The sequence below is a fragment of the Bordetella ansorpii genome (assembly GCF_900078315.1).
Classification (GTDB): Bacteria; Pseudomonadota; Gammaproteobacteria; order Burkholderiales; family Burkholderiaceae_B; genus Bordetella; species Bordetella ansorpii.
In genome coordinates this window covers 156,802-214,472 of record NZ_FKBS01000012.1, presented here as the reverse complement: position 1 = coordinate 214,472, position 57,671 = coordinate 156,802, and the positions used below count along the sequence as shown (strand labels likewise).

48 protein-coding genes and 1 pseudogene (2 of these 49 only partly in view) are annotated in these 57,671 nt (G+C 68.3%); 33 read left to right on the top strand and 16 right to left on the bottom strand.

What is annotated here, in order from left to right:
- From A7W11_RS05975 to A7W11_RS05965, 3 genes are all read left to right on the top strand, one after another.
- Positions 1-245 carry the 3' portion of a type VI secretion system amidase effector protein Tae4 gene (locus A7W11_RS05975; protein ID WP_235816810.1) on the top strand. The gene continues 196 nt to the left of window position 1, outside the view, so only the last 245 of its 441 coding nucleotides appear in the window; its start codon lies off the left edge, out of view; the stop codon is at positions 243-245.
- Positions 242-664 carry a T6SS amidase immunity protein Tai4 family protein gene (locus A7W11_RS05970; RefSeq protein WP_218188574.1) on the top strand — a complete coding sequence of 141 codons (423 nt, stop codon included), beginning with the start codon at positions 242-244 and terminating at the stop codon, positions 662-664. The genes A7W11_RS05975 and A7W11_RS05970 overlap by 4 nt, the downstream gene beginning before the upstream one ends.
- A 698-nt stretch (positions 665-1,362) precedes the next feature.
- Positions 1,363-2,262, top strand: coding sequence for a DUF72 domain-containing protein (locus A7W11_RS05965; protein ID WP_066410010.1), 900 nt, complete (start codon positions 1,363-1,365; stop codon positions 2,260-2,262).
- Here the strand turns inward: A7W11_RS05965 and A7W11_RS05960 are convergent.
- The 3 genes from A7W11_RS05960 to A7W11_RS05950 all read right to left on the bottom strand — a co-directional run bounded on the left by A7W11_RS05960 (position 2,189) and on the right by A7W11_RS05950 (position 7,595).
- On the bottom strand, positions 2,189-3,397 hold the full coding sequence (locus A7W11_RS05960) for a hybrid sensor histidine kinase/response regulator (protein ID WP_066410008.1): 1,209 nt from the start codon (positions 3,395-3,397) through the stop codon (positions 2,189-2,191). The two genes, A7W11_RS05965 and A7W11_RS05960, sit on opposite strands and share 74 nt — an antisense overlap.
- 177 nt (positions 3,398-3,574) lie before the next feature.
- Positions 3,575-4,381 carry a CheR family methyltransferase gene (locus A7W11_RS05955; RefSeq protein WP_066410006.1) on the bottom strand — a complete coding sequence of 269 codons (807 nt, stop codon included), beginning with the start codon at positions 4,379-4,381 and terminating at the stop codon, positions 3,575-3,577.
- A 43-nt stretch (positions 4,382-4,424) separates the two neighbouring features.
- Positions 4,425-7,595, bottom strand: a complete 3,171-nt coding sequence (locus tag A7W11_RS05950; RefSeq protein WP_235816809.1) for a hybrid sensor histidine kinase/response regulator — start codon at positions 7,593-7,595, stop codon at positions 4,425-4,427.
- A gap of 234 nt (positions 7,596-7,829) precedes the next feature.
- On the opposite strand from A7W11_RS05950, the gene A7W11_RS05945 reads away from it, so the two are divergent.
- The 9 genes from A7W11_RS05945 to A7W11_RS05905 all read left to right on the top strand — a co-directional run bounded on the left by A7W11_RS05945 (position 7,830) and on the right by A7W11_RS05905 (position 15,957).
- A complete protein-coding gene (locus tag A7W11_RS05945) occupies positions 7,830-9,437 on the top strand; it encodes an MDR family MFS transporter (protein WP_066410001.1) in 1,608 nt (535 codons plus the stop codon).
- 3 nt (positions 9,438-9,440) lie between these two features.
- A complete protein-coding gene (locus A7W11_RS05940) occupies positions 9,441-9,890 on the top strand; it encodes a MarR family winged helix-turn-helix transcriptional regulator (RefSeq protein ID WP_082887116.1) in 450 nt (149 codons plus the stop codon).
- Positions 9,891-10,112: 222 nt separating this feature from the next.
- Positions 10,113-10,889, top strand: coding sequence for an endonuclease/exonuclease/phosphatase family protein (locus tag A7W11_RS05935; protein ID WP_066410000.1), 777 nt, complete (start codon positions 10,113-10,115; stop codon positions 10,887-10,889).
- Entirely contained in the window at positions 10,886-12,103 is a 1,218-nt protein-coding gene (clsB, locus tag A7W11_RS05930) for a cardiolipin synthase ClsB (protein WP_066409998.1), read from the top strand. Before A7W11_RS05935 ends, clsB begins: the two co-directional genes overlap by 4 nt.
- An 18-nt stretch (positions 12,104-12,121) precedes the next feature.
- Positions 12,122-13,180 carry a lysylphosphatidylglycerol synthase domain-containing protein gene (locus A7W11_RS05925; protein ID WP_156523000.1) on the top strand — a complete coding sequence of 353 codons (1,059 nt, stop codon included), beginning with the start codon at positions 12,122-12,124 and terminating at the stop codon, positions 13,178-13,180.
- On the top strand, positions 13,177-14,313 hold the full coding sequence (locus A7W11_RS05920; RefSeq protein ID WP_066409997.1) for a DUF3182 family protein: 1,137 nt from the start codon (positions 13,177-13,179) through the stop codon (positions 14,311-14,313). Before A7W11_RS05925 ends, A7W11_RS05920 begins: the two co-directional genes overlap by 4 nt.
- Complete coding sequence (locus A7W11_RS05915; protein WP_066409992.1) at positions 14,297-15,052, top strand: alpha/beta hydrolase family protein; 756 nt, start codon at positions 14,297-14,299, stop codon at positions 15,050-15,052. Before A7W11_RS05920 ends, A7W11_RS05915 begins: the two co-directional genes overlap by 17 nt.
- A gap of 82 nt (positions 15,053-15,134) precedes the next feature.
- Positions 15,135-15,410, top strand: coding sequence for a hypothetical protein (locus A7W11_RS05910; RefSeq protein WP_235816808.1), 276 nt, complete (start codon positions 15,135-15,137; stop codon positions 15,408-15,410).
- A 49-nt stretch (positions 15,411-15,459) separates the two neighbouring features.
- Positions 15,460-15,957 (top strand): DUF421 domain-containing protein, encoded by a 498-nt coding sequence (locus A7W11_RS05905; RefSeq protein ID WP_066409990.1) that lies wholly within the window; start codon positions 15,460-15,462, stop codon positions 15,955-15,957.
- 23 nt (positions 15,958-15,980) lie between these two features.
- Here the strand turns inward: A7W11_RS05905 and A7W11_RS05900 are convergent, their stop codons facing one another.
- A complete protein-coding gene (locus A7W11_RS05900) occupies positions 15,981-16,529 on the bottom strand; it encodes a hypothetical protein (protein WP_235816807.1) in 549 nt (182 codons plus the stop codon).
- Positions 16,530-17,104: 575 nt separating this feature from the next.
- Here A7W11_RS05900 and glgA point away from each other — a divergent pair.
- From glgA to treY, 8 genes are all read left to right on the top strand, one after another.
- Complete coding sequence (glgA, locus tag A7W11_RS05895) at positions 17,105-18,664, top strand: glycogen synthase GlgA (protein WP_066409988.1); 1,560 nt, start codon at positions 17,105-17,107, stop codon at positions 18,662-18,664.
- A 12-nt stretch (positions 18,665-18,676) separates the two neighbouring features.
- Positions 18,677-21,955, top strand: a complete 3,279-nt coding sequence (locus tag A7W11_RS05890; RefSeq protein ID WP_066409980.1) for an alpha-1,4-glucan--maltose-1-phosphate maltosyltransferase — start codon at positions 18,677-18,679, stop codon at positions 21,953-21,955.
- 19 nt (positions 21,956-21,974) lie between these two features.
- Positions 21,975-25,328, top strand: coding sequence for a maltose alpha-D-glucosyltransferase (gene treS / locus A7W11_RS05885; RefSeq protein ID WP_066409977.1), 3,354 nt, complete (start codon positions 21,975-21,977; stop codon positions 25,326-25,328).
- A 67-nt stretch (positions 25,329-25,395) separates the two neighbouring features.
- The gene (gene glgB, locus A7W11_RS05880) at positions 25,396-27,645 is read left to right on the top strand and encodes a 1,4-alpha-glucan branching protein GlgB (protein WP_082887115.1); all 2,250 of its coding nucleotides are present in this window, start codon (positions 25,396-25,398) and stop codon (positions 27,643-27,645) included.
- A 6-nt stretch (positions 27,646-27,651) separates the two neighbouring features.
- Positions 27,652-29,757 carry a glycogen debranching protein GlgX gene (gene glgX / locus A7W11_RS05875; protein ID WP_066409975.1) on the top strand — a complete coding sequence of 702 codons (2,106 nt, stop codon included), beginning with the start codon at positions 27,652-27,654 and terminating at the stop codon, positions 29,755-29,757.
- A gap of 38 nt (positions 29,758-29,795) precedes the next feature.
- Entirely contained in the window at positions 29,796-31,613 is a 1,818-nt protein-coding gene (treZ, locus tag A7W11_RS05870; protein ID WP_066409973.1) for a malto-oligosyltrehalose trehalohydrolase, read from the top strand.
- Positions 31,606-33,744, top strand: a complete 2,139-nt coding sequence (gene malQ, locus A7W11_RS05865) for a 4-alpha-glucanotransferase (RefSeq protein WP_066409971.1) — start codon at positions 31,606-31,608, stop codon at positions 33,742-33,744. The genes treZ and malQ overlap by 8 nt, the downstream gene beginning before the upstream one ends.
- A gap of 37 nt (positions 33,745-33,781) precedes the next feature.
- Positions 33,782-36,493 (top strand): malto-oligosyltrehalose synthase, encoded by a 2,712-nt coding sequence (gene treY, locus A7W11_RS05860; protein ID WP_066409968.1) that lies wholly within the window; start codon positions 33,782-33,784, stop codon positions 36,491-36,493.
- Between the two features lie 110 nt (positions 36,494-36,603).
- Here treY and A7W11_RS05855 read toward each other — a convergent pair whose 3' ends face one another.
- Positions 36,604-36,849: a hypothetical protein gene (locus A7W11_RS05855; RefSeq protein ID WP_066409965.1), complete on the bottom strand. Its 246-nt coding sequence runs from the start codon at positions 36,847-36,849 to the stop codon at positions 36,604-36,606.
- Positions 36,850-37,047: 198 nt separating this feature from the next.
- Between A7W11_RS05855 and A7W11_RS05850 the strand changes: the two genes are divergently transcribed.
- Positions 37,048-37,227 (top strand): hypothetical protein, encoded by a 180-nt coding sequence (locus A7W11_RS05850; protein WP_066409963.1) that lies wholly within the window; start codon positions 37,048-37,050, stop codon positions 37,225-37,227.
- Between the two features lie 52 nt (positions 37,228-37,279).
- Here A7W11_RS05850 and A7W11_RS05845 read toward each other — a convergent pair whose 3' ends face one another.
- Positions 37,280-37,552, bottom strand: a complete 273-nt coding sequence (locus A7W11_RS05845; protein WP_066409962.1) for a hypothetical protein — start codon at positions 37,550-37,552, stop codon at positions 37,280-37,282.
- Positions 37,553-37,778: 226 nt separating this feature from the next.
- Between A7W11_RS05845 and A7W11_RS05840 the strand changes: the two genes are divergently transcribed.
- Both A7W11_RS05840 and A7W11_RS05835 read left to right on the top strand, forming a co-directional pair.
- Positions 37,779-38,108, top strand: a complete 330-nt coding sequence (locus tag A7W11_RS05840; protein ID WP_066409960.1) for a glycine zipper domain-containing protein — start codon at positions 37,779-37,781, stop codon at positions 38,106-38,108.
- A 133-nt stretch (positions 38,109-38,241) separates the two neighbouring features.
- The gene (locus tag A7W11_RS05835; protein WP_066409959.1) at positions 38,242-39,222 is read left to right on the top strand and encodes an SDR family oxidoreductase; all 981 of its coding nucleotides are present in this window, start codon (positions 38,242-38,244) and stop codon (positions 39,220-39,222) included.
- Between the two features lie 76 nt (positions 39,223-39,298).
- Here A7W11_RS05835 and A7W11_RS05830 read toward each other — a convergent pair whose 3' ends face one another.
- From A7W11_RS05830 to A7W11_RS05820, 3 genes are all read right to left on the bottom strand, one after another.
- Positions 39,299-39,610, bottom strand: coding sequence for a hypothetical protein (locus A7W11_RS05830; protein ID WP_175582038.1), 312 nt, complete (start codon positions 39,608-39,610; stop codon positions 39,299-39,301).
- A 128-nt stretch (positions 39,611-39,738) separates the two neighbouring features.
- Entirely contained in the window at positions 39,739-40,083 is a 345-nt protein-coding gene (locus A7W11_RS05825; protein ID WP_066410149.1) for an ElaB/YgaM/YqjD family protein, read from the bottom strand.
- Positions 40,084-40,191: 108 nt separating this feature from the next.
- On the bottom strand, positions 40,192-41,958 hold the full coding sequence (locus A7W11_RS05820) for a thiamine pyrophosphate-requiring protein (protein WP_066409958.1): 1,767 nt from the start codon (positions 41,956-41,958) through the stop codon (positions 40,192-40,194).
- Between the two features lie 297 nt (positions 41,959-42,255).
- Here A7W11_RS05820 and A7W11_RS05815 point away from each other — a divergent pair, with 297 nt between their 5' ends.
- Positions 42,256-42,633, top strand: coding sequence for a T6SS amidase immunity protein Tai4 family protein (locus A7W11_RS05815; RefSeq protein WP_066409953.1), 378 nt, complete (start codon positions 42,256-42,258; stop codon positions 42,631-42,633).
- Between the two features lie 61 nt (positions 42,634-42,694).
- On the opposite strand, the gene A7W11_RS05810 is transcribed toward A7W11_RS05815, so the two are convergent.
- Positions 42,695-44,086 carry a sigma-54-dependent transcriptional regulator gene (locus tag A7W11_RS05810; RefSeq protein ID WP_066409950.1) on the bottom strand — a complete coding sequence of 464 codons (1,392 nt, stop codon included), beginning with the start codon at positions 44,084-44,086 and terminating at the stop codon, positions 42,695-42,697.
- 291 nt (positions 44,087-44,377) lie between these two features.
- On the opposite strand from A7W11_RS05810, the gene A7W11_RS05805 reads away from it, so the two are divergent.
- Together A7W11_RS05805 and A7W11_RS05800 are read left to right on the top strand one after the other, a co-directional pair.
- The gene (locus A7W11_RS05805; RefSeq protein ID WP_082887114.1) at positions 44,378-45,361 is read left to right on the top strand and encodes a sigma-54 interaction domain-containing protein; all 984 of its coding nucleotides are present in this window, start codon (positions 44,378-44,380) and stop codon (positions 45,359-45,361) included.
- Between the two features lie 45 nt (positions 45,362-45,406).
- A complete protein-coding gene (locus A7W11_RS05800; protein WP_066409948.1) occupies positions 45,407-46,879 on the top strand; it encodes an RNA polymerase factor sigma-54 in 1,473 nt (490 codons plus the stop codon).
- Between the two features lie 84 nt (positions 46,880-46,963).
- On the opposite strand, the gene A7W11_RS05795 is transcribed toward A7W11_RS05800, so the two are convergent.
- From A7W11_RS05795 to A7W11_RS05785, 3 genes are all read right to left on the bottom strand, one after another.
- Entirely contained in the window at positions 46,964-47,386 is a 423-nt protein-coding gene (locus tag A7W11_RS05795) for a hypothetical protein (protein WP_066409946.1), read from the bottom strand.
- Positions 47,387-47,676: 290 nt separating this feature from the next.
- A complete protein-coding gene (locus tag A7W11_RS05790) occupies positions 47,677-48,393 on the bottom strand; it encodes a TerC family protein (protein WP_066409940.1) in 717 nt (238 codons plus the stop codon).
- A 117-nt stretch (positions 48,394-48,510) separates the two neighbouring features.
- On the bottom strand, positions 48,511-49,146 hold the full coding sequence (locus tag A7W11_RS05785; RefSeq protein ID WP_066409939.1) for a DUF2076 family protein: 636 nt from the start codon (positions 49,144-49,146) through the stop codon (positions 48,511-48,513).
- A 251-nt stretch (positions 49,147-49,397) separates the two neighbouring features.
- Between A7W11_RS05785 and A7W11_RS05780 the strand changes: the two are divergent.
- Positions 49,398-49,853 (top strand): annotated as a pseudogene (locus tag A7W11_RS05780) (hypothetical protein); the annotation flags it as partial.
- A 274-nt stretch (positions 49,854-50,127) separates the two neighbouring features.
- Positions 50,128-50,997 carry an archaetidylserine decarboxylase gene (asd, locus tag A7W11_RS05775; RefSeq protein WP_066409934.1) on the top strand — a complete coding sequence of 290 codons (870 nt, stop codon included), beginning with the start codon at positions 50,128-50,130 and terminating at the stop codon, positions 50,995-50,997.
- A gap of 114 nt (positions 50,998-51,111) precedes the next feature.
- Here the strand turns inward: asd and A7W11_RS05770 are convergent, their stop codons facing one another.
- A complete protein-coding gene (locus A7W11_RS05770) occupies positions 51,112-51,945 on the bottom strand; it encodes a MetQ/NlpA family ABC transporter substrate-binding protein (protein ID WP_066409933.1) in 834 nt (277 codons plus the stop codon).
- 84 nt (positions 51,946-52,029) lie between these two features.
- Between A7W11_RS05770 and A7W11_RS05765 the strand changes: the two genes are divergently transcribed.
- From A7W11_RS05765 to A7W11_RS05755, 3 genes are all read left to right on the top strand, one after another.
- Positions 52,030-52,407: a DUF423 domain-containing protein gene (locus tag A7W11_RS05765; protein ID WP_066409931.1), complete on the top strand. Its 378-nt coding sequence runs from the start codon at positions 52,030-52,032 to the stop codon at positions 52,405-52,407.
- Positions 52,408-52,441: 34 nt separating this feature from the next.
- On the top strand, positions 52,442-53,338 hold the full coding sequence (locus tag A7W11_RS05760) for a DMT family transporter (RefSeq protein WP_066409927.1): 897 nt from the start codon (positions 52,442-52,444) through the stop codon (positions 53,336-53,338).
- A 104-nt stretch (positions 53,339-53,442) separates the two neighbouring features.
- Positions 53,443-54,054, top strand: coding sequence for a glutathione S-transferase family protein (locus A7W11_RS05755; RefSeq protein WP_066409923.1), 612 nt, complete (start codon positions 53,443-53,445; stop codon positions 54,052-54,054).
- Between the two features lie 176 nt (positions 54,055-54,230).
- On the opposite strand, the gene A7W11_RS05750 is transcribed toward A7W11_RS05755, so the two are convergent.
- Together A7W11_RS05750 and A7W11_RS05745 are read right to left on the bottom strand one after the other, a co-directional pair.
- Positions 54,231-55,181 (bottom strand): N-carbamoyl-D-amino-acid hydrolase, encoded by a 951-nt coding sequence (locus A7W11_RS05750; protein WP_082887112.1) that lies wholly within the window; start codon positions 55,179-55,181, stop codon positions 54,231-54,233.
- Between the two features lie 271 nt (positions 55,182-55,452).
- Entirely contained in the window at positions 55,453-56,385 is a 933-nt protein-coding gene (locus tag A7W11_RS05745) for a LysR family transcriptional regulator (RefSeq protein WP_066409916.1), read from the bottom strand.
- 130 nt (positions 56,386-56,515) lie between these two features.
- On the opposite strand from A7W11_RS05745, the gene A7W11_RS05740 reads away from it, so the two are divergent.
- Positions 56,516-57,502 (top strand): Bug family tripartite tricarboxylate transporter substrate binding protein, encoded by a 987-nt coding sequence (locus tag A7W11_RS05740; protein WP_173678809.1) that lies wholly within the window; start codon positions 56,516-56,518, stop codon positions 57,500-57,502.
- A 16-nt stretch (positions 57,503-57,518) separates the two neighbouring features.
- Positions 57,519-57,671, top strand: the beginning of a protein-coding gene (locus A7W11_RS05735) for an N-acyl-D-amino-acid deacylase family protein (RefSeq protein ID WP_066409913.1). Its footprint extends 1,296 nt past the window's final position; only the first 153 of its 1,449 coding nucleotides appear in the window; the start codon lies at positions 57,519-57,521; its stop codon lies off the right edge, out of view.

Sequence of the window (57,671 nt, the reverse complement as noted above, 5' to 3'; positions counted from 1 at the left end):
ACGACATGATGTCGTACCTGGAACGCACGTTCGGCAAGCCCGACCTGACCGTCAAGTCGCCCCGCCCGTCGGATTTCTCGGGCATGAAGGGCATTGTCGTGGTGCGCGGGCACGGCTGGAACAACGCGCGCGGCCACGTCACGCTGTGGAACGGCACCTCGTGCTCGGACACCTGCCATTTCCTGTACGACCCGGAAAACGGCACGTTCACGCCCGACACCGCCGCCATCTGGAAATTGCAATGAAGACCTTTCTTCCGGGCAGGACCGCCCTGCTGAAGGCCGCGCTGTCGGTGGCCGGCGCAGGCGCGATGCTGGCGATGGTGCCCGTCCACGCAGCGGATACGCCGAAGGCCGACCAACCGCTGATCGACACGTACTCGCAGAAGACGCTGCTGAAGAATTGGGCGCTGAGCGTGTGCCTGGCCACGGTGGCCAAGCATCCCGAGGAGCGCGACGACGCGAACAAGACCGCCAGCGCCTACCTGGAATTCGGCCATCAGACGGTCGAGGACTACGACAAGTTGCGGACCCTGGCCCAGTCGTTTGCCGGACGCAAGTACGGTGGGTCGGTGGACAGCGAGTTCAACACGATGAAGTGCATCGACCTGTTCCACAGCAAGGAACTGGACAGATTGGCGGGGTCGTTGGCCAAGCGGAAATAAGCGCTTGGTGGGACGGTTGTTGGTTCTTAAGACGCCCTCTGTGAGGGTTGGGGCCCGCGCCGGCCAAGTCGTTCGGCTCGGGCGCGCCATCAGGCGCCCTCGGCCCCGCTACGCGGGGCTTCCCTCTCTCCAATTGGCCGTCACGGGCCCCAACCCTCACAGAGGACTCGCACCCGTGATCCACGTCGGTCGTCAACCCACACGCTGATGGGTAAGAACCGTTTGCAGGACCGGATGGCGACACCGCATCGTTCCCGTCGGCATGCGCCGCATATTGCACTGACATCTCGGCCCCGCGCAGGACGATGACATTGAACTGGCTTGCCATCCCCCGACCCCCTCACATCAGGCAAGCATGGGTGATGGGTTTAATGTCGGAATGACTCTGATGTAGCCGGAGCGGGTCAGCCAGGGGCGTGCCGGCCAATTGGAGTGAGGGCAGCCCCGCGCAGCGGGGCCGAGGGCGCCTCGTGGCGCGCCCGAGCCGAGCGACTTGGCCGGCACGCCCCTGGCTGACCCGCTCCGGCGGCCGCAAGAACACCCCCCCTCAAACGAAGCACACACGCTCGCCGCCACGCGACCCCGGCACGATGATTGCTGGCATGCCGACTACGTCACACCGGCCTTCCCGGCCAAAACGTCTGGAGGCGTCCCCCCATGCAGCCCACCCGCCCTATTCCCCATTGCGCCCACACGCCATGACCGCCGCCGCCATCCGTATCGGCATTTCCGGCTGGCGTTACCCGCCATGGCGGGGCGTGTTCTATCCCGATGACCTGCCGCAAGCCGACGAACTGGCCTATGCCTCCCACCAGGTGCCGACCATCGAGATCAATGGCACCTTCTATTCCCTGCAACGGCCCGAGCGCTTCGCGCAATGGCGTGACGCCACGCCGCGCGGCTTCGTGTTCAGCGTGAAAGGCAGCCGGTACATCACGCACGTCAAGCGGCTGCGCGACCCCGAGGAAGCCTTGGCGCGCTTCTTCGCCAGCGGCGTGTTCGAGCTGGGCGACAAGCTGGGGCCGTTCCTGTGGCAACTGCCGCCGTCGCTGCGATTCGATGCGGGCATCACCGAGGCCTTCCTGAAGGCGCTGCCGCGCGATACCGCGGCCGCCGAGCGCCTGGCGCATCGTTTCGACGCGCGCGTGGCCGGACGTCCCATGCCGCCGCCAGGCAAGCGCCGCAGGTTGCGACATGCCATGGAGGTGCGGCACGACAGCTTCGCCTGTCAGGCGTTCGTGCAGATGCTGCGCCATCACGGCGTGGCGCTGGTGACGGCAGATACGGCGGGCAAATGGCCGCTGATGGAGGACGTGACGGCGGATTTTGCGTATCTGCGCCTGCATGGCGATGAAACGCTGTACGCCAGCGGCTATACGCCGGATGCCCTGGGCGACTGGAAGCGGCGCATCCAGGCCTGGGCGGACGGGCGCGAACCGCGTGGGGCACGCCGGGTCGCGGGGCCCGGCAGAACGAGGACCGGGCCTCGCGACATCTACTGCTATTTCGACAACGACGTGAAGGTCAAGGCGCCGGGCGATGCGCGAGCGTTGGCTCGCCTGCTGCGGCTGCCCCTTGCGCCGGATCCGCCGGCTTGAGCCCCAGCGGGTCGAGCGCACGCGTGCCACCGGGCGGCACACGGCGTGGAATGGTGAAATAGAACTCGGTGCCCTGCGGCGCGGCGGAGTGCGCGCCCACCTGACCGCCGTGGGCCTCGACAAAACTCTTGACGATATACAGCCCCAGGCCCAAGCCCGGGCCACGCTCGGGACTGCGGTGTTCCATCACGCCTGAACGGAACGGCTCGAACACGCCATGCAACTGGTGCGGCGGAATCACGCCGCGGTTGCTGACGCGCACCGTGATGCGTTCGGCATGGTTGCCATCGACTTCGAGCCAGATGGGCGAATCGGCTTCGCCGTGCTGCACGGCGTTACCCAGCAGGTTGGACACCACCTGAGCCAGGCGGTCGCCGTCGGCGTCGCCATGCACGTTGCCGCGCACCTCGAACTTCACGCGTTGCGGCGCGGCAGCCGCCAGTTCGTCGACGATGTGGCCGCAGAGTTCGGCATAGTCGGTGGATGCGATCTGCAGCACCAGGCCGTTGGAGCGGATGCGCGCCACGTCCAGCAGCTGGTCGACCATCTTGGACATGCGCGAGGTGCTTTGCTGGATGCGCTGCGCCGCCGACAGCGCCATCGGATTCTCGGAGATCTTGACCAGGATCGCCGCCGCCGTCGTGACCGCCGACAAGGGATTGCGCAGGTCATGGCCCAGTACGGCGGTAAACAGTTCGTTCAGGTGCAGCGCACGGCGCAGCGCCTGCAATTGGCTGTCCAGCGTGACGCGCTGGGTGTAGAGCTCGACGAAGACGTTGACCTTGCTGCACAGTACGCGCGGATCGATCGGCTTGTACAGGAAGTCGACCGCGCCGGCTTCGTAGCCGCGAAAATAGTGATCGCGTTCCAGCGCGGCCGCGGTCAGGAAAATCAGCGGAATATGACGGGTGCGCTCGCTGCCGCGGATCAGCTCGGCCAGCTCGAAGCCGTCCATCTGCGGCATCTGCACGTCGACCAGCGCCAGCGCGACCTCTTCGGCCAGCAGGATTTCCAGTGCCTCCACGCCTGACGAGGCCTTGCGAACGACGAGACCCGGGCGGGCAAGCACCGCCTCGATCGCAATCAGGTTCTGTTCCACGTCGTCGACGACAAGGATTTTGATGTCGGAGGACACTCCGCTGGCTCCCGTTATTTATGAGGTGAAATAAGGAAACATCCGGACGATACAGATATTGTCGCGATTGCGCCAATCGACCCTTTGCAGGGATCGGGGGCTCGACGCGCCACGCGCCGCCGGTTGTTTTTCCTTCTGCTCGGGCGGGGGGGCATGGTCCCGCCCGGGGGTACGCCCTCAGATACGTTGATACACCTTCTCGTCGGCATGGAATTCGACGAAACGGTCGGCATGCGCGGTGAAGCGTATGGTCTCCTTGCTGCCCAACCCGAGGAACCCACGATGCACCAGGGCCTCGACGAACAACCCGATGGCGCGGTCCTGCAGCTCGCGATTGAAATAGATCAGCACGTTGCGGCAGGACACCAGATGGACCTCCGAGAAGACGCTGTCGGTGGCCAGGCTGTGATCGGCGAACACGATCTGCTTGCGCAGCGCCGGGTCGAAACGCACGTAGTGCTCGTCGGAGGTGTAGTAGTCGGACAGGTCGTGGCAGCCGCCGGCCAGCACGTAGTTGCGGTTGAACAGCCGGGCCCGGTCGACCGGATAGATGCCCGCCTGCGCGGCCTTCAGGGCGTCGGTGTTGATGTCGGTGGCGTAGATCAGGCTGCGTTCCAGCATGCCCTCTTCGTGCAGCAGAATCGCCAGCGACCAGACTTCTTCGCCGCTGCTGCAGCCCGCCACCCAGATCTTGATGGACGGATAGGTGCGCAGCACCGGCAGCACCTGCGTGCGCAGCACCAGGAAATAGGCCGGGTCGCGGAACATCTCGCTGACCTGCACCGTGAGGTACTGCAGCGACTGCGCGAACACGGCGGGCTCGTGCAGGATGCGGTCCTGCAGCTGCGAGACCGTGGCGCAGCCGAAGTGCTCCATGGCGCTCTGCACACGGCGCAGCATCGATCCCAGCGAATAATCGCGGAAATCATGCTGATAACGCTGGTAGATACCCTCCAGCAGCAGTTTCAGCTCGATCTCGGGCAGCGGTTGCGGCTGGCGCGCCTCCTGCGCCGCCTCGTTCGGGGGGTTACTTCGGCATCCATACGCGGCACAGCGATACCAGTTTCTCGACGTCGATGGGTTTGGCGATGTAGTCGTCGGCCCCCGCCTCCAGGCAACTGCGGCGGTCGTCGGCCATGGCCTTGGCCGTCAGCGCGATGATGGGCAGGCGCGCGTACGCGGGCTGTCGGCGGATCTCGCGCATGGCGGTCAGGCCGTCCATCTCGGGCATCATCAGGTCCATCAGGACCAGATCGATGTCCTCGTGCGTGGCCAGGCGTTCCAGCGCCTGGCGGCCGTCCCGCGCCACGATCAGCTTGGCGCCCAACGGCTCGAAGATGCTGGACAGCGCATAGACGTTGCGCACGTCGTCTTCGGCCAGCAGGATGCGGCGGCCCTCGAACACGGCATCGCGCTGGCGCGCCTGGGCCAGCAGGCGCTGCTGATCCTGCGGCAGCGCAGCCTCGATGCGGTGCAGGAACAGCGACACCTCGTCCAGCAGGCGTTCGGGCGATTTGGCGCCCTTGATGATGATCGAGCGCGAGTAACGGCGCAGGCGCTGCTCTTCGTCGCGGGTCAGCGCGCGGCCGGTGTAGACGATGACGGGCGGGAAGGCGTATTTCTCGCCGCTGGCCATCTGTTCGAGCAGGTCGTAGCCCGACGCGTCGGGCAGCATCAGATCCATGACCATGCAGTCGTAGTGGCCGGCTGCCAGATACTCCAGGGCCTGGGCCACCGTGCCCGTGGTGGTGATTTCCACGTCGCCGGCCTTCAGCATCAGGCCGATGCTTTCGCGCAATACGGCATCGTCTTCCACCACCAGCACGCGTCGCACCTGCTGCTGCAGGCGCGCCTCGACCTTCTGGAAGGCCTCCAGCACCGACTCGCGCGCCACCGGTTTCAATGCATAGCCGACCGCGCCCAGTTCCAGCGCGGTCTGCAGGTGATCGTGCACCGACAGCATGTGCACCGGGATGTGGCGGGTGACGGGATCACGCTTCAGGCGCTCCAGCACACTCAAGCCAGACTGGTCGGGCAGGTTCACGTCCAGCAGGATGCCGCTGGGCTGCTGGCTGCGCGCCAGGGCCAGGGCTTCCTCGCCGGTGACCGCATGGATGCAGTCGAAATCCAGTTCATGGGCGACTTCGTACAGTACCGCGGCAAAGCGCTCGTCGTCCTCGATGACCAGCACCAGGCGCGAGCGCTGGCGGCGCTCGCGGTCATCGTCCAGGTGCCGCGGCAACGGCGCGCCCGGCATGGGCTTGGGCGCGCCAGCGGGCGCATAGGCGGTGACCGCGGGCTTGCGGGCCGCGGTGCTGGCGGCGGCGATGGCCGCCATCTCGGCTTCGGCCGCGGCCTTGGCGGCCGGCGTGATGGCCGGCGTCTCGTCATCCGTCACGCCGTCGCGCGCGTAGGTGCCGGCCTCCAGTTCCGTGGCCACTTCCAGCGTGAAGGTGCTGCCACGGCCCGGCTCGCTGGCCACGCGGATCTCGCCGCCCAGCAGGCGCGCCAGCTCGCGCGAGATCGACAGGCCCAGGCCGGTGCCGCCGTACTTGCGGCTGGTGGTGCCGTCGGCCTGGCGGAAGGCCTCGAAGATGATGTCCTGCTGCTCGGGCGCGATGCCGATGCCGGTATCGCGCACTTCGAAGGCCACGCGGTCAGCGCCAGCCGTGCACACGCGCAGCGTGACGCTGCCCTTCTCGGTGAACTTGAAGGCGTTCGACAGCAGGTTCTTCAGCACCTGCTGCAGGCGGTTCGAATCGGTGGTGAAGGTGGCCGGCGTATCCGCGTCGATCTCGATGTGCATCGCCACCCCGCGATCGCGCGAGATCGGTTCGAAGACGGACTGCAGCGGACGCAGCACGCCCGCCACCGACACCGGTTCCGCCACGATGTCGACGTGGCCTGCCTCGATCTTGGACAGGTCCAGGATGTCGTTGATCAGCGTCAGCAGGTCCTGGTTGGAGGCATGGATGGTCTGGGCGTAGCGGCGCACCTCGTCGCTGCTGAGCGTGGCCGAATCGTGCCCGGACAGGATCTGCGCCAGGATGAGCGAGCTGTTCAACGGCGTACGCAACTCGTGCGACATGTTCGCCAGGAACTCGGACTTGTAGCGGTTGGCGCGCGTCAGCTCGTCGGCGTTGGCCTCCAGCGTGCGCTGGGCGCGCAGCAGGTCCTGCTTCTGGCGTTCCAGGCGGTTGGCCTGTTCTTCCAGCCGGACGTTGGTCTGTTCCAGCTCGCTCTGCTGGTCCTCGAGGCGGCTTTGCGAATCGCGCAGCGCGCGGCTCTGCTCTTCCAGTTCCTCATTGGTGGCACGCAGCTCTTCCTGTTGGGTCTGCAGGATCTCGCGCTGGCGCTCGGTCTCTTCCAGCGCGTCCTTCAGGCGCTGGCGGTACATGGCGGCGCTCAGCGCCTGCCCCATGTCCTCGGCCAGGATGCGCATCAGCTCGATGATGCGGTCCATATCCATGCTGGTGCTGACGAAGCCCAGCTCGACCACGCCCACGATGCGGCCCTCGGCCGTGACCGGCGCGATCAGCAGGCGGCGCGGCGCGGCGCCGCCGGTGCCGCTGCTGATGCGCACGTGATCCGACGGCACGTCGTCGACAATCAGGGGCTTGCCGTCGCGCGCCACCTCGCGGGCCAGGCCCAGGGTATCGGCATCGCCATCCGGGGCATCGAAGGCATAGCCGGTCACGAAGCCCAGGCGGCCCTGTTCGTGGGTGTACAGCGCGGCGACCTGGGCGTTGACGTAGCGCGACAACACTTGCAGCATGCCGCGCCCCACCGACGACAACTCCAGTTCGCCCAGCATGCCGGCGGCCATGTCCGACTGCCCGCGCTGCAGCCACAAGAGGCGATCGGTGCGCTCGCGCGCGCCGATCACGGCGTAGGCCAGGTAGGCCACGCTGAACACGGACAGGATGTTGATGATGCGGTTGGCCACCCGCAATTCGACCTGGGTCGTGGCCAGCGGGAACAAGCCCACGATGAGCAGCACGGCCTGCGCCGCGGCCAGCATCAATGGCAGGTTGCGGTTGCGCTGCTTGACGGACAACAGTTGCGGGATCACATAAAAGACCCAGACCGTCAGGCCGGTGACCGCCACCATGTCCAGGGCGAAGATGACGGCGGTCAGGCCCCAGACCGTGGCCACGATCATCAGGTCTTCTTGCTTCTGCTGTTGGGAATACGGCATGTCGGTATTTTTTGCGGGAAACGGACGCGTGAGCGCGCCTGGGCGCCTGCCCGGGTGATGGACGATAGTAGCCGAAGCCAGTCACCGCCGGCGGACGCCTTGGGCCGGCGTGCGGATCTCGCGGAGTATCCCGCAGGGCCGTTGCGCGAAACGGACGGCGCCCCACGAATGGGTAATAACCATATTCGGGAAAACGCTATAATTCTTGATCGATCAATTATTGATTTGTCACAAATGCCACCCACCGTCACCCTCGATGCCCCGCATTCGGCGGGCCAGCTGCTGCCGTTCCGCCAGTCGCTGATGGCCATGCTGGGCATGTGTTTCGTGATCATGCTGGTGGCGGTGGACCAGACGGTGGTGGGCACCGCGCTGCCCACCATCGTGTCGGAACTGCACGGCTTCAACCTGTACGCCTGGGTGGCCACGTCCTACCTGCTGACCTCGGTGATCACCGTGCCGATCTTCGGCCGACTGGGCGACTACTACGGCCGCAAACCCTTCGTGGTGGCGGCCATCATCGTGTTCACCGTGGCCTCCGTACTATGCGGCGCGGCCCAGAGCATGCCGCAACTGGTCGCGGCCCGGGCGCTGCAGGGCGTGGGTGGCGGCATGCTGGTGGGCACGGCGTTCGCCTGTATCCCGGATCTCTTTCCCGACACCCGGGTGCGGCTGCGCTGGCAGGTGATGGTGGCTTCGGCCTTCGGCATCGCCAATGCCGTGGGCCCGTCGCTGGGCGGCATCCTGACCGAGCATTACGGCTGGCGTTCGGTGTTCTACGTCAATCTGCCCATCGGTCTGTTGGGCGCGTGGTTCGTGTTGCGCCACATGCCGCACCTGCGCCAGCATGCCGGGGGCAGGATCCGGCTCGACTGGCCCGGCGCCCTGCTGATCACGGTGGCCCTGGGGTCGCTGCAACTGCTGGTGGAACTGCTGCCGCAGGATGACGCGGGCGGCGCCGTCACCCTGCTGGCGGTGGGCAGCGCAGCGGCATTCTTCGCACTGTACGCCTGGGAGAAGCGTTGCGATCACCCGATCGTTCCCGTCGACATGTTGCGCGACCGCAACCTGGCCATGCTGTTCATGATGGCGCTGCTGGTGGGCACCACCATGTTCACCCTGTTGTTCTACGCGCCGCTGCTGATGCAGGGAGGCTTCGGGCTGTCGCCGCAGCAGGCGGGCCTGCTGGTGACGCCGCTGGCGGCCTTCATCACGGTGGGCAGCATCGCCGGCGGCCGCGTGATCCCCCGCCTGGCCAATCCCAATCACATCCTGTATGCGGGTTTCACGCTGCTGGCGGCGTCGTGCATGGGCGTGCTGGCCAGCGACCGCGGCACGGCCCACTGGCTGCTGGCCGTCTACATGATGCTGGGCGGACTGGGCATGGGATTCGTGATGCCGACCCTGACCATTTTCACTCAGCACGCGGCGGGCCGGGCCCACCTGGGCATCGCGACCGCGCTGCTGCAATCGCTGCGCATGATCGGCGGCATGGTCGGCACGGCGGTGGTCGGCACGGTGGTCAGCCATATGTATGCCAGCCGCACCGCCGCCACGCTGGGCGGCAAGGTGGACGCCGCCAGCCTGGAACAGTTGTCCGATCCGCGCGTGCTGGTCGACGCCGAAACGCAGGGCCGCTTGCTGACGCAATGGGCCGGCCAGGGCGTGGACGGCACGGCCATGCTGGACACCGCCCGCCAGGCGCTGGTGACGGCGATTCACGGGGGCCAGGTGATCGCCCTGGTCGTGGCGCTGGCGGCCCTGTGGTGCGTGTATCGTGCGCCCAGGGTACATTTGGCGCTTCCGGGCCATTCCCAGAGCCCGAAAAGCGCCGGAGAATAAGCATTGCCGACACCACACCAGGGTCTGCTGGTGGTCCAGCACGTGGGCCAGACCTACCGCGTCATGCAGAGCGCGTTCAGCAGCCGGGTCGGGCACCCGTTGCCACGCTGGCGCATCCTGTATAGCCTGTACGAGCTGGGCAGCAGCTCGCAGAAAGTGCTGGCCGAGCGTTGCAGGCTCGATCCCGCGTCGCTGACGCGGCAGTTGCAGGCCATGCAGAAGCTCGGGTGGATCGAGCGCGCGGTGGACGCCGGCGACAACCGCCTGACCAATGCCTCGCTGACCCGGACGGGACGCGAGGTGGTCGAGGAAGCCCTGCCGCGGCGAGCGGCGTTCTTCCGCGAGATGCTCGAGGGGCTGTCCGAGCAACAGGTGGGGTTGCTGAACGACGCGCTGAGTACCCTGGAGAGCAATGCCGAGGCCGCCTCGGGCCGGGGCCAGCCGGTGGAATGACGCCAGGCGCCCACTTGATGGCGCAGCCGGTAATAAATTCGTCTTGTTTGCCTGTGGGCCGCGCCGAAAGGTGGCGGCCCGCTTTGCGCCGGGCCCGGCGCCACCGGCCATGCGCTTGCGCAGCGCAGCAATTTCAAGCACTTACGCCCTGCCCCCGCCCCGGTGCGGCGCCGTGGGCACGCGGCTTGCTGAACCCTCCGCCAGTCAGGTCGCGGAGCGCGCATGCCAGAACAACATACCCCGCAGAAACCCCACGCCGGTCCCTCGCAGCAACTGCGGGTGCTTACCGTCAACATCCACAAGGGTTTCACCTTCTTCAACCGACGTTTCATGCTGCCGGAGCTGCGCGATGCCATCCGGCGGGTCGGCGCCGACATCGTGTTCCTGCAGGAGGTCACGGGCGAGCATCAGCAGCACGCGTTGCGGCACGCCGCCTGGCCGAAAACCTCGCATTACGAGTTCCTGGCAGACACGATCTGGACGGCGCACGCCTATGGCCGCAATGCGGTCTATCCGGACGGCCATCACGGCAATGCGGTGCTGTCCAAGTTTCCCATCGTCTCGTTCGATAACCACGACATCAGCGTCGGCAAGCACGAGGCACGCGGCCTGCTGCACTGCGTGATCCGGCCGCAGGACACGGACGTGCACCTGCTGTGCGTGCACCTGGGGTTGCTGGAGACGCATCGCCAGGAGCAATTGCGCCGGCTGCGCGATTTCGTCGCCACCCTGCCCGCCAGCGAGCCGGTGGTGATCGCTGGCGATTTCAATGACTGGCGCCTGCGCGCCGACCGCGTGCTGCATGGCTGCGGCATGCGCGAGATCCACCATGGCGTGCGCCCGCGTCCGGCGCGCACCTTCCCTGCCCGCTGGCCGGTGCTGCGGCTGGACCGCATCTACGTGAAGAACGTGAGGCACTGCAAGCCGGTGCCGTTGGCAGGCCAGCCCTGGTCGAAGCTGTCGGATCACGTACCCATTGCCGCGGAGGTGTCGGCATGAATCCCCAATGGCGCAATGACACGAAGTTCGAACTGCTGGAGAACGGCGAGGAATACTTCCCGCGCGTGCTGGAAGAGATCGGCCGCGCGCGCAAGGAAGTGCTGGTCGAGACCTTCATCCTGTTCGACGACGAGGTGGGCCGCGCGCTGCGCGAGGCCCTGATCGCCGCGGCCGAGCGCGGCGTGTCCGTGGACGTGACCGTGGACGGCTACGGCAGCGAGGCCCTGACGGCGGACTTCCTGGAAGGCCTGGTCGAGGCCGGCGTGCGGTTCCATTTCTTCGATCCGCAGCCGCGCCGCCTGGGTATCCGCACCAACTTGTTCCGGCGCATGCACCGCAAGATCGTCGCCATCGACGCAACGCTGGCATTCGTGGGCGGCATCAATTTCGGGGCTGACCACCTGCTGTCCAGCGGACCCGAAGCCAAGCAGGACTACGCCGTGGCCGTGCGCGGCACGCTGGCCGCCGACATCGCGAAGTACGCGCGCGAGGCCCTGGCCACCGCGGCGCGCCGGGCGCCAGGCCGCCGCCGCGCCGCCCTGGCGCCGCGCGACGGCGGCGACGAGGGCGCCGCCTGCCTGGTGGTGCGGGACAACGACCGCCATCGCGACGATATCGAGCGGCATTACCGAGCGGCGTTCCGGCTGGCCAGGCGTGACATCCTGATCGCCAATGCGTACTTCTTCCCGGGCTACCGGCTGCTGCGTGAACTGGCCAATGCCGCCCGCCGCGGCGTGCGGGTGCGCCTGATCATGCAGGGCGAACCGGACATGCCCGCGGCCAAGATCGCCGCCAGCATGCTGTACGACTACCTGGCTGACGCGGGCGTGGAGATCCACGAATACTGCGCGCGGCCGTTGCACGGCAAGGTGGCCTGTATCGACGATAGCTGGGTCACGGTGGGGTCTAGCAACCTGGATCCCTTCAGCCTGGCGCTGAACCTGGAAGCCAACGTCATCGCCTACGACAAGGGCTTGAATCAGGCCTTGCGGCAACGGTTGGACACCCTGCTGCAGAAGCATTGCCAACTGGCGCCGCGGGCCTCGCGCTCGGCCCGGAACCTGCGGCGGGTCTGGGTAGGCGTGGTGGTGTTCCACTTCCTGCGCCGCTTTCCGGCCTGGGCGGGCGCCCTGCCCGCGCACAAGCCCCGGCTGCAATCGGTGGACGCGGAAGCCCTGGCCTCGCCGCCCCAGGAAAACGGCTCAACGCCCTGAGTGGCGGAGGTCAACAACATGAACACGATGACGTCGGCCAACCCCGCCAATGCCGCCACCAGGATGAGCGCCATGAAGACACCTCGCGACGGCAGCGCCTCCAGCCCATCCGGCCATCCGCGCAAGAAAGGCCGCTGGACCCGCCTGTTCAACATTTTCATCTGGATAGTGGCGGCCTTCGCCCTCGTGGTGATCTTCAATCTGGCGCGCAACGTCGATTGGCGCGCGGTGCTCAAGGCCATCCATTCGATTCCGTCCACCACGCTGCTGCTGGCGGCGGGACTGGTGGTGGTCGGGTATGTGGCCTATGGCAGCTTCGATCTGCTGGCACGCCGCTATGTCGACAAGAAAATGCCGGCTGGCCGCGTGCTGGGCATCGCCGCCATCAGCTATGCACTGAACCTGAACGTGGGCGTGCTGATCGGCGGCCTGGCCGTGCGCCTGCGCCTGTACGCCAGCCTGCTGGGCTTGCGGCGCTCGACCATCCTGCGCATCGCCGGCTTCAGCGTCACGACCAATTGGATCGGCTACGGGTTGATCGCGGGCGCCGTGTTCGCCAGCGGCGTGACGCCGATTCCTTCGTCCTGGAACGTGGGAGGCATGGCATTGCGCGTGGCCGGGGTCGCACTGATGCTGGGTGGCCTCGCCTATATCGTGGCGTGCTGGCGCCTGAAACGGCGATTCTGGACCGTGCGCGGCCACCGCATCGTGATCCCCAGCGGGCGCACGGCGCTTATCCAGTGCAGCCTGGCCATCCTGTCGTGGGCCACCATGGGCGCCATCATGTACACGCTGTTGCAGGCCAAGGTGCCCTATCCCACCGTGCTGGGCGTATTGCTGTGCACCAGCATGGCGGCCGTGATCGTGCGCATTCCGGGCGGGCTGGGCACCACCGAGGCCATCTTCGTGGGCGCCCTGGCCGGGCAACTGCCCGCCTCGCAGGTGCTGGGCGCGGCGCTGGTGTATCGCGCGCTCTATGCCTTGCTGCCGCTGTGCATCGCCGGCGCCTCGTATCTGATCCTTGAGGCGCGGCAAGGCGTGCGCGCGGTGCAGCGCAACCGGGAGCCTTCAACATGAATTCCCGGCCCGATTCGCGCGCAGGCGCCGCCCCGCACCTCGTCGTGGCGCATCCCCGCCGGCCGTCGGCGCCCGAGCACGAGATCGCCAGCCATTGTGTGTTGGCGCAGCGCCTGGCGGGCCTGTTGGGCGCCGGCTATGCCGAGTACGACCCCGCCATGCTGGCGGGAAAGCGCGTGTATTACGTGCCGGCGCACACGCTGGTGGGCCAGGCCCAGGCCGACGCGCTGGGCATCACCGCCGAAGACCATCTGTACGGCGGCGTGGTGCCGCACGCCTACGTGGCCACCAAGGCCGTCTCGCATCCGCTGCACCGCGCGCACGACGCCCAGCCGCCCGGCTGGGCCGCTGGCCTGGGCGCCGAACTGGGCGACGCCGTGCTGCCCGGCTATACGGCCTTCTCGCTGGCGGATGCCTCGGCGGCCGCGCTGGCCCTGCTGCAGGACGGCCCCATCCGGCTGAAACTGCCCGAGGCCAACGCCGGGCGTGGCCAGACCGTGGTGCGCGATGCCGCCCGGTTGCAGGCCGTACTGGCCGGATGCGACCCCGCCGACGTGCGCGCGCACGGCCTGGTGATCGAGATGAACCTGATCGGCGAAGTGCTGACCTTCAGCGTGGGCAGCGTGCGCATTCCCGGCCTGCGGGCCGCCTACGTGGGCACGCAGGAACTGACGCCGGACAACAGCGGCGCCTCGGTATATGGCGGCTCGACGCTGCGCGTGGTGCGCGGCGGCTACGACGAACTGCTGAACAGCGGGCTGTCCGACGACGAGCGGCAGGCAGTGCACCTGGCGCGCCATTACGACGCCTGCGTGCAGCGCCACTATCCCTCGATCCTGGCTTCGCGGCGCAACTACGACGTGGCCCTGGGCGCCGATGCCCAGGGCATGCGGCGCATGGGCGTGCTGGAGCAATCCTGGCGCGCCGGTGGCGCAAGCCTGGCCGAGATCGCCGCGCTGGAGGCCCTCGCGTCAGACCCGGCCCTGCACAGCGTGACGGCGCATACGCGTGAACGCTATGGCGCCGGCCATCCCCGCCCGCCGGAACATGCCCTGGTATTCCACGCGGAAGACAGCACGGTGGGGTTCATTTCCAAATCCGGAGGAATTACGGCGTATGGCGGCGCAAAGTGAAGAAATCCGCATCGCGGTCAATGGACAGGAACTGGCGGCCACTCTGCTGGCGCCCGCGGCCAAGATGCCCGGCATCCTGTTCGTGCACGGCTGGGGCGGCGACCAGCGTTTCGACCTGAAGCGCGCGCGTGGCATCGCGGGGCTGGGTTGCGTCTGCCTGACCTTCGACCTGCGCGGACATGCCGCCACCGAAGCCCAGCAGCAGCAGGTGACCCCCGAGGACAATCTGCGCGACGTACTGGAGGCCTACGACACGCTGGTGTCCCATCCCGAGGTGGATACCTCCGCCATCGCGGTGGTCGGCAGCAGCTACGGGGGTTACCTGGCCGCCATCCTGACCGGGCTGCGGCACGTGCGCTGGCTGGCCCTGCACGTGCCGGCGCTGTACCGCGACGACACCTGGGCGCTGCCCAAGGCCGGCTTCGACCGCGGCGTGCTGCGCACCTACCGGCAAGGTCCGGTGCTGCCGGCGGACAACCGCGCGTTGAGCGCCTGCGAGGCCTTCGGCGGCGACGTGCTGCTGGTGGAGGCCGAGCACGATGATTTCATCCCCCATGCCACCATCATGAGCTACCGCAACGCCTTCATGGCGGCGCATTCGCTGACCCACCGGCGGCTGGACGGCGCCGACCATGCGCTGACCGAGAAGGTGTCGCAGCAGGCCTATACGTCGATCCTCAGCGGCTGGATCACCGAGATGGTGGTCGGCGCCCGCGTGGGCGGACGGGATGCGGCGTGAGGCGCTGCCGCGACGGGCATGCCGCTTGCTGAAGCAGCCACAGGGCCGGCATTGGCCGGCCACCAGCTTAGGAGCGCCGATCATGAATCCTTTCATGGACCTCGACCTGTCCTCGTCGCGTCATGAGGCCGGCCGCCCGAACGTGGGGCCCAGCGACTCGTCAGACTCCGCCAGCGACCTGCCGCCCGGCATGGACAGCGACAGCGACGCCCAGGGCACGGGTGAGCGCGACAGCGTGAACCAGCGCCATTCCGGACGCCCCTCGGACGTGGCCCCCGACGAGATCGTCGACGAAGACCAGGCCGGTGTTTCGCACAGCGTGCCGGACCCCGTACGCAACGGCGGCACCCCAGACTGACCGGCTGCCGCCAAGACCTTCCGCCCTCTTCTTCCGGGAGGCGAACATCATGCAGCTCCAACCGGACTGGGCAGGCATGTTCGCGTTCAGCATACCGCCCCTGGAGATCTTCCTGCGAGGCACCCTCGTGTATTGGTTCATTCTCGTGCTGCTGCGCGCGGCGGGACGCCGCGACGTCGGCAGCCTGGGCGTGGCCGACATGCTGGTGCTGGTGCTGATCGCCGACGCAGCGCAGAACGCGATGGCGGGGGACTACAAGTCGGTGCCCGATGGCATGGTGCTGGTGGCGACCATCGTGGGATGGACCTGGGCGATCGACCGCGCTGGCTACCACTTTCCGCGCTTGGACCGCCTGCTGGCGCCGCCTCGCGTGTGCCTGGTCCGCGACGGCCAGATACAGATGCGCAATCTGCGCCGGGAATACGTCACCCGGGAGGAACTGATGGCCGAACTACGCCTGAAAGGCGTGGACGACCTGTCCTCGGTGCGCCGCGCCTACATGGAATCGAACGGGGAAATCAGCGTGCTCGGCAAGCGCGCCGACTAGGGCCTGTTGACACGAAAAAAGCATCAGCCAGGCGCCGCGACCGGGTCCGCCGCCGCGCGCAGACGATAGTCCTTCAATACCGCCTTGAACGCATGCGCCACGGCGCCGGCGAAAGCCTCGTCATACCAAGGTTGCGCGCCACTGACGCCGACGATGATGCCTTCATGCCATACGCTGCCCCAGAGCGCCGTGTCTTCGGGCCGCAGCAGATGGGCCACCGTCGTGCACACGGCATGGCTGTTCTGGCCAGTCCGCCAGCTCAGCGCCGCCTTGCCGCGCGCATAGGCGGCGTAGTCCGCGTCCCACCGGTCGCGGTCGCCCACGCTCGCCTCGTACAGCACGGCTTCCTCGAATGTCGCGTTACCCGGCGTCTTCAATGGGTGCATCACCACGACGTGCAGGCATTGGCTATCGCCGATGCGGCCGTCGGCAACGGCCGCGCGCAGCATGGGCATGACCAGCTCGACGGCCCGCGCAGCCGCGCCGCGGTGATAAGTGGCGCTCTCGTCGCCCGCGTCGGGGACACGCTCGTCACGGGCCGGACATTGCAGAGGCTCGTTCGGTCGAAACATGCGGGACTCCAGGCGTTCAAGGGCACGAGGCGGGTCGGAAGCGGACTCGTACGCAAGCTGCGTGCCTGGACATCGGATCCCCTCTGGTTTGTCGTGGCAGAAAACGCACCCGGCCCGAGTGTCAAAACTACAAATGCACCACGGCAAGGCATGGGCCTAGCGCGGTTTCGCGCGGGGGAACGATCAGGGGGACTGCTTGACGGCCGCCAGGGACCGCGCGCGAAGAAACCGATCCCAGTCGTAAATGGCGCGATTCCACGGCCATCGGAATTGATGCGCCGCCGCAAAGCGGCGTTCCAGATGCAGGCCTCGGCGCTGGAATGGCCCACTGCATCGGTACTGGACAACTGACCAGCATAAATAAATTTCACCTCTCATTCGATGAGAGGCGAGTCAAACGGATTCCAATTAATGAAAAAACGATTCATTCATATCGTTGATGACGCAAATCCCGCCCCTGATGGCAGTACCACCGTTTTCCGCCCAGGCCCAGGCACGCCGCTTGCGCTGGTGCAGCACCGGCCTATTTCGCCTCGCCCTTTTTCGAGGCATCCCCTCATTCCAAGGAAGACACGATGGTGACGCTCAACACGCTGATGGTGGCCTCGGAAGCCTATCCCCTGGCCAAATCCGGTGGCCTGGGGGATGCGGTGACCGGCATGACCTGCGCCCTGCGCAGCGCAGGCTCGTCAGTGGAACTGCTGCTTCCCGCCTACCGGGGCGTGCTGGAGAATCTGCGCCAGACGCATCCGCCCGAGCGCCTGTCCGGCCTGCCGGGTGGCGAGGCGACCCTGTACCGAGGCTATTGCCGTGACACCGGCATGGCGGTGCACGCTCTGCGCAACGATGCCCTGTACGACCGCGCCGGCCTGTACGTGGACGAGAACGGCGTCGACCATCCCGACAATGCGCTGCGCTATGCGGCCTTGTCGCACGCCGCCGTCCGCCTGTGCCTGGGCCTGCCCGGCCGCCGCCGGCCGGACGTGGTGCATGCCCACGATTGGCATGCCGGCCTGGCGCCGCTGCTGGTGCGCGCCGTGGGGCTGCGCTATGTGAAGACGGTATTCACCATCCACAACCTGGCGTTCCAGGGTCTGTTCGACCTGGGCCAGGCGCACGACCTGGGCGTTCCGGCCGACTATTGCGGTCCGGACGGCGTGGAGTTCTGGGGCAAGATGAGTTTCATGAAGGCCGGTATCCGGTACGCCGACCGCGTCACCACGGTCAGCCACACCTATGCCCGCGAGATCCTGACGCCGGAGTTCGGCTGCGGGCTGGACGACCTGCTGCGCGCGCGCAGTGCCGAATTGCTGCCCGTACCCAACGGCATCGACGACGTGCTGTGGAATCCGGCCGAAGACCCCGCGCTGGGCCGCTGCCGGTACGACCTGGACAATCTGCGCAACAAGCGCCGTTGCAAGGCCGCGCTGCGCCTGGCGTTCGGCCTGGCCGACGAGCATGAGGGTCCGCTGCTGGCCATGGGCAGCCGCTTGACCCATCAGAAAATGGCCGATGTGGTCGTGCAGACCTTGCCGCAGGTGATGAAGGCGCATCCCGATCTGCAGGTGGTGATCCTCGGGCAAGGCGATCCGGCCGTCGAGCGCCAGTTGCTGGACATCGAAGCGCAGTATCCCGGGCGCTGCGCCGTGCGCATCGGCTACGACGAACATACCGCGCACCGCCTGCACGCTGGCGCCGACATTCTGCTGCACGGCAGCCGCTTCGAACCCTTCGGCCTGACGCCGCTGTATGCCATGCGCTACGGCACGATCCCGATCGGATCGCGGGTCGGCGGCATGGCCGACACGATCCAGGATCCCGCAGGCGGCGAGCATCGCGCCAACGGCATCCTGTTCGAGGGCGATACGCCGCAAGCCATGGTTGACGCCATCGGCCGCGCCGTGAAGCTTTACGCCCAGCCCGACCTGTGGCGCGGCATGCAGGCCAATGGCATGACGGCCGACTTCAGTTGGCGCCAACCCGTGCAGCAATATGCCGACCTGTACGCCCGCCTCGCCGCCTGGCCGGCCACCCCACGCGTGCCCGCTGCGCGCCTGCGCCAGGTCGCACCCGGCGTGCCGCTGGTGCAGCCGGCGTCGGATCTCGGCGGTGCGCCGCTGCAAGCCGCGGCGTAAGGAATCGCCCCGATGACTGCTGCGCAGCCCACCCCTGCCGCTCGTCCGCCGTACGCCTCGCCCGGTGCGTGGCGTATCTGTTACGTGCACGCCGCCGATATCGGCGCGCCGTCCGACGACACGGCGTGGAATGCCGTGTGCGAGCGCGCGCGCGCGGGCGGCTTCGACATGCTGATGTGCTCGCCGTTGTGGCGCCTGCCCGAAGGCGCGCGCCTGTTCGCGCCGCTGGATGCCGACCAGTGCGATCCCACCGTGCAGGCCGGCCTTTCGATGGAGGATGCGCTGCGCCGGCTGGTGGACGCCACCGCGCGCCACGGCCTGGACCTGGCGCTGGATTTGCTGGTGGGCCGCGTGGCCGTGGATGCCGTGCCCGGCACGCTGGATCCCGCCTGGTTTCGCACGCAGGCCGATGACAGCGACCGCGATCCGCGCCAGCCGGCAGCCCAATGGGAGGTGCTGCGGCTGCGCGACGGTCCGCCTGCACCCGCGTTCCTGCAACAGTGGCAGGAACGCCTGACCCGCTGGATATGCTGCGGGGTGAAGGGCTTTCGCTGCCTGGAGCCGCATCATCTGGGGGGCGAGGCCTGGCGCGAGATGCTGGCGCCGCTGCGCCAGGCGTTCTCCGACGCCCGCTTCTTCGCCTGGACACCGGGCCTGAATCCCTGGCAGGTCCAGGATCTGCGCCAGGCAGGGTTCGATGCGGTGTACTCGTCGCTGCCCTGGTGGAACCTGCGCGCGCCCTGGCTCGCGCAGGAGGACCTGCGGCTACGCGCGGTGGCGCCCGTCATCGCCATGCCCGAGCCGCCCTTCGAGCAGGCCGATCCGCAGCGCTTCGAACGCGCCATGTGGGCCGCGGCGGTCAGCGGCGACGGCATCATGGCGATGCCGCGCGGCGATACCCAATGGGACATCGCCGGCAAGGCCGTGCGCTGGCGCGCAGAGACGCCGTTGCGCGGCACGCCGCGCCTGGCGGTGGGGGATCGCGGCTACTGCACCGTGCTGCTGCGCGACGGCGTGCGCGATCGCTCGACGACGGACGGCGCGGCCTACGCACTGCTGATCAACCCCGACGACGGCATGCCCGCCCGCGCGGACTGGAGCGGCGCCACAAACCTGTTGCCGTCCTCGCTGCTGCGCGCCACGCACGGCGCCGAATCCGCCCTGCTGCCGCCTGGCGGATTCAAGCTGGAGACCTCCCGCGGGTTGTCGCAACTGTCCGAAGCGCATACGCGTCCGGCCACCGGAAGGCCCGACCCGCGCCAGACCCCACGCATCGCCGTGGAAGCGGTCAGCCCGGTGATCGAGCACGGCACGTTGAGCCCCAAGTGCGTGGTGGGGGAATCCGTGCGCGTGCAGGCCGATATCTTCGTGGATGGCCACGACACCTTGGCCGCCGAAGTGCAATGGCGCGCGACCGACGAGACTGCCTGGCAGATCGCGCCGATGCGCTTCGTCGACAACGACCGCTGGCAAGCCGAGGTGCTGCCCACCCGCAACGGGCCACACGAATTCCGCATCACCGCCTGGATGGACGAGTGGGAGACCTACCGCAACGAACTGCGCAAGAAACATGCGGCCGGCCTGCGGCTGGAGCTGGAACTGCGTGAAGGCGCAATCAAGTTGCGCGAAGCCCTGCTGGCCAGCCGGCAGAATCATGCCGACGCGCGCGCCCGGGTAGACGTCGCGATGGCGGCGCTGGCCGAAGCGGCCCGCGCGGCGAAAGCCGACGAGGCCGCGACCTCCGGCAAGGACGAGCCCATCGAGGCCCTGTCCATCGAAACCCAGGACACCATGGTCGCGATCCTGCTGGATCAAGACCTGGCCCGCGCCATGGAAGCCATCGCGCCCCGCCCCTTCCTGTACGAAAGCCCGGTCCCGTATCCCCTGTGGGTGGACCGCAGGACGGCGGCCTTCTCCAGCTGGTACGAACTCTTTCCGCGTTCGCAATCCGCCACGCCCGGCCGCCACGGCACCTTCGACGACGTGCAGGCGCGCCTGCCCGACGTGCGCGCCATGGGCTTCGACGTCCTGTATTTCCCGCCGATCCACCCCATCGGCCGCGCACACCGCAAGGGCCCCAACAACAGTCTGCAGGCGGGCGAGAACGATCCCGGCAGCCCCTACGCCATCGGCTCGCCCGACGGCGGCCACGAGGCCATCCATCCCGAACTGGGTACGCTGGACGACTTCCTGCGGCTGGTGCAGGCCGCGCGCGAGCACGGCATGGAACTGGCGCTGGACTTCGCCATCCAGTGCTCGCCCGACCACCCCTGGCTGGCCCAGCGTCCCGAGTGGTTCACGCGGCGCGCCGACGGCACCATCCGCTACGCCGAGAATCCGCCGAAGAAGTACGAGGACATCGTCAACGTCAGCTTCTACCGCAACACGGCCAAGCGCGCGCGCCTGCTGCCCCTGTGGCGCGCGCTGCGCGACGTGGTGCTGTTCTGGGTCGAACATGGCGTGCGCATCTTCCGCGTGGACAATCCGCACACCAAGCCGCTGCCCTTCTGGGAATGGATGATCTCGGACATCCACATGCGCCATCCCGACGTGATCTTCCTGTCGGAGGCCTTCACGCGGCCCAAGATGATGTACCGGCTGGCCAAGATCGGCTTCACGCAGTCGTACACGTACTTCACCTGGCGCAACGACAAGCACGAGATCGCCGCCTATCTGGAAGAGCTGGCGGGCGAACCCGTGGCCGATTTCTTCCGCGCCAATTTCTTCGTCAACACGCCCGACATCAACCCCTACTACCTGCAATGCGGCGCGCGCTCGGCTTTCCTGGCGCGCGCGGCGCTGGCGGCGCTGGGCGCCGGGTCGTGGGGCCTGTACAGCGGTTTCGAACTTTGCGAGTGGCAACCCGTGCCGGGCAAAGAGGAATACCTGGACTCCGAGAAGTACGAGCTGCGCCAGCGCGACTGGGACGCGCCGGGCAACATCAAGGCCGAGATCGCGCAGTTGAACGCGATCCGCCAGGCCAATCCGGCGCTGTGGTCGCAGCGTGGCTACCGCACCGTGCCCAACGGCAACCCGCACGTCCTCAGCTTCATGAAGGCCTGCGCGGACGGCGGCAGCACGCTGCTGGCCGCCATCAACCTGGATCCCTACAACGTCCAGCACACGGGCCTGGAAGTGCCGTTCGACGCGCCCGTGCGCAGCGGCCGGACCACCGTGCAGGCCGAAGACCTGCTGGATGGCGGCGCCGCCGTCTGGCACGACGGCCGGGTGGATGTCGCCCTGCATCCCGGCAGGCCTTACCGCGTATGGCGCCTGACCGCGCCCGACTGAACCCAGGGAGACTGCCCGCATGACCCCACGCAAGACCTCCCCCGCCCTGCCCGCGCCGTCCGCCGCCGAGCCCTCCGCCACGCACGCCGCGGACGACCTCTGGTACAAGGACGCCATCATCTACCAGTTGCACGTGAAGTCGTTCTTCGACGCCGACAACAACGGCGTGGGCGACTTCGCGGGCCTGATCGCGAAGCTGGACTACATCGCCGAGCTGGGCGTCACCGCCGTCTGGCTGCTGCCCTTCTACCCGTCGCCGCGCCGCGACGACGGCTACGACATCGCCGAATACCGTGGCGTGCACGAGGACTACGGCTCGATGTCCGACGTGCGCCGCTTCATCCGCGCCGCCCACGCGCGCGGGCTGCGCGTGATCACCGAACTGGTGGTCAACCACACGTCCGACCAGCATCCGTGGTTCCAGCGCGCCCGCGCGGCCAAGCCCGGCTCGGCCGCGCGCAAGTTCTACGTGTGGTCAGACGACGACAAGGCCTATGCCGGCACCCGCATCATCTTCCTGGACACGGAGAAGTCGAACTGGACCTGGGACCCGGTGGCGGGCGCCTATTACTGGCATCGCTTCTACTCGCACCAGCCCGACCTGAACTACGACAATCCGCAGGTGCTCAAGGAAGTGCTGTCGGTGATGCGCTTCTGGCTGGACATGGGCGTGGACGGCCTGCGGCTGGACGCCGTGCCCTATCTGGTGGAACGCGAAGGCACCAACAACGAGAACCTGCCCGAGACGCACTCGGTGCTCAAGCAGATCCGCGCCGTGATCCAGGCCGAGTATCCGGGCCGCATGCTGCTGGCCGAGGCCAACCAGTGGCCGGAGGACGCCAAGGAGTACTTCGGCGACGGCGACGAATGCCACATGTCGTTCCATTTCCCGCTGATGCCGCGCATGTACATGGCCATCGCGCAGGAAGACCGCTTTCCGATCACCGACATCATCCGCCAGACGCCGGACATCCCCAACAACTGCCAGTGGGCGATCTTCCTGCGCAACCACGACGAACTGACGCTGGAGATGGTGACCAGCGAAGAGCGCGACTACCTGTGGAACATCTACGCCGCCGACCGGCGCGCCCGCATCAACCTGGGCATCCGCCGCCGGCTGGCGCCGCTGCTGGAACGCGACCGGCGCCGCGTCGAATTGATGAACAGCCTGTTGCTGTCCATGCCGGGCACCCCGGTGCTGTACTACGGCGACGAGCTGGGCATGGGCGACAACATCCACCTGGGCGACCGCGACGGCGTACGCACGCCGATGCAATGGTCGTCCGACCGCAATGGCGGTTTTTCGCGCGCCGATCCCGAGCGCCTGATCCTGCCGCTGCTCATGGGGCCGCTGTACGGCTATGAATCCGTCAATGTCGAGGCCCAGCAGCGCGATCCGCATTCGCTGCTGAACTGGACGCGCCGCATGCTGGCCACGCGGCGCCAGACGCAGGCCTTCGGGCGCGGCGCGCTGCACTTCATCTATCCCGGCAACCGCAGGGTCCTGGCCTATCTGCGCGCGTGGGAAGACACGTCCATCCTGTGCGTGGCCAATCTGTCGAACACCGCGCAGCCGCTGGAGCTGAAGCTCGACGGCTACGTCGGCTGCACGCCGGTCGAGATGCTGGGCAGCACGCCATTCCCGGAGGTGACCGACCAGCCCTACCGCCTGACGCTGCCGCCCTACGGCTTCTACTGGATGGACCTGCGCCGTGACGTGGCGCCGCCCTCGTGGCAGACGCTGCCGCCCGAGCAGGCCCCCGCCGAATACCCCACGCTGGTGCTGCGCGGCAAGGGCCTGGCCTTCACCGATCCGTCGCGCCGCGTGCTGGAGACCGAGATCCTGCCAGCCTATCTGGCGCGCCAGCGCTGGTCGGGCGTGCAGAAGGCGGACGAGCCGGTGCGGCTCGCCCGCGCCCAGTGGCTGGCGGCCGACACCGACCTGTACCTGGCCGAGATCGAACGCGACAACGGCAAGCGCTATCTGCTGCCGCTGGCCGTGTACTGGACCGCCGACCAGACGCCGCAGCAGGCGCTGGCCAAGGTGCGCCGCGTGGCCCAGGTGGGCACGCTGTGCGACGCCATGTACGAGCCGGCCTTCGTGCGCCGCCTGGTGTCCCTGCTGGCGGCGGGTGAGACCCTGCTGCTGGACGGCGTCGACGGCGCGCTGGAATTCCTGCCCGAACCCGGGTGGCAATTGCCCGACGATGCCGAGCTGCGCTGGGTGACCGCGGAACAATCGAACAGCTCGGTCATCATCGGCGACCAGGCTGTCTTCAAGCTGCTGCGCACCGTCCAGCACGGCGACACGCCCGAGGCCGAGATGACGCGCCACCTGACGCGGGCGGGCTATGCCAACACGCCCGCGCTGCTGGGCGAGATCCGCCGCACGGGCGCGGGCGCCCCGGCGCAGACCGTCGCGCTGATGCACCAGTACATCGTCAACCAGGGCGATGCCTGGGGCTGGAGCCTCGATTTCCTCAGGCGCGCACTGGACAACGCCACGCTGTCCGGCTCGGATGCCGACGAATTCGAACAAAGCCTGAACGGCTACGCGACGATGGCCACGACCATCGGCCGCCGCCTGGGCGAGCTGCACGCCGTGCTGGCGCGCGAGGATGCGCCCGAGGCCTTCCGGCCCGCCAAGGCCAGCGCGGCCCAGGCGCGCCACGCCGGCGACGAGGCCGTGGCAGAACTGGACCGCGCGCTGAAGGCGTTGAAGCAGGCGCGGGACGATCTCGAACCCGCGTCGCACGCCTGCGTGCAGTGGCTGTTCGAGCACCGCGACCGCATCGCCGCCATGCTGCAGCGCCTGGCCGAGGCCGAGACCGGCCTGCCGCGCCTGCGCATCCACGGCGACTTCCACCTGGGCCAGGTACTGATCGCCCAGACCGATGCCTACCTGATCGACTTCGAAGGCGAGCCCGCCGCCACGGCGGACCAGCGGCATGGCCGCGCCAGCCCCTATCGCGACGTGGCCGGCATGCTGCGTTCGTTCGACTACGCGGCGGCCACGCTGTCGCGCGCGGATCCGCTGGGCGGCGCGCCCACCGATTTCGTGGCGGGCGCGGTGGATGCCGACGGCCATGCCACGGCCTCGCACGAGCGCCGCGAGGCCTTGCTGGAACGCTTCCGGCAGAGCGCGGGCCAGGCCTTCCTGTCCGGCTACCGCGAGGCGGCGGTTTCGCTGCAGGCGCCCGAAGGCGCCGAACGCGACCTGCTGCGCCTGGCCCAGATCCAGAAGGCCGCCTACGAAGTCCGCTACGAAGTGCTGCACCGCCCCACCTGGATCTCCATCCCCCTTTGCGCGCTGGGCGAGCTGTGCCGCTCGGCGCTGCTGGACGCCGCCATCGACGAGGAACGTCAACCATGAAAGAGCACGGCCGCCCGAAGTTCGTATTCCCCCTTGGGGGAACGGCGCACCGCGCCAAGGGGGCGGCATGATCCGCCTGTCCGCCCCAGACGCCGACACTGCCGGCGGCGCCGCGCCAGGCGGAACGCCGCCGCATGGGCAAGCGCCCGGGCTGCCGCAGCCCGAGGTGCTAGCCCTGCTGGCAGGCACCCATGACAATCCCTTCGGCGTGCTGGGGCCGCACCAACGGGACGGCCAGGGCGTGCTGCGCGTACTGGCCCCCGGCGCCAGCGCCGTGTGCGCGGTGCTGGCCGATGGCACGTCGATCGGCCTGGCGCAGCAGGCCGATGGCCTGTATGCCGCCCGGATCGATGCGCTGCACCCCGGCGACCCGCGCGCCTATCAGTTGCGGGTCACCCACGACGGCCAGGACCAGCTTCTGCACGACCCGTATGCCTTCGGCCCGTCCATCGCCGACAGCGACCTGCAATTGCTGTCCGGCGGTTCCTGGCTGCATCTTGCCGACGCTCTCGGCGCGCATCCGATGTCCCTTTCCGACGTGGCCGGCGTGCGGTTCTCGGTATGGGCGCCCAACGCGCGCCGCGTGGCCGTGGTCGGCGACTTCAACGGCTGGGACGCGCGCCGCCACGGCATGCGCCGCCGCCATCAGGCCGGCGTCTGGGAAATCTTCATCCCCGGCGTACCGGCCGGCGCGCGCTACAAGTACGCCATCATCGGCGCCAACGGCGCCCAGCACATGAAGGCCGACCCGCTGGCGCGCGCCACGGAAGAAGCGCCCGCCACCGCGTCGGTGGTGCCCGACGCCCGCGCCTTCCACTGGACCGACGAAGACTGGATGCGCGGCCGCGCGGCCCGCCAGGCGCCCGATGCCCCCATGTCGATCTACGAATTGCACGTGGGTTCGTGGGTGGATGAACCGGGTCCGGCCAGCCTGTGGACGCGCCTGGCCGCCAAGCTGCCGGGCTACGCACGCGCCATGGGTTTCACGCACGTGGAACTGCTGCCGGTGGCCGAGCACCCCTTCGGCGGCTCGTGGGGCTACCAGCCGCTGGGCCTGTTCGCCCCGAGCGCCCGGTACGGCACGCCGGCCGAGTTCGCGATGTTCGTCGACCGCTGTCACGAGGCCGGGCTGGGCGTGATCCTGGACTGGGTGCCCGCCCACTTTCCGAACGACGCGCACGGCCTGGTGCAGTTCGACGGCACGGCGCTGTACGAGCACGCCGATCCGCGCGAGGGCTACCACCCCGACTGGCACACCATGGTCTACAACTATGGCCGCAACGAGGTGAAGGCTTTCCTGGTGGCCAGCGCGCTGGAATGGCTGCGCCACTATCACGTCGACGGCCTGCGCGTGGATGCCGTGGCCTCGATGCTGTATCGCGACTACAGCCGCAAGGCGGGTGAATGGGTGCCCAACCAGTACGGCGGCCGCGAGAACCTGGAGGCCGTGGCCTTCCTGCGCGACCTGAACCTGGCCGTGGCGCGCGAATGCCCCGGCGCCATGACCATCGCCGAGGAATCCACCGCCTGGCCCGGCGTGACCGCGCCCGTGGCCGAAGGCGGACTGGGCTTCGACTACAAGTGGAACATGGGCTGGATGCACGACACCCTGCGCTTCATGTCGCACGATCCCATCCACCGCAGCCATCACCACAACGACATGACGTTCGGCCTGATCTACGCCTACTCCGAGCGCTTCATCCTGCCGCTGTCGCACGACGAAGTGGTGCACGGCAAGGGCTCGCTGCTGCGCAAGATGCCCGGCGACGACGCCGCGCGCCTGGCCAACCTGCGCGCCTACTACGGCTTCATGTGGGCGCATCCCGGCAAGAAGCTGCTGTTCATGGGCGGCGAACTGGGCCAGGACACCGAGTGGAACCATGACGGCTTCGTTGCCTGGCACCTGCTGGACCGCCCCGGCCATCGCGGCCTGCAACGCGCCGTGGCCGACCTGAACCTGCTCTACCGCGACCTGCCCGAACTGCACGCGCGCGATGCCGATCCCGGCGGCTTTGCCTGGATGGTCGGCGACGACAACGCCAACAGCGTGCTGGCCTTCGTGCGCACCGACGGACGCCGCCACCTGCTGGCCGTCAGCAACTTCACGCCGGTGGCGCGCCACGGCTACCGCGTGGGCGTGCCGCAGGCGGGCGTCTGGGCCGAGCGCTTCAACAGCGATGCCGAGCCTTACGGCGGCGGCGGCATGGGCAATGGCGGCCGGGTTCGCACCGACGGCGTCCCCGCCCACGGCCAGGCGCAATCGCTGTCCCTGACCCTTCCCCCGATGTCCACGCTGCTGCTGCGCCACGAAGGATAAGAAAAAATGCCCTCCTCCTCACGTTTGACGGCCGGCCGGCCTTATCCCCTGGGCGCCAGCAGCGATGGCCTGGGCGTGAACTTCGCCGTGTTCTCGGCCAACGCCACGCGCCTGCAGCTGTGCATTTTCGACGCCTCGGGCCGCAAGGAACTGCAGCGCCTGGACTTTCCGGAATGCACCGACGAGGTCTGGCACGGCTATCTGCCCGGCGCGCGGCCCGGACTGGTGTATGGCCTGCGCGCCTATGGCCCCTACGAGCCCGACGCGGGCCATCGCTTCAATCCGCACAAGCTGCTGCTGGACCCGTACGCGCGCCAGATGAAGGGCACGCTGCGCTGGAACGATGCCCTGTTCGGCTACCGCATGAATCACCCGCGCGCCGATCTGGCCATGGACCGCCGCGACAGCGCCGCCGCCATGCCCAAGGCCGTGGTGGTGGACGAGGCCTTCAACTGGGGCCGCACGTCGCAGCCGGGCACGCCTTGGGAAAACACCGTCATCTACGAGATGCACGTGCGCGGCACGTCGATGCAGCGCGACGACCTGGAGCAGCCGCTGCGCGGCACCGCCGAGGCGTTGTCCGATCCCTGGTTCATCGAACACCTGCAGCGTATCGGCGTCACGGCCGTCGAACTGATGCCCACACATGCGTTCCTGCAGGACCGCTTCCTGGTCGAACGCAACCTCGGCAACTACTGGGGCTACAGCACGCTGAGCTTCTTCGCGCCCGAACCGCGCTACGCGCCGGGCGGCGGCGACGACCTGCGCCGCGCCGTCCGCCGGCTGCACGCGGCCGGCCTGGAAGTGATCCTGGACGTGGTCTACAACCACACTTGCGAGGGCAACGAGCTGGGCCCGACGCTGTCGTGGCGCGGCCTGGACAACGCCAGCTACTACCGGCTGATTCCCGGCGAGGAACGCTACTTCATCAACGACACCGGCTGCGGCAACACCGTCAACCTGTCGCATCCGCGCGTGCTGCAGATGGTGATGGACTCGCTGCGCTACTGGGCGCAGTCCTTCCAGGTGGACGGCTTCCGCTTCGACCTGGGCACCACGCTGGGCCGTGAAGGCACCGGTTTCGATCCCGGCTCGGGCTTCTTCGACGCCATCCTCCAGGACCCCACGCTGTCGCGCCTGAAGCTGATTTCCGAGCCCTGGGACATCGGTCCCGACGGCTACCAGCTGGGCTGCCATCCGCCCGGCTTCGCGGAATGGAACGACCGCTACCGCGACGGCGTGCGGCGCTTCTGGCGCGGCGACGAAGGCATGCGCGGCGAACTGGCCGGCCGGCTCACCGCCTCCGCCGACCTGTTCGACAAGCGCCACCGCCGTCCCTGGGCCAGCATCAACTTCGTGGCCTCGCACGACGGCTACACGCTGCACGACATCACCGCCTACGAGCAGCGCCACAACGAAGCCAACGGCGAAGACAACCGCGACGGCCACGGCGAGAACTACAGCCGCAACTGGGGGGCGGAAGGCCCGACCGAGGACGGCGCCATCCTGGATCTGCGCGCCCGCGTGCAGCGCTCGATGCTGGCGACACTTTTTTTCTCCAGCGGCACGCCCATGTTGCTGGCGGGCGACGAGTTCGGCAACAGCCAGGGCGGCAACAACAACGCCTACTGCCAGGACAGCCCCATCGGCTGGCTGGACTGGAAGCAGGCGGAATCGCCCGCCGGCCAGGCGCTGACCGGGCTGGTGGCCACTGTTACCCGGCTGCGCCGCGACCATCCCAGCCTGCGCGTGTGCCGCTATGGCGCGGGGCCCGCGGGCGGCCTGGCCACCTGGGCCTGGTTCGATGCCGAGGGCAACGACATGCACAGCGATGCCTGGTCGATGGGGCACGTGCGCACCCTGGCGCTGCGCCGCGCCGCGCCCGCGGAACGCGGCCCGCGCAACGGTGTGGACGTCACCCTGCTGCTGCTGAACGGCGGCGATGACGACGCCGTCTTCACTCTGCCCCAGCCCGCGCTGGGCTGGCGGCTGGAACTGGACACCCGCGGCAGCGCCGAGCCCGCGCGCGACTGGACCGAACCCACCTGCACGCTGGCCGGCCACACCCTGGCCTTGCTGTCGGCCATCACGACAACGGAACACGCATCGTGAGGACAAGCTTGCGCAGCGGCATCCTCGAAGGATCTGCCATGACTGAACCCGCCTCGCTGTTGACCACGCCGGGATGCCTGGGCGCACAGCGCGTGGGCGCCTGGGTGCTGCCGGACGGCCAGACACGCTTTCGCATCTGGGCGCCGTCCGCCCCGCCCGGCTTCGCGCTGGAGATAGAGGGCATGGACCCCGTGCCCATGAAGCCGGCGGCCGACGGCTATGCCTGCGCCACCGTGCGCTGCGCCCCCGGCGCGCGCTACCGCTATCGGCTGGACGACGGCCTGGCCGTGCCCGATCCCGCCTCGCACCTGCAGGCCGACGACGTGCATGGCCACAGCGTGGTGCTGGCGGGCGGCGGCTACCCCTGGCGCCATCCCGACTGGCTGGGACGGCCCTGGGAAGAGTCGGTGATCTACGAGGCGCACGCGGGCCTGTGCGGCGGCTTCCTGGGCCTGGCCGAGCGCTTGCCCGAATTGGCCGAGATGGGCTTCACGACGATGGAACTGATGCCCATCGCCGACTTTCCCGGCGCGCGCAACTGGGGCTACGACGGGGTGCTGCCCTATGCGCCGGACCGTGCCTATGGCTCGCCCGAGGACCTGAAATACCTGGTCGACACGGCCCACGGCCTGCGCATGAGCGTGCTGCTGGACGTGGTCTACAACCACTTCGGCCCGGACGGCAACTACCTGTCGCGCTATGCGCCCGAGTTCTTCCGCGACGACCTGAAGACGCCGTGGGGCGCCGCGATCGATTTTCGCCGCCCCCAGGTGCGCCGCTTCTTCCAGGACAACGCACTGTACTGGCTGACCGAGTTCCGCGTGGACGGCCTGCGGCTGGATGCGGTGCATGCCATCGAGGACGAGGGCTGGCTGCCCGAACTGGCGCGCAACATCCGCCGCGTGGTGCCGCCGCCGCGCCACGTGCACCTGGTTCTGGAGAACGACGACAACTGCGCCGATCTGCTGCGCGCCGGGTACGACGCGCAGTGGAACGACGACGCGCATCATGTGCTGCACCATCTGCTGACGGGCGAACGCCAAGGCTATTACCAGGACTACGCCGACGATCCGGCCGGCAAACTGGCGCGCAGCCTGGGCACGGGTTTCGTCTACCAGGGCGAGACCCCGCCCACGCGCGGGGAGCCGCGCGGCCAGGACAGCAGCGGCCTGCCGCCCACCGCCTTCGTCAACTTCCTGCAGAACCACGACCAGATCGGCAACCGCGGCTGGGGCGAACGCCTGACCGCGCTGGACAGCGTGGACCCGTCCGCCCTTCGCGCCGCCATCGCCGCGCTGCTGCTGGCCCCACAGATTCCGCTGGTGTTCATGGGCGAGGAATGCGGCGCCCGGGCGCCGTTCCTGTATTTCACCAGCCACGGCGATCCCGAGCTGGCGCGCGCCGTACGCGAAGGCCGGCGCGCCGAGTTTCCGGCCTTCGCCGGCAGCGACGGCCATCCCGTGCCCGATCCCAACGAGCCCGGCACCTACGACCGCAGCAATCCGTGGCCGTCGCCGGACGACGAGGATGCCGGCGCCTGGCGCGATTACTACCGCGCGCTTCTGCAGGTCCGCGCGCGGCTGATCGCGCCGCGCTTGATGGGCGCGCGCACCCAGGGCGCGGCGGAACTCGGTCCTCGTGCAGTCCGCGCCGCCTGGCGCATGAACGATTCCGCCATCCTCACGCTCTACCTGAACCTGCACGCCCGCGACGAGCAGGCCCTGCCCGCCGCGCAACGTCCCTCGGCCGGCGCCACCCTGGTGTTCGAAAGCATGGCCGGCGCGGCGCAGGCGCTGATCGACGGCAACCTGCCGGCCGCCACCGCCGTCTGGATGATCGAGGAAAGCGATGACTGACACCGCGCGTGCGACGGGCGCGCTATCCGAGCTGGCGGAACAGGCGGGGATCCAGGAACACTGGACCGACGCTGGCGGCCACCGCCAGCGCGTCGCGCCCGATACCTTGCGGGCCATCCTGCAGGCCTTGGAGTTGCCCGCCGGCAGTCCCGAGCAGGTGCGCGACAGCTCGGAACGGCTGAAGGCGCAGGCCGGCGAGCCCGATTGCAGGCACGGGGCCTGGCTGGACTGCCTGCGCGGCGATGCGCCCGAGGCCCCTCTGCTGGTCTGCGACGCGGCCGCCACGGTCCAGGTGGCCGCGGGCGGTGCGCTTCCCTACCGCATCGATTGCGAGGACGGCGCCGTGCAACAGGGCCGCCTGGAAGGCTCGCCCGGCCAATGGCGATTCACCGCGCCTGCCCGCCCCGGCTATCACCGGCTGCTGGTGGGCGAGCGCTGCACCACGCTGGCCGTGTGCCCCCCGCGCGGTCCACGCATGGACGCGCTGACCCCCGAGCGCGCCCATCGACCCTGGGGCATTGCCGTGCAGATCGGCAGCTTGCGGCAGCGCGACGGCGCCTGCCCGACCCTGGGCCATGGCGACTTCGGCGCGCTGGCCGCCCTGGCCCGCACGGCGGGCAAGCTGGGCGCCGATGCCCTGGCCATGAGCCCCGCGCACGCCATGTTCAGCGCCCTGCCCGAGCGCTACAGCCCCTATTCGCCGTCCAGCCGCCTGTGCCTGAACGTGCTGTATGCGTCGCCCGCCGCCGTGCTGGGCGCGGACGCCGTGCGCCACGCCATGCACGACCTGAGCATGCAGGCGGCACGCCTGGAAGACGCCGAACTGATCGCCTGGCCACAGGCCGCGGCACTGCGCCTGCGCGTGCTGCGGCGCCTGCACGCGCAGTTCGGGCAGATGCCGCGTGCGCTGCAAGCGCGCTACGCCGCGTGGCGGCAGGCGGCCGGCCCGTCGTTGCGGTCGCACGCCGTGTTCGAAGCGATGCAGACCGAGGCGGTCGAGCGCGAGCTGCCGCCGGCTCGATTGCCGGACCATCCCGGCGCGCACGGCATCCAGGCCTACGCCGACACCCACGCGCGCGAGGTCGACTTCCATCTGTTCGCCCAGTGGCTGGCCGACGAAAGCCTGCGCCAGGCCCAGGATGCCGCGCGCCAGAACGGCATGGGCATCGGGCTGATCGCCGACATGGCCGTGGGCTCGGCCACCGACGGCAGCCAGGTATGGGCCGATCCCCGCGCCTATCTGGCGGGCATGACGGTGGGCGCGCCGCCCGACCTGTACAACCCCGCCGGCCAGTCCTGGGGCGTGACCTCGTTCGCGCCCCATAGGCTGCGTCCCACCGGCTACCGCGCCTTCCTGGACACGCTGCGCGCAGGCCTGCGCCACGCGGGCGGCGTGCGCATCGACCACATCCTGGGCCTGTCGCGCCTGTGGACGGTGCCGCCGCAAGCCGGGCCCGCCGACGGCGCCTACCTGCGCTATCCGCTGGACGACCTGCTGCGCCTGGCCGCCCTGGAGGCCCACCGGCACGGCGCGTTGATCGTGGGCGAAAACCTGGGCACCGTCCCGGAAGGCCTGAACGACAAGCTGGAACAGCGCGGGCTGCTGGGCACCGAGGTGCTGTGGTTCCAGCGCGACCATCCGTCGGGACGGCCACGCAAGCCCGCGGTGTTCATGCCGCCGGGCCGCTGGTCGGCGCACGCGCTGGCCATGCCCACGACGCACGACCTGCCCACGCTGCACGGCTGGTGGCATGAGCGCGACATCGACTGGCGCGTGCGCCTGCACGGCGTGCCCGACGCGGAAGCGGCGGCCGCCCGGCAGCAGCGAGCCGAAGACCGCGCCGCGCTGTGGCAGGCGTTGCAGGCTGCCGGCGCGGCCGACCCCGGCGGCCCGCCCGCCCAGGCCCCCGTGGCCGCCATGCTTCGTTTCGTGGCGCAATCGCCCGGCGAACTGATGCTGGCGCCGCTGGAAGACCTGTACGGGCTGGACGAGCAACCCAACATCCCCGGCACCATAGACGAACACCCGAACTGGCGCCGCCGCCTGCCCGAAGAGCCCGCGCGGCTGGCCGAACACGTCGGCGCGATGAAACGCGTCGAAGCCATACGACTGGGAAGAAAACGCGGATGACCGCCTCACGCAATACCTTCAAGACGGAACCCGCCACATGAGCCGCCCCCATCGCGACGGCGCCCCGCGCGCCACCGTGCGGCTGCAACTGCACAAGGACTTCACGCTGGACCACGCCCGCGAACAGGTGGATTACTACGCGGGCCTGGGCATCAGCCACTTCTACCTGTCGCCCGTCACGCGGGCGCGGCCGGGCTCCACGCATGGCTACGACGTCGTCGACCACGGCCAGGTCAATCCCGAACTGGGCGGCGAACCGGCGTTGCGCGCGCTGGCCGACGCCCTGCACGCGCGCGGCATGGGTATCCTGCTGGACATCGTGCCCAACCACATGGCCACCCATTGGGACAACGCCTGGTGGCGCGACGTGCTGACCCACGGCCGCCACAGCGCCTATGCCGACTGGTTCGACATCGACTGGCACGACCCCGATCCGTGGCTGTCCGGCCGCCTGCTGGCCCCGACCCTGGGCCGTCCCTACCTGGCCGCGCTGCAGAACGGCGACATCCACCTGACGTGGGACGAGGCGGACCAGATCTACGTGATCGAGGCCGGCGGCCGCTACCCCGTGGCGCCCGGCACCCTGGCGCGGCAGGCCGCCCCCGAGCAGACGCTGGCCGCCCACGATCCCCAGACCGACGCGGGGCGCGCCGCGCTGCATGCCTTGCTGAACCGCCAGCATTACCGCCTGGCCTGGTGGCCGACCGCCGCCGACCAGATCAACTGGCGCCGTTTCTTCGAGATCAGCGACCTGGCCGGCGTGCGCGTGGACCGTCCCGACGTGCATGCCGCGGTCCACGCCCTGGTTTTGCGCCTGTATGCCGAAGGCGTGATCGACGGCGTGCGCATCGACCACATCGACGGCCTGGCCCAACCCGCCATGTACTGCCGCCGCCTGCGCGCCGACCTGCGCCACGCGGGCCAGCAAGGCGGCCGCGCCCAGCCCGAACCCTACATCGTGGTCGAGAAGATCCTGGCCGAGGACGAGGCCCTGCCCGCCGGCTGGCAGACCGACGGCACCACTGGCTACGACTTCATGGAGGACGTCAACGCGGCGCTGCACGACGCCGCGGGCGTGGCAGTGCTGGAACAGGGCTGGCAGGCCTTCAGCGGCGATGCGCGCTCGCCCGCCGAGCAACTGGAGGCCGCGCGCCGCCTGATGCTGGCGCGCCATTTCTCGGCGGAAAACGCCGCGCTGGTGCGGGTGCTGGGCCGGCTGGCCCGGCTGGATCCCTCCACCTGCGACTGCCCGCCCCAGGCCATCTCGCGTGCGCTGGTGCCGTGGCTGGTGGCCTTTCCCGTGTATCGCACCTATGGTGAAGGCGGCAGCGCCACGCGGGCCGACCTGGCCTATTGCCAGGCCGCGTCCCTGCGCGGCCAGCGCATCATGGAGGACACGCGGCAGGAACCCGACGAAGCCGCCGACCGGATCGCCGACCGGCTGCTGGGCTGGCTGGCCCTGCCCCCCGGCGCCGACGACACCCCCGAATCCGCGCGCCTGCGCCGCCGCGCCCAGAACCGCCTGCGCCACCTGACGCCGCCGCTGGCGGCCAAGGCGCTGGAGGACACCTACTTCTACCGGCGCGGCACGCTGCTGTCGCGCAATGAGGTCGGGGCGTCGCCCTATGTGCACGCCCTGGATCCGCAGCAGTTGCACGAACGCCTGATGCGCCGCGCCCAGGCGCATCCGCAGGCCCTGCTGGCCACCGCCACGCACGACCACAAGCGCGGCGAGGACGTGCGCGCCCGCCTGGCCGTGCTGACCGAGATGCCGCAGCCGTGGCTGGCGTTCGCGGGTTCGTGGGTCGCGCGCGCCGCCTTGCTGGACGCCGATGCCCGCGGCCCCGGCGGCCCCGTGCCGCAGCCCGGCGACCTGTACATGCTGCTGCAGACCCTGGTCGGCGCCTGGCCGCCCGCGCTGTCCCCCACCGATGCGGCAGGCGTGCGCGCCTTCTGCGAGCGCGTCGGCCAATGGCAGACCAAGGCCCTGCGCGAAGCCAAGCTGGGCAGCAACTGGTACGTGCCGGACGAGGCCTACGAGACGGCTTGCGGCGCGGTGCTGCAAGCGCTGTCCCACGCGGCGACGTTGCCCGCCGGCGAGGCGGCATCGCAAGAGCTGCTGCAGGACGTGGCGCAATGGGCCGGACGCCTGATGGGCCCCGGCATGCTGAACAGCCTGGCGCAGGCCACCGTGCGCCTGACGGCCCCCGGCGTGCCGGACCTGTACCAGGGAACCGACCGCTGGGACTTCAGCCTGGTGGACCCGGACAACCGCCGCCCGGTGGACTATGCGGTCCGGCAGGCGGCGCTTCGGGGCAGCGATCCCGGAACGTTGGCGTCGGCCGATGCGGCACCGTGGCACGACGGACAAATCAAGCAGGCGCTGGTGCACCGCCTGCTGCGCTTGCGCGCGGAGAGAAACGAGCTGCGGCGCGGAACGTACCACCCCTTGGCGGTCGAAGGCGCGCGGGCGGCACACGTCGTCGCGTATGCGCGCCGAAGTTCGCGGGGCGCCACCCTGGTGATCGCGGCGCGCGCCTGCGCGGCGCGGATGGCCGGCGCCCAGCCTGCGCACGGGTGGATCGACGCCACGTGGTGGCAGGACACGCGCATTCAACTGCCCTCGAATCTGACCACCGGGGTATTGCACGACGCTTTGGGCAATCTGCCCTTGCCGACATCCACCCGGACGCTGTCCGTGCGGGACCTGCTGAAAACGCTACCCGTCGCGGTTCTGATCTCCCGCTGATCCTCCGGCCGCCGAAGCACGGGATCGCTCGCTGGATGCAAGAAACGGCCATTCCCTGGCCGTTCTTCAGCTTGCCCGACATTTCCGTAGACGGGTTTCCGGCCCCTTCCTTACATGGAGTGCGCCCGCCCGCGCACCAGACGCATCCGGTAGAGCCCGGAGCCGCGGCGGCCCTGATGATGATTCCCGCCCGCGCGCCCATGCCCGCGCTTGGGCGCGCCCGGCACATCGTCGGGGGGCGGCAGGTCGATGTCGGGATTATCGGTATCGGGCTCCACGGGCAGGTCGCCAGGAGGCGGATCGGGCATTTCGGGGTCGTGCGGGGGAGGAACGTGGCTACGCATCTGCTTATACATTTTTCACCTCGTGATCGAAACGGAGTACGAAGTAGAAAGGGCGGCGCGCTCGATTCCACATGGCGCGCCGACGAACCGGAACTTACGCAAGCGCCGTGCCTGTGTGGTCGCGCACGGCCACCGTGTTTACCCCGGCATGGGGCTTGCGGGCCGGCATGGGCCGGGCATCCGGCCCGGCGTTCCGCAAGGAGAGGCATCATGAAACCCACTTCCTCCAGCAAACAGGCCAACCGCAACGATGACCTGGCCCGCCAGGACCAGGCCAGCCATCACGACGCGCAGAACCGTTCGAAGAAGGACGGCCACGCGACCAACCTGGGCACCGGCCAGGACCAGCAAAGCATGCGCAACCGTGGTCAAGGCGCCCGGCGTTCATAGCCGCGCGTGGCGCCGAGTCCGGCTGGCGGCAGGCCAGCCGGGGGAAGGCCCTTCAGAACAGCGACGAACGTGCGTTCTTGGCGCGCGGCTGCGGCGCCGAGCCATCTGCCCAATTGGATTCGGTCTTGTCGTCCGCGCGGGCCCGGCCCTGCGCGGCGGCCTCGTCGTGTTCCTTGGGAACCGGCTCGGGCTGATTGGGAACGGTCACGGGACCCGCGGGTGGCAGCACTTTGCCCTGGCGCGGCGGCACGGGTTTTCCTTCCTTGTCCTTCTGCCGGTTGGCGGGCTGCGCGGCGGCTTTTGCGGTACGGGGGCTGGATGTCATTTCACGTCCTCCTGGAATCCACGCCCCGGAAATGCCGGGGCGCTGGCGTCGGACACAAGCATGCCGCATACCCGCGGGTCCGCCGCTTGCTCCATTGATCGGGCCGGCGGCTCGCCTGCCGGCCCGCCCTGTCCGCCCGGTATCGGCCGCCAAGGCCGTATTGCCGGAACTTTCTACCGGCCCGTGCAAAATCCGCGCACCGGCCGCTTCCGACTGAGGAGTCTTCATGGACCTACAAGATCGAGGCACGCCGTTCTCCGACGACGGCATGCGCACCCTGCGCAGCCGCACCGCCCGCCAGCAGCAGTGGCTGGACGAGTTGGATGCCATCCTCAACGACAGCAGCCACACCGACGTGGAAACCCTGCGCGCCCGCGTGCAGGCCCAACTGGGCAAGACCCGCGCCGCCTTCGACGCGCTGTCGGAAAGCACCACCGACCTGGCCCATGAAGCACGCCAATGCGCCGAGAACTATGTGCAGGACCGCCCTTGGCAATCGCTGGGCGCCGCGGCAGGCCTCGGCCTGCTGGTCGGGATGCTGATCGCCCGCAACTGACCCACGCGGGCTGGGACGGCTGGCCGTGAAACCGCTTGCGGCCTTTCCTGCGCCCAGCCCCCGTTTTTCTCCTGCGATCGACGGGCATGCGCCTTGCGATTCCAGCGTAAGCATCGTCCCAAAGGAGCTTTCCATGGCACCCAGGCAAGGCCCGCTCACCCAGCCCACCGCAGACACCCAGCGCAAGATCCAGCGCGAGCAGGATGCGCGCGACGCCGCCCCCCAGGGCGGCGGTGGAAGCGATACCCACCCGCCTTCAGGCGGCCGCCCGGTTCCCCCCTTGCCTGCCCAGCATCTGCAAAAGCCCGGTCTCGAAGCCGATCTGCACGAAGCCCCGCAATTTCTGGCCCCCGACTACCGAGGCAGCGGCAAGCTGTCCGGCATGGTCGCGCTGATCACAGGCGGCGATTCCGGCATCGGCCGCGCGGTGGCGGTGCTGTACGCCCGTGAAGGCGCCGACGTCGCCATCGTCTATCTGGACGAGGACACCGACGCCCGCGAAACCGCCCGGCATGTCGAGCAGGAAGGCAGGCGGTGCCTGACCATCCAGGGCGACGTGCGCGACCCCGACTTCTGCCGCGAAGCCGTCGCGCGCACGGTGAAAGACCTGGGCAAACTCGACATCCTGGTCAACAACGCCGCCTTCCAGGAACACGCCGAATCGCTGCTGGACCTGACCGACGAAAGGCTGGACCAGACTTTCCGCACCAACATCCTCGGTTACGTACAGATGGCCCGCGCGGCCCTGCCGCACCTGAGCATCGGTTCGTCGATCATCAACACCGGATCGGTGACCGGGCTGCGCGGCAACGGCGCGTTGCTGGATTACGCCAGCACCAAGGGCGCCATCCACGCCTTCACCTGGTCGCTGGCGGCAAACCTGGCGCCGCACGGCATACGCGTCAATGCCGTGGCGCCGGGACCCGTGTGGACGCCCCTCAACCCGGCGGATCGCCCGCCGCAAGAGGTGGAGAACTTCGGCAAGGACACCGCACTGGGGCGGCCGGCCCAACCGGAAGAACTGTCGCCAGCGTATGTCTTCCTGGCCAGCCATGCCTGCGCCAGCTACATCACGGGGTTGGTGCTGCCGATCACGGGATCGCCGGGATTCTAGGTTCCACAACCGGCCGGGCGCAGGTAGGCGGCCGGGCCTCCTGCCCAACCATGCCGTGCGGGAGACCGGCTACGCGCTACCCGCGCTCTCGCCGCCCGTGGGCGGGATCGGATTTTCCCGTGCCGCCGTCCTTGCCGCCATTGCCTTGCCGCGTGCCGGGATACCGGCCGCCCTGCTCGTACTCCGGTCCCTTGGGATTGGCCTGGCCCCCCTGGCCGGGATTGGGCTTCTCCCCTTGCGCCCGCCCGTAATCGGGCTCGTCGGCGCCAAAATTCCCGCTTTGCCGCGTGTGTGCTTCATGGCTGGCCGACTTCTCGCGCGGCTGCTTCGGATCGCCCGTGCCCGCCGGCGTCTTGCCCGGTTTGCTGCTCGTCTCTTCGTTGCGCATGCCGTCTTCTCCTTTCCAACACGACACGGCGCGCCGCGAGCCGGTTCAATACCGGCAAGCGCCGCGCCGCGATGAACTTCTTACCAGCTCGTGCAACAGTGGCCTGGCCCGCGGGCCGGCGCCCCCCGTCAACGCCGGCGGCCGTTGCCACTGCCGCTGCACATCAGGAAAATCCCGGCCAGCAGGCCCACCGCCAAGCCTACGCCGACGATCTTGCCGGTGTTCTGCTGCACATACGTGCCCGCCGTATCCGCGATGCGGTGATAGCTGTCGAGCGCGCTGCGCTCCCAGCCGCCGGCGTGCTCGCGGGCCCGCTCCATCTGCTGTTTCAGCCGATCGCGGGCCACTTCCATCTCGGCGCCGCCATAAGAGGCGGTGGCGCGCAGCAGGTCGTCGGCACTGTCGGTCAGGTCGCGCAGGCTGCGCTTGACGCGGCGACGGGACTCGGCAACACGGTCTTCACGAAAAAACATCGAATTCTCCTTCTGCAGGTTGCGCACGGGCCCGCTATGGCCGTGCGTGAACCAGTCATGCCAGCAAGCGGCATGCCCAACAGCGGGCCCGCAAGGTCCGGCCTGCCCTTACGACGCCCACCATTGCTTCAAGGTCGCCCGCATGGCCTCCCCGCCCTTGGCATCGGCGCGCAAGGCTTGCAGATAGGCCTTCACCTGCTTGAAGTCGACATGCGGCGGCAAAGGCGGCATCTCGGGATCCACCCGCACTTCGATCACGACGGGCCGGTCCGCCCGCAGCGCCTGCTCCCAGGCCGGTCCGACTTCGGCGGGCGTGTCGACATGGATGCCTTCCAGCCCCAGCAACCGGCCATAAGCGGCATAGGGAAAATCCGGCAGCCACTGCGACGCTTCGTAGCGCGGGCTGCCCGAGGTGGCACGCTGCTCCCAGGTCACCAGGTTGAGATCGCCGTTGTTCAGCACCAGCACCACCAGCCGGGGATCCTCCCATTGTTTCCAGCGGTCCGCGATGGTGATCAGTTCGTTGATGCCGTTCATCTGCATGGCGCCATCGCCCACCAGCGCGATCACCGGCCGGTGCGGATGCGCCAGCTTGGCGGCCAGGGCATACGGCACGGCGCATCCCATGGTGGCCAACCCGCCGGACAAGGACGCCATCATGCCGGTCCGCAGCTTCACGTCGCGGGCGTACCAGTTCGCCGCCGAGCCCGAATCGCAGGCAATGATGCTGTCGTCGGGCAGCCGGGACGACAACTCCCAGAACGGCAACTGCGGATTCACGGGCTTGGCCGCCACCTTGGCACGCGCCTCCAATGTGCTCCACCAGCGCGCCACGCGGCTCTCGATCTGGTCGCGCCATTTGCGCGCCTCTTTGCGCTGCAGCAACGGAATCAAGGCCGACAGCGTCATCCGGCTGTCGCCCACCAGGCCCACCTCGACCGGATAGCGCAGGTTCAGATTGCGGCCGTCCACGTCGATCTGCACGGCGCGCGCCTGCCCCTCCGGCGGCAGGAACTCCCCGTACGGGAACGACGTGCCGACCAGCAGCAGCGTGTCGCACTCGTTCATCAGATGCCAGCTGGGCTGCGTGCCCACCAGGCCGATGGCCCCGGTCACATAAGGCAGATCGTCGGGCACCACGCCCTTGCCCAACAGGGCCTTGGCCACGCCCGCGCCCAGCAGTTCGGCCACGTCCCGAACTTCGGCCCCGGCGCCCAGGGCGCCCGCACCGACCAGCATGGCGACGCGCTCGCCGCGGTTCAGGATGTCGGCCGCATTCTCCAGCGCCTGTCTGTTGGGGACGGCGGCATGCGACGTGACGCCGATGCCCGTGCGCACCGTGCCGTGCTCGCGCGGCGGGCTTTCCACGGCGGGCAATTCCTGCACGTCGTTGGGCAGGATCACGCACGTCACGGCGCGGCGTTCGAGCGCGATGCGCAACGCCCGGTCGATCAGGTGCCTTACCTGCGTGGCGTCGGAGGCCTGCTGCACGAAGTCGTGCGCCACGTCCTTGAACAGCGACACCAGATCGACCTCCTGCTGATAGTCGCCTCCCAGCGAACTGCGCGCCTGCTGGCCCACGATGGCCACCACGGGCTGATGGTCCAACCTGGCGTCGTACAGGCCATTGAGCAGATGAATGGCGCCAGGGCCGGACGTGGCGATGCAAACGCCCGCCTGGCCCGTGAACTTGGCGTGCGCGCAGGCCATGAAGGCCGCGGCCTCCTCATGGCGAGGCTGCACGAATTCGATGCCGTGGTCGTCACGCCCCAGCGCCGCCATCATGCCGTTGATGCCGTCGCCCGGATAGCCGAAGACGCGGCGGATGCCCCATTGCGCCAGGCGGCGCACGATGAAATCGGAAACAGTGTCCATGCGGTACTCCAGGAAAACGCGCCCGTCGCCATGACCGCCAAGCCACGGACATGTACATCGGGTGCGATCCGAAACCTCAGCAAAGACCATGCCGGTGAGTGGGGCCGGTCGGCGCCGTCGGCCCACGTAACGCCAGGAAAATCTGCGTAACGCCGCTTTTCCGGTTAGAGGAAATCCGCCGGGAACTCGTTATCTTGGCCGCACGTTTTTTCAACACGGGAGCGTTATGGAACGGCACCTCGTGCTCGGACTCGTGCTATTTCACCGAGGCCACCGCGCCACCCTCTGGAAGCTGAAATGAGTCCGCGTTGGATTGCCGCCGGCGCCTTGGCCTGGCCGCTGATGACGTGCGCGGCCACCGGCACGCAGGCCGCGCCTATGCAGGCCGCACCGCAAGTCACCGAAGCGCAACGATTGGAAAAATTCGCCGTCGCCCAGTGCCTGGTGCGCGCCTTCCCCGATACCCTCATGGCGGCCGATGCACGCCGCGCATCCGGCGGCTACGTACAAATGGGAACGTCCCAGGAAGATGTCTATGGCGACATCATCAAGGTGGTCCAAGCCCACTTGGCCAAACCCTATCGGGGCAAGGACGGCGAATCGCTCAACGTGATGCAGTGCCTGGACGTGCTGGACGATCCGGCGCTCGCCAAGGTCGTTCGACCGCACCGTTGACGTGACAAAGGGCGGCGGCCCCACACCGGCCCGCCGCCCTTCCGGTCAACCCCATGAAACCTCAGCCGCGTTCCTTCCCGGCCGCGTCGGACGCATCCTTGTCGTCATCCGTGGCATCGCCCGACGACTCATACTCCTCGAGCCGGTTGTAGAGCGTCTTGGCGCTGATGCCCAACACCTCGGCCGCCAGCTTCTTGACCCCGCCGCAGCGCTCCAGCGTGGCCAGGATCAGGCGGCGATCCGCCTCGGCCAGCGTCACGCCCACCGGCACGGTGATCCGGCCCGAGGCCTGGTCCCGGCCCGCGCCGGGAGACACCTGCGGCATCAAGGTATCGGCCTGCAGCTCGGCGCCGTCGGCCATGATGTAGGCGCGTCGCACGAAGTTTTTCAGTTCGCGCACGTTGCCCGGCCAGGCGTACGACGCGATGGCCTGCCTGGCCGCCTCGGAGAATCGCTTGGACGTGTTGTGCTCGGCATTCTGCGCATCCAGGAAGCGGTCGGCCAGCAGCAGCACGTCATCGCCGCGGTCGCGCAGCGGCGGCAGATCGATGGGGAATACGCTGAGCCGGTAATACAGATCCTGGCGCAGGCGGCCATCGCGCACGGCCTGCTCCGGATCGCGGTTGGTGGCCGCCACCACCCGCACGTCGCAGGCGATGTCCTTGTTGGTGCCGACCCGCATGAAGCGGCCCGTCTCCAGCACGCGCAGCAGCTTGACCTGAAGGTCCAGCGGCATCTCGGTGACTTCATCCAGGAACAGCGTGCCGCGGTCCGCCCGTTCGAAGTAGCCCTTGTGCTGGCGCTCGGCGCCGGTGAAGCTGCCCCGCTCGTGGCCGAACAGTTCGCTTTCGATCAGGTTGGGCGATATCGCGCCGCAGTTCACGGCCACGAAGGCTTCCTTGCGGCGCGGGCTGAGCGCGTGCACCGCCTGCGCCGCCAGTTCCTTGCCAGTGCCGCTTTCGCCGACCAGCATCGTGGTGACGTCGGTCGGCGACACACGGCGCAACTGCTGGTAGAGCTGCTCCATCTGCGGCGAAGCCCCCACCAACGGACCCAGCCGGCCGGGCTCCTGAGCGCCCCAGGTGGACGAACTCTCGCCGGCCTGGCTGGCCACGCGATCCAGAATCTGCTGAAGGCGTTCCATCGATACCGGCTTGACCAGGTAATCGGTGGCGCCGCAGCGCAACGCCTCGACAGCGTTGTCCAGGCTGCCGTAGCCGGTGATGACGACCACGGGCACGCTGGCGCCGGAAATCTTCTCGAAGATGTCCATGCCGCTGGCGCCGGGCAGGCGCACGTCGGTCAGGACCAGGTCGGGCAGATGGCGCTCGAATTGCAGGTACGCTTCTTTCAACGAGGCGGCGCCGGCTACCGAGTAGCCGCTTTCCCGGGCGATCTCCGACAGGACATCCCGTACATCTTCATCATCGTCGACGATCAACAGATGAGGCATTGATACTCCGTAACGCTTGAGCCTGATTAGGTGTTGCGGTGACGGACCCGGCTGTGTCCATGCGATGGACGATCAGCGAAATCCGGAGCGAAAAAAGCGTTGGAACGGCCGGCCTCGCGCCAGCCCCGCATGTCGGACTTTCAGCGTACAACGGCAATCCCTTTTCGTACGTAAGGAATCGAGACAAGGGACGAATGTTTTCGCTTACTTGCATTTGGTCTCAGGTACGCGCGCACCTGGGCCTAAGATTTGCTGAAGGACTGCAACCCGCTGCCCACTAGGATGTGCCGCATGCTGAAAGATACCCCACCCCGCCAGGATACTGCCCCCGACGCCGTCGCCCTGGGCCGCAGCCCGGCCATGCGCGATCTGCAGGCCCTGGTGACGCGCGCCGCGCCTACCGACGCCAGCGTCTTCCTTGTCGGCGAAAGCGGCACGGGCAAGGACATGATCGCCCAACGCATCCACGCCGCCAGCGACCGCCGCGAAGGTCCCTATATTGCATTGAATTGCGGCGCGGTCAGTTCCAGCCTGGCCCACGCGGAACTGTTCGGCCACGAGAAAGGCAGCTTCACCGGCGCCCTGGCCCGCACACCCGGCTATTTCGAGCACGCCAGCGGCGGCACGCTGTTCCTGGACGAACTGACCGAGATGCCCATCGACATGCAGGCGCACTTCCTGCGCGTGCTCGAGACCGGCACCTATCGCCGCGTGGGCGGCACCGACGTGCTGCGCACCAACGTACGCATCATCTCGGCCACCAACCGCGATCCGCAGCAAGCCGTGGCCCAGGGACGCCTGCGCGAAGATCTGTTGCACCGCCTGCTGGTGATTCCCATGCGCGTGCCGCCGCTACGCGAACGGCGCGAGGATATCGCCTACCTCGCCCAGCAGATGCTGGACGACCTGAACCGCCGCTACGACTCTAGCAAGAAGCTGGGCAGGCGCCTGCTGGACAGCATGGACGCCTACGACTGGCCGGGTAACGTCCGCGAACTTCGCAACGTTGTGCAACGGGCCTACCTGATGTGCGACGACGTGCTGCACTATGAACTCGTCGCGTCGGTACGTGCACCGGCCCTCGATCGCGGCTCCGATTCGCTCGCCTTCGCGGTCGGCACGCCCCTGAACGAGGCGCAGCGCGAACTGATCTGCGCGACGCTGACCCTGCACCACGGAGACAAGCGGCGCACGGCCGCCACGCTGGGCATCAGCCTGAAGACCCTCTACAACCGACTGAACGCCTATGGGCTGGATGTTCAGGGCGTGGCCTGAAGAAAACCCTTTCCGCGCCCGTTGCCGTAATGCGAGGAGATACCCGTGGCACATGCAGCACAAGAACTTCGCATGCGCCAGCAGACCCTGCTGGCCCCGCGCCTGCAGCAGTCCATCCGGCTGCTGCAGATGTCCGCGCTAGAGTTCACCACCGCCGTGCAGGACGCACTGGCAACCAATCCCTTCCTGGAAGACGGCGAGGATGCCGAGCATGGCAATGGCGCCGCCTCCGCGCAAAATGGCCAGGAGAAGGCCGCCGCGGAAGACGGCTCCGGGGCGTCTGCCGCCGAGGCGGCAACGCCCGAGCCGCAAGCCGACTTCTCCGACGCCCCCCTGCCCCAGGCCGAGGGTCCGGCCTATTCCGGTGACTATCCCACTCACGTCCGCAACGATGGCGGCCCGGCGACCGACCTCAGCCAATGGATCGCCGCGCCCGTGTCGCTGCGCCAGCGCCTGTCCGGCGAACTGGGCAGCTATCCCCTGACGGTGCGCGATCGCCTGCTGGCCGAGTTCATCGTCGACGCGCTGGACGAAGACGGTTATCTGCACACCAGCATGGAAGAACTGGCCGGCTCCGCCGCATTCGATCCCGCGCCCGACGCCACCGAATGGGCCGCCGCCCTGAAGTTGGTGCAGCAACTGGACGTGCCGGGCCTGGGCGCGCGCGACCTGACCGAGTGCCTGTCGCTGCAGCTGTATGCGCGCGATGACGTGCCGGACGAACTGCGCGATGCCGCCTTAGGCATCGTGCGCGGCAACCTCGACCGCCTGGCTCGCAACGACATCGCCGGCCTGCAGCGCGTGCTGGGCGTGGATACCGGCACGGTGCAATGCGCCTGCGAGCTGGTGCGCAGCCTGGATCCGAAGCCAGGCCGCCAATATGCCTCCGACGCCCCCAACTACGTGGTGCCCGACGTGATCGTCACCAAGGTGCGAGCGCGCTGGCAGGTCGTGGCAAACCGCCATTCGATGCCCCAGGCCCGCCTGAACCGCACCTATGCCGATCTGTTCCACCGCGCCCGCATGGACGAACGCAGCCCCATGGCACAGGAATTGCAGGAAGCGCGCTGGCTGGTCCGCAACGTGGAGCAGCGCTACATCACCATCCGCCGCGTGGCCGAGGCCATCGTGCGCCGCCAGCAGACCTTCTTCGAATACGGCGACGTGGCCCTGCGCCCCTTGATGCTGCGCGACGTGGCTGACGAACTGGAAATGCACGAATCCACCGTCTCGCGCGCCACGGCCAACAAGTACATGATCACCCCCCGGGGGCTCTTCGAATTCCGCCATTTCTTCTCGCGCGAACTGAGCACCGATACCGGAGGGTCGTGTTCGGCGGCCGCCGTGCGCGCGCTGATCAAGGAATACATCGACGAGGAAGACCCCCGCACGCCGCTGTCGGACGTGGTGCTGGCGCAGCGCCTGGCCAGCAACGGCGTGGTGGTGGCGCGCCGCACCGTGTCCAAGTACCGCATCCAGATGAAGGTGCCCCCAGCGGAGATGCGGCGCCAGAGTTGAGCCGCCGGAAACGACAATGGCGCCCCGCAAGGAGCGCCATTCTCATGGCGTGGCGGAGGGCATCCGCCAGCGCCCACCGGGGCGTTACTTCGAACCGCCGGTATTCGGATAGCCCGCGGGAGGCGAGCCACCCTGGTTATTCTGGCGAGTCGGCAGATTGTCGTTGATTTCGCGGTGACGCGGGGCCATCGTCGTGCCGCTGGTGGGCGTGCCCTGGCCGGTCATGTGGGCGTTATTGCTGGACGACCACGTGCCCGTGCTGCTCTGGCCCTGCGTGGGCGGGCCGCCGGCCGGCGCGTCGGTCGGGGCTGCCGGTTGGCGGCCCGGCGCGGGTGGGGTGCCCGGCTGCGTGGCCGTCGAATCGTTCGGCGTCATGGACGGCGAGAATGGCGGACTGGCAGTGGGTTGCGTCGAGGAGGTCTGCGCGACGGCGGCGCCGCCCATCATCAGGCCGCCAGCGACCATGGCAGCAGCGAGGACCTCATTCAGATATTTCCGGGATCTCATGAGCAGGCTCCTTGGGAGATTTAACGGAACACCCGTATTCGCAAGTCCTGTGCCCACGAGGGCTTTTCCCCGGGAAAACCGGGAGGCCCGCAGGCTGCGGCGCCGGATTCCTGAGGAATTTACCGGCGCATGCAAATAATGGCCTTCAGAATGCCGCCCGGTGCATGGGCGATCTTCGCCCGATAACGAAACGGGCGGTTCGCCCAAAGACGAACCGCCCGTATATCGGGGCCCAGCGGCCCCGCGACGTGCTCAGGCGTGCCGGCGGCGAGCGCCGCCGGCCCTCGGCATCAAGCCGACCTGGGGGCCTCGACGGCCACCGACTTCTTGCGGCTGGCGAAGAAACGGCCCAGGCCCACCACCAGCAGCGCGCCGATGACTTCAGCGGCGATCTTCGCGACGCCCGACACTTCGCCGAAGTGCTGGACCACGACCACATCGGTGACCAGCATGCCGCCGGCGATCCAGCCCAGCAGCGCGGCACCGAAGGTGATCACCAGCGGATAGCGGTCGATCAGCTTCAGGACCAGCGTGCTGCCCCAGATGATGATGGGCACGCTGATGACCAGGCCGAAGATCACCAGGCCGATCTGGTGATCCGGGTCCGCGCCCTGCGCGGCGCCGGCGATGGCGATGACGTTGTCCAGGCTCATGACGAAGTCGGCCACGATGATGGTCTTGACCGCGCCCCAGATCGAAGCCCCGCCCTTGACCTCATGGTTCTCGTCCTCGGGAATCAGCAGTTTCACGCCCACCCACAGCAACAGCAGCGCGCCCACGACCTTCAGGTAGGGGATGGTCAGCAGCGTCAGTGCGAAGGCGATGAGCACCACGCGCAGGCCGATGGCGCCGGCCGTGCCCCACAGAATGCCCTGCATGCGCTGCTTGGGCTGGAGGTTGCGGCAGGCCAGCGCGATGACCACCGCGTTGTCCCCGCCCAGCAGGATGTCGATGAGAATGATCTGGAATACCGCTGCCCAGCTCAGGGTCTGGAGAAACTCGAGCACGTCTTACCTCCCGGAATATCTTGTGCTTGTGAGATGGATCGACCGGCCTGCGCCACGGCGGCCGGCCGCAAGACACGGGCACGCCGGACAGTTTCCTGCCAAAGCGCACCCGCGAAATCAGATGTCGTCGAAACCGCCGCCGTCGTCGAAGCCGCCGTCGTCATGACCCGATTGGTCGTTGGCGGCCTCATCGGCAGCGGCGTCGGGCGCGGGTTCGGCCGGCGCTTGCGCGGCATGGGCCTCGTTGCCGCCGAACATGCCGCCCAGCAAGCTGCCCAGCATCATGCCGCCAGCCACGCCCACGGCCGTCTGCATGGCGCCCGCCAGGAAACCGCCGCCGCCACCGGCGCTGCGGCCGAAGCCCGCCGACAGGCCGCTGGCCGGAGCAGCCGGCGCCGCGGCGCCTGGCGCGGCGCCGAAGCCCATGCCCGGCGTGGCGCCGCCACGCTCGCCCAGCGCACCGACATTGCGGCCAAAGCCCTGAGAGCCGCCCGGCGGCGCGAAGCCGCGGCCCGACTCGGCGCCCTGGCCTTGTTGGCCGGCCTCGAGTTGGGCGATGCGCTGCTGCGCCGCCTTCAGGGCCTGCTCCTGCACCATGACGGTTTGTGCCAGGTAGTACGCCGAACCGGGCTGGGCGGCCAGCCGGTCGCCGATATAGCGTTCGGCCTCTCCGTCGCGAGGCGCCCCTTGGCGCTCGACTTCCTGCAGGCGGGTGAAAATGCTCTCGATCGCGTCGCGGTCCTGTTGATTCATGAAAGACTCCTTATATGCTTCCCGGCAACTGCCGCCGTGGGTCGGCCGCCCCGGCACCGCCAAAGGGCGCCAGTTTAGCCTTTCTGACAGAAACCTGAATATGAGCTTTCGGCTGCGGGAAAGTTCCGCCAATCCCACGGGCCGATCGCGCCGCCCTTTTTTGGCAAAATTGGTTACACTTTTACAGATTCACGCTAGAATTGCCGAGCCGGCACATTCGTCACACGCCCGCCTCCCTGAAAGCGAGTCCAATGAGCAATAACGCAAGCCCCACGCGCACCATCTTCGTCTACACCGAAGAACAACGCGGCAACCAGCTCGTCGAATCCGTCGTGGTCGGCATGCTGTCCGACGTGTCGGGTTCCGAGAAGCTCATCGTCGTCAGGGACCCGCAAAGCGGTTTCCAGTTCGTCTACCGTGTCCAGCACGAAACGAACAATCTCGACGCAGCCGCCATCACCGACCTGCCTCCCATGCAGTTCGACGGACGCAGCGCCACGCAATTCAGCGGCATGACCTTCCGCATGGGCACGCCCGACACTGCCCTGCGCCTGCTGCGCGGCAAGCCCAACTGGATCCAGGACAAGGGCTGTGTGCTGTCGGTGCTGCTGCAGAACGCGGCGGCTCGCCGTCCCATCCTGATCGGCCGCCAGATCCAGCGCGAACGCATCACCAAGATCCCACGCGACGCGCAGATCGAGTACCTGGCCGACCGTTTCGCCAGCGGCAACACACTGCCCGAGGACGACATCCAGGCGGCGGCCACGCAGCCGCTCGCAGCGCAGCCGACCGACGCACTGGAACCCTGATTATCGGTGCGAACGAAGACGTGCGGATGGCAAGGCGCGAAGCGCAGCCGTGGTGGCGCCACGGCGAGCAGACTGTCCCTGGACGGCACCTGACCAGACTGGCCGTGCCTCTACAGGCTGCCCACGTTACACTGCCGGGTTGGGCGCCTTCACCGCGCCGTCCATGACTCCTATGCCCATCAAAGACTCGATCTTCCTGGCCAGCCAGCGCCTGGCGCCTCACCACCTGGTCTCGCGCCTGGCCGGCGTGCTCGCCGAGAACCGGACGCCCTGGCTGAAAAACCGGCTGATCGGCAATTTCGTGCGCGACTACGGGGTCAACATGAGCGAGGCGCTGCTCGAAGACCCCCTGGCCTACGAGAACTTCAATGCCTTCTTCACCCGTGCCCTGAAAAACGGCGCGCGTCCGGCCTCGAATGCGCCTGGCGCCGTGCTCTGTCCGGCCGACGGCGGCATCAGCCAGCTGGGCGCCATCGAGCAGGGCCGGATTTTCCAGGCCAAGGGCCACTCGTTCGGCCTGACCGACCTGCTGGGCGGCGACGCCGCGCGCGCGCAACCCTTCGAAGGCGGATCGTTCGCCACCATCTACCTGTCGCCGCGCGACTACCACCGCGTGCACATGCCGGCGGCAGGCACGCTGCGCGAGATGATCTACGTGCCGGGCCGGCTGTTCTCGGTCAACCCGCTGACCGCCCGCAACGTGCCGGACCTGTTCGCGCGCAACGAGCGCGTGGTCTGCATCTTCGACACCGAGGCATACGGTCCGATGGCGCTGGTGCTGGTGGGAGCGATGATCGTCGGCTCCGTGGAAACCGTATGGGCCGGCCGCATCGCGCCGCACCGTAACCAGGTGGAAACCACCCGCTACGATCCTGCCGCGCCCATTCCCGTGCGTCTGGACAAGGGCGCCGAGATGGGCCGCTTCCTGCTGGGGTCGACCGTGGTCGTGCTGTTCGGCAAGGATCGCGTGCGCTGGGCCGGCGATACCGCCGTGGCGGGCCATGCGGTGCGCATGGGCGAATTGCTCGGCCTGCCCGCCTGACGGCCTGCCGCCGTTCAGGTGGCGCTGGCACGGCGTCCACAGGACCGGAACGCCGGCCCGCTCATCGCGCTGACGTCAACACCTGCCGTCAAGCGGGCGGGTCATCCTCTGGCCTCAACGCGCCGGCGCTTCCCAGGGAAAATCGATCAGGTCGCCATACAGCTTGCGCAGCGTGGCCTTCACCTGCGGCGACCCCTGGTAGATCTTGATGAACTGGCGCAGGCGCGGATCCTCGGCGCGGTCGGCGCGGGCCACCCAGCGGATGGCATAGCGCTTCACGGTGTCCGGATCGGTGTTGTCGAAGGCCAGGCCATCCTTTTCGTCGATGCCCGCGTGCTTGGCAAAGGTCGTGTAGGTGACCGAGGCCGTCACGTCGTCGAACGTGCGCGCCGATTGCGAGCCTTCCAGCTGCACCAGCCGCAGCTTGCGCGGATTGGCCACGACGTCCTGCAGCGTGGCCTGGTGGCCCGTGCCTTCACGCAGCTTCACCAGGCCGATCGACTGCAGCAGCAGCAAGGCGCGCCCCGTGTTCACCGGGTCGTTGGGCACGGCGATGGTCGCGCCCTCGGGCACCGCGTCGCCCCGCTTCAGCTTCTTCGAGAACAGCCCGATGGTGGTCGAGTAGCCATACGCCACCGGCACCAGCCCGGCGCCCCGACTCTTGTTGAACAGTTGCAGGAAAGGCTCGTGCTGGAAGAAGTTGGCGTCGATCGAGCCGTCGGCCACCGCGATGTTGGGCAGCACCCAGTCGCTGAATTCCACCAGTTTTACCTCCAGGCCCTGCTTGCGCGCCTCTTCGATAGCCTGCTCGGTCGCCTGGTTGGCCACGCTGGCGATCACCCCGATGCGCAACGGCGGCGTGGGCGACGCCGCCTGCGCGCCAGCGCCCATCGCGAACAAGGCGGCGGCAAGTCCAAGACGGTTCAGGAAGGAATGGACACGCGACATGAAATTTCCCGGGGAAGTGAAAGAGCGGGCTGCCCGATCCCGCTATCATAGGCGGCTTGAGCCTCGCCACCCTGGATTTCCCTCATGAACGACAGACAACTCGTCGCCCTCGCCGCCCTGAACATGATCGCCGCCGTGGGCGCGGGCGCGTTCGGTGCCCACGGCCTGCGCGGCGTCCTGTCGCAAGACCTGATGGCGGTGTGGCAGACCGGTGTGCTGTATCACCTGGTGCACGCCCTGGGCCTGTTCGTCGTGGCCCTGCTGCTGGCGCGTTACGGCTCGCCGCTGCTGTCCGCTGCGGGCGTGGCCATGTTCGTGGGCATCGTGCTGTTCTGCGGCAGCCTGTACGTGCTGGCCCTGACCGGCACGCGCTGGCTGGGCGCCGTCACGCCCCTGGGCGGCGTGGCCTTCCTGGCCGCCTGGGCCATGGTGGCGTGGGCCGCCTGGCGGGCGCCCGCATGATGACGCGTCACGGCATTGCCCTTCCGGTGACGCGATGACCCTCTCCCCCGCGCAACGCTCGCCGATGGCGGGCATTGCCTGCGTGGCCGTGGGCATCCTGTTCCTGACCATCAGCGACGCCACGGCCAAGCTGCTGGGCGAGCACTACAGCCCGCCGCAGATCCTCTTCCTGCGCGCCCTGATCGCCCTGCCCTTCGTGCTGGCGCTCACCACGAGTCTGGGCGGACGCCGGGCGCTGCGCACGCAGCATCCCTGGCTGCACCTGGGCCGCGGCGCCATCAACGTGGTGTCGGCGGGCTGTTTCTACCTGGGCCTGGCGGCCATGCCCCTGGCCGAAGCCACCGCCATTTCGTACGCCGCGCCCATGTTCGTCACGGCCCTGTCGGTGCTGTTCCTGAAAGAGCGCGTCGACGGCCCACAGTGGATCGCCGTGGCGGCGGGGTTCGCCGGCGTGCTGGTCATCGTGCAGCCGGGCGCGGCCAGTTTCCAGCCAGCGGCGCTGCTGCCGCTGACCACCGCCGTGCTGTACGCCGTCATGATGATCACCGCGCGCGCCATCAGCAGCGCCGAAGGCATGCTGACCACCATGTTCTACATCGTGGCCGCGCAACTGGTGGCCAGCGCCGTCCTGGCGCCCTGGTTCTGGGCGCCGGTGCAATGGGGCGACCTGCCGCGTTTCGGTGCGGTGGCGCTGTTCAGCACGCTGGGCCTCACATTCATCACGCAGGGCTTCCGCATCGGTCCGGCGTCGGTGGTCGCGCCCTACGACTACACCGGACTGCTGTGGGCCACGCTGCTGGGCTGGCTGATCTGGCGCGATGCGCCGGGGCTGGCGGTTTGCCTGGGCGCGATCTTCATCGCCGGCAGCGGCATCTACATCGCCTGGCGCGAGGCCCGGCCTCGCCAGAAACGCGCGGGCGGCGCGGCGTAACAGGCCTGGCCCACCCATTGCCCGCCATGCAAACAGCATCCCGCAGGCGTACCATAGCGGGCGGTATTGCCAACACGATTGCCACCGCCAAAGGGGATCCCTCCATGAAGCTGTACTACCTGCCCGGCGCCTGCTCGCTGACCATCCACATCGCCGTGAAGTGGGCCGGCCTGCCCTGCGAACTGCACGCGGTCGAGCGCGACAAACTGAAGACCGATTTCCTGGCGATCAACCCGATGGGCGCCGTGCCGGCCCTGGAAGACGACGGCTGGGTGCTGACGCAGAACATCGCCATCCTCGAATACCTGAACGAGAAGGCGCCCAAGGCGGGCCTGCTGGGCAATGACTCGCCGCGCGGCCGCGCCGAAGCCCGCCGCTGGCTGGCCTTCATCAACTCTGACGTGCACAAGACGTTCTCGGTCCTGTTCGGCGCCCCGCGCTACGTGGCTGCCGACGCCGCCCAGGACGAACTGCGCGCCTCGGCCGCCAAGATGCTGCGCCACCTGTTCACGGTGCTCGACACCCAGTTGAAGGGCCGCGATTACCTGGCCGCCGACAAGCCCTGCGCCGCCGATGCCTATCTGTTCGTGGTGCTGCGCTGGGCGCATGCCAAGCAGGTCGACCTGAGCGGGCTGGACAATATCGCCGCCCACTTCCAGCGCATGAAGGCCGATCCGGCCGTGCAGGCCGCACTGAAGGAAGAAGGCCTGGAATAATACCCACGCCTGTTTTCAGGCCGCGCAAAGAATAACGGCCGGGCATGATGCCCGGCCGTTTTCTTTTTTATTGCCTTGCTTTACTGCGGGTGCTGCTTTCGCCTTGCTTGACTGCCTTTATTGCCTTGCTTTTTCGATACGCCGCCGGCCGTGCCCGGACGGCGGCGTACAACCTGTCATTCGATCAGATTGCGCGGCAGCGCGGCGCCGGGGCCCACGCGCTCGGTAATCAGCGAATAGTGTTCGGGACGGCGGTGACGCGCGAAGTCGAACACGTTCTTGCGGAAGGTGTCGCCCAGGCCCAGGTCGGCGTTGACCACCAGCACCTCGTCGTCCTCGGTGACGGCCTGCGCCGCGATCTCGCCGGTGGGCGCCACGATGACCGAACCGCCGATCATGTGGAAGCCGTCCTCGGCGCCGCACTTGGCGGCGGCAGCGGCCCACACGCAGTTCTGGTAGGCGCTGGCCTGCAGCGTGATCAGGTGGTGATGCATGCGCAGGTGCACGGGCTCGGGCCAGTGGATGTTCAGCGACGGCGTGTTGTAGCCCAGCACGACGATCTCGGCGCTTTGCAGCGACATCATGCGCCAGGTCTCGGGCCAGCGGCGATCGTTGCACAGGGCCATGCCGATGCGCGCGCCCATCGTATCCCACACGCCGAAGGGCTCGTCGCCTACCTGGAAGAACTTCTTCTCCAGATGCTGGAACGGCGCGTCGGGCTTGTGGTCGTCATGGCCCGGCAGGTGGATCTTGCGGTACTTGCCGACGATCTTGCCGGTCTCGTCCACCAGGATCGCCGTGTTGTACGGCACGCCCTGGGGAGTCAGCTCGGCATAGCCCAGGTAGAAGCCCACGCCCAGGCGGCGCGCGTCGTCGAACAGCGGCTGCACGTCGGCGTTGGGCATCGTGGCCTCGAAGAAGCGGGCCTGGGCCTCGCGCTCTTCCATCCAGTAGCGCGGGAAGAACGTGGTCAGCGCCAGTTCCGGGAACACCACCATCCTGGCGCCCCGGCCATGGGCCTCGGCCAGCATGTCGCGCAGGCGCTTCACGACCATCGCCCGCGTGTCGGCCAGATGCACCGGCCCCATCTGCGCCACGGCCAATCCCATCTTGCGCTTGTCTGCCATCTCGTTCTCCCTTGAGTGCGTTATCTCGGCAAGCGCGCAGCATGCCAAGTGTCGCGGCCGCCGTAAAACCCCGGCCGCGCCCTTCTGAAAACCCGCTCTCTCTGCCGCGATACCGGCAGGTTATGCAATACCCACAAAATTCGATGGCTATTCGCCAGCCTGGTCCCAGATACGGAACCGGCCGGGAATTGGATGCGGGAGATGACAAAAGGTTTACCGCCGCGCAAACGGCGGCGGCAAAAAACCGTATTGGCGGCGAAGACGCGCGTTTTCAGGCGGGCTTGGCCAGCACCGCGCGCAAGGCGTCCAGGAAGCGACGTCCCAGCAGGGGCAGCGGCGTCAGATTCGACTGGGTGGCCCAGACGGGCGCGGACACGGTGGGTTCGATCGGCCGCACGGTGACTTCGGCCGGCATCTTGGCCAGCGAGGTGCTGTCCACCATGGCCGGCCCGATCCCCTGCTGTACGCAGGCCAGGGCCGATACGGGCGAATGCACCTCGATGGCGGCCGGCATGACAGGCTCCCCGCCGAAGAACGACCGCAACGCGGTGCCCAGCGGCGTGCCGGGCGGATAACCGATCCACGCACCCGAGGTGAAATCCTCGGGCCGGATCACGTCGTGTTTCGCCAGGGGATGGTCGGGCGGGACGATACATACCAGCGCATGCTCGCCCAGTTTCTCGGAATCGAGGCTGGGATGGTCGGGCGGCGACATCGAAATCGACAGGTCGGCCTGGCCCGTCAGAAAATAGCCCACCAGTTCGTCGTAGGTGGCGCTGCGGAAATCCACCCGCGCCCGCGGATTGCGCGCCAAGAGCCGCGCCAGCGCCTGGGGCACCAGCCGCTGGCCATAGCTGGCGCTGGTCACCACCCGCAACATGCCCGCGCCCTTGCGGCCCAGATTGGCGGCGAGGTCATTCACGCGCTGGATGCCCCCATATACCTGCTCGACCTCCGCGAACAGGCGGCGCGCTTCGGGCGTAGGCGACAGCCTGCCGCGCACGCGCTCGAACAAGGGATAGCCCAGGCGGCTTTCGGTCAGCGCCAGCACGCGGCTGAGCGCGGGCTGGGACACATGCAGCGCCCTGCCCGCCGCACTGATCGAGCCGGCCATCATGATGGCGCGGAACACTTCGAGCTGGCGCAGATTCAGCGGCCGCGCGGCCGATCCATCCTCGTCACGCGGCTCGTCCAGCGCATCCATCCCTGATTTCCTTTTGATTGCATCGATAACCCGGGATTATAGGTTTTATACATTTTTCGATAATCGGCCAAACAGACCGGGTGATAACCTGCGCTTCTTCGCAATGCAACATTTTTGAGGGGAAGCACACATGCTGCATCAATTTTTCAAGCGCGGCCTGACCGCGCTGGCCGTCGCCGGGGTGCTCGCCGCCACGGGCGCCCAGGCCCAGGAAGCCTATCCCAGCAAGCCGGTCACGTTCATCGTGCCGTCGGCTGCCGGCGGCTCGCCCGACGTGCTGTCGCGCCTGTTCACCAACCAGCTGTCCAAGGACCTGAAGGCCACCTTCGTGGTCGAGAACAAGCCGGGCGCCGCGGGCAACATCGGCATCATGCAGATCAGGCGCGCCGCCGCCGACGGCTACACGATCGGCTACGGCAACATCAACACGCTGGCCGTGAACCGTTCGCTGTTCAAGAAGCTGCCGTACGACGTCGACGCCGACCTGACGCCCGTCGCCCACCTGTTCAACCTGTACAACGTGCTGATCGTGCCGGCGGATTCGCCCGTCAAGAGCGTGCAGGACCTGATCGACCGCGCCAAGGAAAAGCCCGGCTTGATGTCCTACGGCGCCTCGGGCGTCGGCACCACCGGCCACATGGGCGGCGAACTGTTCAAGAGCATGGCCAAGGTTGATGTCATGTTCATTCCGTACAACGGCGGCCCCGCCGCGCTGCAGGACCTGATGGGCGGCCGCCTGGACTTCATGTTCTCGAACACGTCCGAAGCCCTGCCCCTGGTCAAGAGCGGCAAGCTGCGCGCCCTGGGCGTCAGCAGCCTGAAGCGCCTGGCCCTGCTGCCCGACGTGCCGACCCTGGACGAAGCCGGCCTGAAGGGCTATGAAACCGTGGCCTGGGGCGGCGTCGTCGCGCCCAAGGGCACGCCGGCCGACCGCATCGCCACGCTGAACACCGCCATGCAGAACGCCCTGAAGGAAAAGACCGTGATCGACGGCCTGGAAGCCCTGGGCGCCGAACCCGCCGGCGGCACGCCGGAACAGTTCGCCAAGCTGATGAACGACGAAACCGCCAAGTGGGCGCGCATCATCGACGAAGCCAAGATCGAAAAGCTGGACTAAGGGACGCAAGAAGACCATGCGGCTGGAGGCAGACTTCATCGTGACCGGCGCCATGCTGGTCGACGGCACCGGCGCCCCCGCGCGCCGGGCCGACCTGGCCGTGTCGAACGGACGCATCGTCCGTATCGGCACGTTCGACTTACCGCCGGACGTGCCGGTGATCGATGGA

What these genes read in the sequence shown, in the direction of transcription:
- A7W11_RS05970 (WP_218188574.1), top strand. Translation starts at nt 242, where the DNA reads ATGAAGACCTTTCTTCCGGGCAGGACCGCCCTGCTGAAGGCCGCGCTG.
- A7W11_RS05965 (WP_066410010.1), top strand. Translation starts at nt 1,363, where the DNA reads ATGACCGCCGCCGCCATCCGTATCGGCATTTCCGGCTGGCGTTACCCG.
- A7W11_RS05950 (WP_235816809.1), bottom strand. Translation starts at nt 7,595, where the DNA reads ATGCCGTATTCCCAACAGCAGAAGCAAGAAGACCTGATGATCGTGGCC.
- A7W11_RS05945 (WP_066410001.1), top strand. Translation starts at nt 7,830, where the DNA reads ATGCCACCCACCGTCACCCTCGATGCCCCGCATTCGGCGGGCCAGCTG.
- A7W11_RS05935 (WP_066410000.1), top strand. Translation starts at nt 10,113, where the DNA reads ATGCCAGAACAACATACCCCGCAGAAACCCCACGCCGGTCCCTCGCAG.
- clsB (WP_066409998.1), top strand. Translation starts at nt 10,886, where the DNA reads ATGAATCCCCAATGGCGCAATGACACGAAGTTCGAACTGCTGGAGAAC.
- A7W11_RS05925 (WP_156523000.1), top strand. Translation starts at nt 12,122, where the DNA reads ATGAACACGATGACGTCGGCCAACCCCGCCAATGCCGCCACCAGGATG.
- A7W11_RS05920 (WP_066409997.1), top strand. Translation starts at nt 13,177, where the DNA reads ATGAATTCCCGGCCCGATTCGCGCGCAGGCGCCGCCCCGCACCTCGTC.
- A7W11_RS05915 (WP_066409992.1), top strand. Translation starts at nt 14,297, where the DNA reads ATGGCGGCGCAAAGTGAAGAAATCCGCATCGCGGTCAATGGACAGGAA.
- A7W11_RS05910 (WP_235816808.1), top strand. Translation starts at nt 15,135, where the DNA reads ATGAATCCTTTCATGGACCTCGACCTGTCCTCGTCGCGTCATGAGGCC.
- A7W11_RS05905 (WP_066409990.1), top strand. Translation starts at nt 15,460, where the DNA reads ATGCAGCTCCAACCGGACTGGGCAGGCATGTTCGCGTTCAGCATACCG.
- A7W11_RS05900 (WP_235816807.1), bottom strand. Translation starts at nt 16,529, where the DNA reads ATGTTTCGACCGAACGAGCCTCTGCAATGTCCGGCCCGTGACGAGCGT.
- glgA (WP_066409988.1), top strand. Translation starts at nt 17,105, where the DNA reads ATGGTGACGCTCAACACGCTGATGGTGGCCTCGGAAGCCTATCCCCTG.
- A7W11_RS05890 (WP_066409980.1), top strand. Translation starts at nt 18,677, where the DNA reads ATGACTGCTGCGCAGCCCACCCCTGCCGCTCGTCCGCCGTACGCCTCG.
- treS (WP_066409977.1), top strand. Translation starts at nt 21,975, where the DNA reads ATGACCCCACGCAAGACCTCCCCCGCCCTGCCCGCGCCGTCCGCCGCC.
- glgB (WP_082887115.1), top strand. Translation starts at nt 25,396, where the DNA reads ATGATCCGCCTGTCCGCCCCAGACGCCGACACTGCCGGCGGCGCCGCG.
- glgX (WP_066409975.1), top strand. Translation starts at nt 27,652, where the DNA reads ATGCCCTCCTCCTCACGTTTGACGGCCGGCCGGCCTTATCCCCTGGGC.
- treZ (WP_066409973.1), top strand. Translation starts at nt 29,796, where the DNA reads ATGACTGAACCCGCCTCGCTGTTGACCACGCCGGGATGCCTGGGCGCA.
- malQ (WP_066409971.1), top strand. Translation starts at nt 31,606, where the DNA reads ATGACTGACACCGCGCGTGCGACGGGCGCGCTATCCGAGCTGGCGGAA.
- treY (WP_066409968.1), top strand. Translation starts at nt 33,782, where the DNA reads ATGAGCCGCCCCCATCGCGACGGCGCCCCGCGCGCCACCGTGCGGCTG.
- A7W11_RS05855 (WP_066409965.1), bottom strand. Translation starts at nt 36,849, where the DNA reads ATGTATAAGCAGATGCGTAGCCACGTTCCTCCCCCGCACGACCCCGAA.
- A7W11_RS05850 (WP_066409963.1), top strand. Translation starts at nt 37,048, where the DNA reads ATGAAACCCACTTCCTCCAGCAAACAGGCCAACCGCAACGATGACCTG.
- A7W11_RS05845 (WP_066409962.1), bottom strand. Translation starts at nt 37,552, where the DNA reads ATGACATCCAGCCCCCGTACCGCAAAAGCCGCCGCGCAGCCCGCCAAC.
- A7W11_RS05840 (WP_066409960.1), top strand. Translation starts at nt 37,779, where the DNA reads ATGGACCTACAAGATCGAGGCACGCCGTTCTCCGACGACGGCATGCGC.
- A7W11_RS05835 (WP_066409959.1), top strand. Translation starts at nt 38,242, where the DNA reads ATGGCACCCAGGCAAGGCCCGCTCACCCAGCCCACCGCAGACACCCAG.
- A7W11_RS05830 (WP_175582038.1), bottom strand. Translation starts at nt 39,610, where the DNA reads ATGCGCAACGAAGAGACGAGCAGCAAACCGGGCAAGACGCCGGCGGGC.
- A7W11_RS05825 (WP_066410149.1), bottom strand. Translation starts at nt 40,083, where the DNA reads ATGTTTTTTCGTGAAGACCGTGTTGCCGAGTCCCGTCGCCGCGTCAAG.
- A7W11_RS05820 (WP_066409958.1), bottom strand. Translation starts at nt 41,958, where the DNA reads ATGGACACTGTTTCCGATTTCATCGTGCGCCGCCTGGCGCAATGGGGC.
- A7W11_RS05815 (WP_066409953.1), top strand. Translation starts at nt 42,256, where the DNA reads ATGAGTCCGCGTTGGATTGCCGCCGGCGCCTTGGCCTGGCCGCTGATG.
- A7W11_RS05810 (WP_066409950.1), bottom strand. Translation starts at nt 44,086, where the DNA reads ATGCCTCATCTGTTGATCGTCGACGATGATGAAGATGTACGGGATGTC.
- A7W11_RS05805 (WP_082887114.1), top strand. Translation starts at nt 44,378, where the DNA reads ATGCTGAAAGATACCCCACCCCGCCAGGATACTGCCCCCGACGCCGTC.
- A7W11_RS05795 (WP_066409946.1), bottom strand. Translation starts at nt 47,386, where the DNA reads ATGAGATCCCGGAAATATCTGAATGAGGTCCTCGCTGCTGCCATGGTC.
- A7W11_RS05785 (WP_066409939.1), bottom strand. Translation starts at nt 49,146, where the DNA reads ATGAATCAACAGGACCGCGACGCGATCGAGAGCATTTTCACCCGCCTG.
- asd (WP_066409934.1), top strand. Translation starts at nt 50,128, where the DNA reads ATGCCCATCAAAGACTCGATCTTCCTGGCCAGCCAGCGCCTGGCGCCT.
- A7W11_RS05770 (WP_066409933.1), bottom strand. Translation starts at nt 51,945, where the DNA reads ATGTCGCGTGTCCATTCCTTCCTGAACCGTCTTGGACTTGCCGCCGCC.
- A7W11_RS05765 (WP_066409931.1), top strand. Translation starts at nt 52,030, where the DNA reads ATGAACGACAGACAACTCGTCGCCCTCGCCGCCCTGAACATGATCGCC.
- A7W11_RS05760 (WP_066409927.1), top strand. Translation starts at nt 52,442, where the DNA reads ATGACCCTCTCCCCCGCGCAACGCTCGCCGATGGCGGGCATTGCCTGC.
- A7W11_RS05755 (WP_066409923.1), top strand. Translation starts at nt 53,443, where the DNA reads ATGAAGCTGTACTACCTGCCCGGCGCCTGCTCGCTGACCATCCACATC.
- A7W11_RS05750 (WP_082887112.1), bottom strand. Translation starts at nt 55,181, where the DNA reads ATGGCAGACAAGCGCAAGATGGGATTGGCCGTGGCGCAGATGGGGCCG.
- A7W11_RS05745 (WP_066409916.1), bottom strand. Translation starts at nt 56,385, where the DNA reads ATGGATGCGCTGGACGAGCCGCGTGACGAGGATGGATCGGCCGCGCGG.
- A7W11_RS05740 (WP_173678809.1), top strand. Translation starts at nt 56,516, where the DNA reads ATGCTGCATCAATTTTTCAAGCGCGGCCTGACCGCGCTGGCCGTCGCC.